A 52943-nucleotide genomic window follows, 5' to 3' on the forward strand; every position below is an offset into this window, starting at 1 on the left:
GAAATATCATATACATTTGGCCATTTTGAGGCGGCACCGACCATTTCTATATGAAATTTCATATACAATCGCGACTTTCAGGCCTTTTCGGCTTATTGTATATGAAATATCATATACATTTGGCCATTTTGAGGCCGCACCGACCATTTATGTATGAAATTTCATATACATTTGTAACTTTCGGGCCATTTCGGCTTATTGTATATGAAATTTCATATACATTTGGCCATCTCCAGGCAGCGCCGACTATTTCTATATGAAATTTCATATACAATTACAACTTTCGGGACTTTTCGGCCTATTGTATATGAAATATCATATACATTTGGCCATTTTGAGGCGGCACCGACCATTTCTATATGAAATATCATATACAATCGCGACTTCCGGGCCATTTCGGCTTATTGTATATGAATTTTCATATACACTTGGCCATTTCGAGGCCGCACCGACCATTTATGTATGAAATTTCATATACATTTGTAACTTTCGGGCCATTTCGGCTTATTGTATATGAATTTTCATATACATTTGGCCATTTCGAGGCCGCACCGACCATTTATGTATGAAATTTCATATACAATCGCGATTTTCGGGTCATCTAGGCCGTTTCTATAAGAAATTTCAAGCACAACCGTTACCCCAATTACATTTATAGTGCCTACAATTAATCGATAGCCTTCTACTATAGGTTAAAAGTTCAGTAGGAGCATGGATTAACTCTTTCGCATCATTATTGGATTAGTTAAAAACGGCTTGCCTTCTATTATACAAGAAGACAAGCCGTCAAGCTTTCAATTATTATTTCAAAGCAGCTTCAACCTCATCAACCATCTCAGCAACGGAGATTAGTCCGCCGCCAGATAGATACCAATAATCCGGGTTAAGGTATGCAACTTGATTTTCTTTGAACGCCGTTGTATTTTTAACCAAATCATTGTTCAACGTTTCTTTCGCGTTGCCAGAGCCTTCTACTACAGCATTGCGGTCGATGACAAATAGATAGTCTGGATTTTTCTCTGCAATGTACTCAAACGTCACTGGCTGGCCATGTGTCGATACTTCGATCTTCGTGTCAACAGCTGTCAAGCCGAATACATCATGGATGAGACCAAAACGGGAGTTCGGTCCATAAGCGCTTAGATTGCCTTCGTTTGCTAAAATAACAAGACCGTTTTTACCGCTTGCTGCTGCTTTTTCATGAATTTCAGCAATTTTTTTATCAATTTCCGTTAGTGCCGCTTCTGCTTCAGACTGCTTGCTGAAAATTTCACCTAATGTTTTCACATTTGATTTGAAGGACTCCATGAAATTTTCATTGTCTACGCCCATAAAGATCGTTGGTGCAATTTCTGAAAGTTCTTTGTAGTAGTCAGATTGACGGCCAGAAATAATAATCAGATCCGGCTTCATGCCATGAATGGTTTCCATGTCCGGCTCTTTTAATGCGCCGGCATTCACGTACTTGGAATCCTTATACTTCTCCAAATAACCCGGAACGCTAGATTGCGGTACAGAAGCAACCTCCACGCCTAGCTTATCTAGAGTATCCAATGTACCAAAGTCAAATACTACAACTTTCTGCGGGTTGACAGGAACTGTATCTTCGCCAAGCGAATGCTTGACAGTAATTTCAGTAGGCTGTGCCGGGCTAGATGGCTCAGAAGAAGGATTGCTGGATGGACTGTTGGACGGCGTGCTGCTTGCCCCGCCCGAATTGCCGTCATTTTTGCCCCCGCATGCTGCCAGCACCATCGTTAGTGCAAGCACTAATATCGCTAATGTTAAGCTTTTTTTCATTTCTTCCACTCCTATATATATATTTATAATTTTTATGTGAAATAAACACCAATTCGATTGCCATTTATATGTTGAATTGGAATGTCCATATCATAAATACTGGTAAGTACATCTCGCTCAATAATATCGCTCGTCGGGCCGTCCTTCACAATTTGGCCGTCTTTAAGCGCGACGATATGATCCGAATAGCAGGAAGCAAAGTTAATATCATGGATAACAAGAACTACTGTTTTGCCAAGCTCCTCAACCAACCTGCGCAGCACCTTCATAATTTGAACGGAATGCTTCATATCCAAATTGTTCAGCGGCTCATCGAGCAAAATATATTCGGTGTTCTGTGCAATTACCATCGCAATAAAAGCGCGTTGATTTTGTCCGCCGCTCAGTTGATCCAAAAACTTATGCTGAATATCGGTCAGATCCATATAAGCTATCGCTTCATCGACCTGCTCCCAATCTTCCTTCGTCAGCTTGCCCTGCGAATAAGGGAAGCGTCCGAAGCTTACAAGCTCACGAACGGTAAGCCGCAAATTAATATGGTTGGACTGCTTCAAAATGGAGATTTTACGCGCAAGCTCCGTGCTTTTCCATGCTGAAATTTCTTTGCCGTCAATCAGCACCTCGCCTTTGTCCTTCGACATCAATCGGCTCATCATGGAAAGCAGCGTACTTTTACCCGCTCCATTCGGTCCGATAAAGGAAGTAATTGTGCCCTTATTAATTTTCAAAGAGACCTTCTGTATGACTGGCTTGCCGCCATAAGCTTTGCACACATCTTTTACTTCAATCATGCTTTACTCTCCTTTAGCAGCAGGTATAGGAAATATACGCCGCCTATAAAGTTAATAATGACACTTACTGTCGTCTCAAAAACAAATACGCGCTCCACGATAAACTGGCCGCCCACCAAAGCAATAATGCTGATTAGAATTGAGCCCGGAATAAGTATCGTATGGCGATAGGTGCCCATAAATTGATAAGCCAAGTTAACGACCAAAAGGCCTAGAAAAGTAATCGGACCTACTAATGCTGTTGAAATGGCTATCAAAATCGTTACTACAATAAGCATATTTTTCACGACATAATCGTAAGGAACGCCTAAATTAACGGAATGCTCTTTGCCAAGCGACATAATATCAAAAAACTTGGTAAACCTTGCAGAATACAAAGCTACAGCACCCACAACAATAAAGGACAACACCAGCAGATCTGTCTTCACATTATTGAAGCTGGCGAACATTTTGCCCTGTATAATGAGAAACTCATTCGGATCAATCAGCACCTGCATAAACGTAGTCAAGCTGCCGAACAGCGTTCCCATCACAAGACCGATTAAAAGCAGTAAGTACAAATGCTTCCCCTCTCGCTTAAATAATAGCCAGTAGAGAAAAGCTACAAACAAAATCATGCCTGCAACCGATAAAGAAAAGTTCATATACTTATTCGTAATCGGCATGCTCATCGAGCCAAAAGCAAATATGATAAAGGTTTGGGTTAGCATAAACAGCGAATCCAGGCCGATAATATTCGGAGTCAAGATTCTGTTATTCGTCAACGTTTGAAACACCAGCGTAGCGTATGCTATCGCTCCACCTGTCAGCGCAATGGCCAGCACTTTTTTCACTCTGCGCTGCAGGGCATAGTCCCAATTGCTCGGCAGATCGATAAACATAAAGGCTGCAATAGCTAGAACGGCCACTACGACAAGCATCGTTAGCTTAAGCTTCATTGGATCTCCTCCTCAATAGCAAATAGAGGAAGATCACACTTCCGAATACACCGACAGTCAATCCGATTGGAATTTCGTAAGGATATATAATCAGTCTGCCAAACACATCGCATACGAGCACGAAGGTTGCCCCGAGCACAGCAGTATGCGACAACGTTTTCTTCAGATTATCTCCCATGTACAGCGTGACAATGTTAGGAATAACTAAGCCTAGAAACGGAATCGTACCAATTGTAACGATGACAACTACGGATATCAGCGCTACAATAACAAGACCTATATTGACAACCAGCTTGTGGTTCAAGCCGAGATTGACTGCAAATTCTTCGCCCATGCCGGCAATCGTAAACTTATTCGCATATAAGAAAGCTACAACCAATAGCGGAATACTTAAGTACATTAGCTCATATCGCCCGCTTAGCACCAAGGAAAAGCTTCCCTGCAGCCAAGAAGAAATATTTTGAATCAAATCATTTTTATAAGCAAAAAAGGTCGTTGCAGCACTAATCACATTGCCGAACATCAGCCCGACCAGCGGAATAAATATGGCATCCTTAAACTTGATGCGGTCGAGGATTTTCATAAATACAAATGTGCCAACTAGCGCAAAAACAAAAGCGATAAGCATTTTTTCCATCGTCGATGCTGCGCCAAAAATCATCAACGCGACTAATATTCCAAGGCGAGCTGCATCATCTGTTCCTGCCGTAGTCGGCGAAACGAATTTATTGCGGCTCAGCTGCTGCATAATAAGTCCCGCGACGCTCATGCTTACCCCTGCAATGATAATACTTATCAGTCTAGGCAAGCGGCTGATCAGCATAATTTGCCACTGATCATCTGTCATATGCCATAACCCAAGCGGCGTTACGTTCTTCACCCCGATGAATAATGAAATAAACGACAGGATGACAAGAAATATAATCATATATCGAAGCTTCATCATAAACCTCACAATACCTTGTCGGTTACAAAGATAATCATTCTCATACAGAGGCAAAAAAAAATAGCCGCCATATTTATTTGATGTTTTCCATTATCCGTATCCATACCCGGATCCAATGATAATGATTATCACATATAAATAATAATGCACAATTATGTATGCTGTCAATGTAAATCGGCTTTTTGCTTATACTTCCTTTATATTTATTCATTATATGTGACAAGAACGTGAACAGACCTGTGATCGTACTAAGAATGTGGCAGAAGTTTTTTAAGCTTGGCCGAATATTCGTTCGTTAATGAAGGAACCGTTACAGTTTTAAAACTGCCGGTCAAGGCGGGCAACCGGTCGAAAAATGCAAAAAGAAAGGATAACTGTGAGCATGATTGGGTCTGAAAAAAGACTCACAGTAGCATCCGCCCAAACTTGATCACAGTATCCTTTTACCGTTGCTCGTTGACCTGACTATAACAGTTACATGTAAACATCCCGTCTTCTATACCGGACAGTACCCAAAGCAATCAATCCAGCTGTTAGAAGCAATGTTAGCAGTAGCGACGGAACATTCACCTCCTCGACAGGTATGCGCGGTGCATAGTGAAAGACGGAAAGCTTTCTGAACCACTCCGGCAAATTCAGTAGATTGCCCAAATAATCTATAAAGAAGGTAACAATTAAATAGCCCCATACCAGAATCTTCCATTGTGGAGCGGCGCCAATGATCAAAGCAGTCAGGCCAACAATAAAGAGAATCGCAGGTAAATAGGCAAATATCCCTTTTACATAGATGCCAAAAGCAATTGGCTCCGCCATAACGGCTGTTGATGCGGCATATAAGCCTGCAGCGGTCATGATGGAATAGAGAACAGCGCTCGCTGCGCTAATGCTCAAGGCCTGCACTAACAGCTTATAACGGGAAACAGGCCGAGCAAACAGCAGATCGAGCCTGCCTTTGGCTTCCTCTTTTAACAAACGAAACGGCACTTGAATCACAGGCACTGTAATAAGAATTGCCATAACGACCAGAATGACCGCCAGAAACTGCTCCGTCATGCTGTATCCTGCTGCTCCTTCAAGCATTTTCCTCATCATTTCATTTTGCTGAAAGAACGACTCCAAATCGCCAAAAATAGATCCATATGAAGCTCCAAGTATAAAAAAACCAATAGTCCAGCTGATGATCATCGTTCTTTGCCATCTGAATTGAAGCCCTATGCCTGTTTTGAGCAAAGCTGAAGCGCGTGCCGTTCCTTTTCGCCCTTTTAGGACGCCCGCTCCCAAATCTCGCTTATGATTTAGCCAAAATGCAGCTGCGCCTATAACACCCGCAATTGCTGCCGCAATAATGACCGGCTTCCATGTCGGCGAAACATACACATTCGTTTGATAGCTCCAAGCTAACGGAGACAGACTCGACCAGTCGGTATTTTCAATATCCGTCATGGCCCGAAATAAATAACTAATTCCCAAAATAGCGAAGCTAATGCCTACCGTGCTTCGATGAGAAGCGGCCGCCTGCGCGATTAAAGCAGTTATTGCTGCAAAGCAAAGCCCCACCGAGCCGAGCGAAGCACCAAACAAAAAATTATCGGCTATTGGCATGCCTTCAATATTTAATATAGATAGTCCTGCCCCTAGCAAAATTGCAAGTGAAAAATTGATTGCAAACAGTTCCAAGCAGGCTGAACCAAGCTGAGCTAGCCGTCCTGCCGAGCGCGATCGAATCAGCTCAAGTCTTCCCTCCTCTTCATCCTCCCGCGTATGTCTCGCCATCAATAAAATATTCATAATTGCTGCAAATATAGCCATAAACAGTATCATTTCATGGCCAAACATAGCACCGCTAGTATAGTTATCGATTCCTTCCGAGGGACCAATCATCGCGATCATTGCAGGATTTTTCAGAGCTTCCGCTATTGCCTGCCTCTCAACAGAAGTAGGAAACATCTGGGCTAGCGAGATTGCCACAGTCATTGACAAAACCGTAAAGCCTGCAAGCCAAAGCATTATGCCAATCCGATCACTCCGCATATGCAAATAAAAGAGCCGCACTGTCCCAGTAAACTTATGCATCTCCTGCACCTTCTTTTTGGTAGTGGCCCATAAATAACTCCTCAAGCGTCGGAGGCGTGCTTTCCAAATACGTAATCGTATACTTGCTCAAGTGCTGAAGAATTGGGTTTAAAGCTGATGCTTCAGCCTGGAACGAAATCCGGCATCCTTCCTGCTTCAGCTCGTAAATGCCCGGCAGCTGATCCATTTCCGCCGCTTCTTCATTCGTTTCCACCTTATAAAAATGGCGCGTTAAATGCCGCAGCTCCTGCAACGTACCTGTTTCAATTATTTCTCCCTCGCGAATAATCGCAACACGATCACAAAGCTTCTCCACTTCCGAAAGAATATGGCTGGAGAGCAGCACTGTTTTCCCAGCAGCCTTCAGCTCCAGGACTGACTCCTGAAATATCCTTTCCATTAATGGATCAAGCCCGGAGGTTGGCTCATCAAATATATATAAATCAGCATCTGAGGCTAAAGCCGCTACTAGCGCAACCTTCTGACGATTTCCCTTGGAATAGGTTTGGCATTTTTTGCGGGGATCGAGCTCAAACCGTTTAATATAGAAATCCCGCTGTTTATCATTTTTCTGGCTGCTCAAATTCATCAATAAATCAATCACTTCCCCGCCGGTTAAATTCGGCCATAAATAAACATCGCCTGGAACATAGGCTATTTTCTTATGAATTTCCACAGCCTCCGCCCAAGCGTCTTTATTAAAAATTTTCATTTGTCCGTCAGACGGCTTAAGCAATCCAAGCATAATCCGGATCATCGTAGATTTACCCGCGCCATTAGGCCCGATAAATCCTAATATCTCGCCTTCTTCTACCGTCATATTAATGTTTTTTAGAGCATGAACGGTTCCGAATCTTTTACTGATTTGTCTCGCTTCAACAAAACTCACGGCCTTCACCTCTCAGTTTTGAACTTTTAACTCAATTACAGTTCAAAATATACGCTGTTTATTAACAATTTGCAATAGTTTTGAACTTTTTTTATTAGTAAAATTCAAAAGTCATATGGTATGATAGGCTTGAGGTGACAGGATGAACGGTTTTGAAAAAAGAAAGCAGCAAAAAATGAATCAAATTTTGCAAGCAGCTACTCATTTATTCAGTACGAACGGCGTACAGCAAACTTCTGTGTCAAATATCGCCAAGGCTGCTCATGTTTCGCAGGTAACCATTTTTAATTATTTCGAGTCCAAGCAAAAGCTTATTGAGCAAGCCATTCAGCATTTTATGGATATAGAGCATAGTAAATTTCATGACATCGTCCACAGTAAAGAGCTGTCTTTTGCTGAAAAAACAGAAAAGCTCATTATTAATAAATCAACGTTAGCCATAACGATTTACCCAGATTTTTATGAAATCATCATGCAGGAATACGCCAAGCCCGACAGCTGGATCAGTCAATCCTTTTGGGAAAGGGGTATGGAGCTTTTTCACTTATTTTTCGAACAGGGCAAAAATGAAGGAATGATCGACCCAAGCCTATCCCACGAAACGATTTTCTTTTATATCGATATGATGACCTCCTATTTGCAAAAGGAAGAGGTTTATAAAACAATACTGCCTCATACAAAAGAGATTATGAATTTGTTTTTTTACGGGATTGCCGGCAAGCAGAATAAACAAGAAGAAAAGCTTTAGTAGGCTTGGTTAAACAAAAAGATCGCCCCCTGCCTGATTATCCAGACGCTTGGCGATCTTCTTCCTTTTTATATTATAAAATTACACCATCTTTGAATATAGCGATTTCTTTAAAGCCATTGCGCTCATTATGCGTTTGAACCTCGCCGGAGGCAAGGGCAATCAGCTGCTCCCACAGCTCATCAGTAAGCTCCTCCATCGTTTTTTCAGTCAGCAATCGTCCAGCGTTAAAATCAATCCAGTTCTTTTTACGCTCGGCCAAGCTGTTGTTCGTCGAAATTTTAACGGTTGGCACTGGTCCGCCGAACGGCGTGCCGCGACCTGTCGTAAAAAATACAACATGGGCACCGCTGGCTGAAAGCGCCGTAACCGAAACTAGATCATTGCCCGGCGCCTCAAGCAGGCTTAATCCGCGCTTCGTCACTCGCTCTCCGTAAGGAACGACATCGGATACGACCGCATGACCTCCTTTTTGCGTACAGCCTAATGACTTCTCCTCCAGCGTTGTAATACCGCCTGCAACGTTGCCCGGTGACGGATTTTCATAAATTTCCTGATCATGCTTAATGAAGTATTGCTTGAAATCATTAATCAAATGAACGATACTTTCAAAGATTTGCTCATTCTCCGCGCGATTCATCAGTATCGTCTCCGCTCCGAACATTTCCGGAACCTCAGTCAAAATGGCAGTGCCTCCTGCTGCAATCAGCCGGTCGGACACAGCCCCTACCAGTGGGTTAGCTGTAATTCCGGATAAGCCGTCAGAGCCGCCGCATTTTAAGCCCAGCTTAAGTCTGGATACCGGGACTGGCTCACGTTTGAACTGCTCAGCATACTCAACCAGCTGCTCCAGCAGCTCCATTGCCTCTTCTATTTCATCCGCAGCATCCTGCGATTTTAAAAACTTAATGCGCTGCTCGTCAAACTCGCCGATCGCTTTCCTAAACAGCTCAATTTGATTATTCTCACAGCCAAGCCCAATAACAAGCACGCCGGCAGCGTTAGGATGATGGGCAAGCGAAGCGAGCAGCTTCTGGGTATGCTTCAAATCATCTCCGAGCTGCGAGCAGCCGAATGGATGGGCAAAATGATATATGCCGTCTACACGATCACCGAATTCCATTGAGCCTCTGCGTGCAATAATTTCACACGTCTTATTAATGCAGCCTACCGTATTAATAATCCATATTTCATTGCGAATGCCAACCTCACCATTAGGCCGGACATAACCTTGGAAGGTCCGCTCTGCTGCCGCAAGCTCAGCTTGAAGGCTGCTCTGCGCTGCTTGCCCGGCTGACGCCGTTTTAACTGCTTCAACCGGCTCATAGGAGTAATCAAGAAAGCCTTTAAGGCCAGTGCCCATATTATGAGTATGAATCCAGCAGCCTGGCTGCAAGCTCTCCTTCGCCTTACCTATGGAATAGCCAAACTTTAGAATATCATCACCCTGTTGGACAGGTCTTGTTAAAATTTTATGGCCGGAAGGAATATCTTCCGTCACGGTTAACTGTCCTTCTTCGAGCTCAATCTTATCGCCCTTTGTGAATGGCTGAAGTGCAATAACAACATGATCCTTTTCATTTAACCTTACCCAGCTATTCATTTGCTGCACGCTCCATTTCTACAATCGCTTGCTCCAGCTCCGCCGTCAAAGCGGGACGAAGCTCTGCCACATTACAACCCCAAATATCCGAAGCAGCAAGCAGCAGAGCGATCGTTTCGCCAAGCGGCTGTTTGCTTCCGGCAGCTTCCCGCCATATTCCAGCTACCTTTGCAAGCATTGTCTCGTCGTCGCGAACTAGATAGGATTCTCCTTTAAGTGTCTTGCCAGCATATCCTTCGGCTGTTTGCTCCACCTTATAATATCTGAGCAGCCCGGCAAATCCCTTCAGCAAGCCTTGCGGTACTTTCTCCCCACGCTCAATATAGTAAAGAAGAGAAGGCAGCAATCTCGTAGTAAACTTGCTCAAGCTGTTCATTGCAATATCGGAAAGACGATGGCGAATAAACGGATTAAGAAATCTTTCATATACCTCGGCTGCGTATTTGCAAAGCTCCTCTTGCCCCATCGGCAGCGCCGGAATAATTTCACGCTCTACTGTTTCTTTTACAAATGCTCCAAGCTGTTCATGCTCTATCGTTTGGCGCACCTGCTCCATCCCATGCAATATCCCAATCGGTGTCATCAATGTGTGCGCTCCGTTAAGAATACGCACCTTGCGGGTTTGATAAGGCTTTAAATCCTCTACCCAGTGTACGTTCAGCCCAGCCTTTTGCAGCGGCAGCAGGCGCTCCAGATCGGCATCCGCTTCTATCGCCCACAAATGATAAGGCTCTGCAGTAGTAAGCTGACCGTCCTTATATCCCCATTCCTCGAACCATTTGAATGCCTGCTCATCATCCGGATAGCCCGTTACAATACGGTCAACAAGTGAGTTCAAAAACTGGTTATGTTCTAAGATCCATTTTTTAAAAGCATCTGGATAGCCCCAATCCTCGCTGTATTGCAGCACACACTCGCGAAGACGGTCGCCGTTGCGCTCCAGCAGCTCGCATGGCAAGCATACTAGCCCTTTGGAAGGATCGCCATTAAAAAAAGTATATCTTTCAAAAAGCAGCTTCGTTAATTTTCCCGGATAGGAATGTATCGGTTCGTTCTCCTTAAGCGCCTCCGGCTTGTAGACAAGTCCCGCTTCCGTTGTATTGGATACGACAACCTCCAGCGACTCGCTCTTCGCCAGCTCCAAAAATTTATTCCACTGCGAATAAGGATCGAACACCTCGCCGAACACAGAAATAATTTCCCTGCGCTCCACGTTGATTCCATTTTCCAAGCCGCGAATTACTAATGTATATACACCTTCCTGCGCAGCAAGAGCATCGATTTTGGGCTTGCCGCTTATTCTCGGCTGCGTAACTGCAATAGCGCCCTCATACAAGCCCTGCTGTCTGCAGGAATAAATCATCCAGTCAAAAAAACCTCGCAAAAAATTGCCTTCGCCAATCTGCAGCACTTTAATCGGGAGCTGTGCGGTCTGCTGATGCAGCTGCTTCTGCTGCTCGGTCCACTTTTCTATACGCCTATGAATAGTAGTATTCATCTGTTTACCCCCTCGGTTTAATACCTTCATTATATCGAAACAATAATGAGCCTATAAATACACTAATAAATCATATTTGTACTCTTTTTTGATGTTTGCTACACTATTTATGAAGAAATGGAGGGATAGCGATGAATCCATACCGCAGGCGCTTCGACAATCAATCCGTATTTCCATTTGAATTTGTTTATAAGGATACAAAAAGCGCGCAAAATGAGCTGCCTAATCATTTGCACGACTGGTATGAAATTGCTTTTATATATAGCGGCAGTGGAACTTTCTTTATTGACCAGGCTTACTACGATGCTGAGCCAGGCGATTTGTTTCTGATTCCGGCCAATACGATTCACCGTTCTTTTCCGCAGCAAAACAATCCCAAAACAGCAACTGCGATGTTCTTCAACGCATCATTTGCGTACAGTGCTCCGTTAGGTGATTCCTATACGTATTTGCGCTGCTTCGAGCTTGCCAAGCGGGAGCGAGCCTATCGTCATAAGCTTCAGGCGGAAGCCCAGACTAGTTTGATCGCAGCGCTAGATCGCATTCAAGCAGAGCTGACGCTGCAGCAGGTCGGTTACCGGCAGGCAGTCCAACTGGAGGTGCATCGCATGCTGCTGGAATTCAGCCGGCTCGACAGCCTTGCCGGCCATCATGCTGCAGGCAGAAGCTCGGAAGAGATGCCGGATTGGCTGGAAAGCTCGTTCAGCTATATTAACGAGCATCTGGAGCAGGCGGAATACTTGCGGCTTATCGAGCTTGCCAAGCGCGCCAACGTATCCGTTGCCCATTATTCAAGATCATTCAAGCGATTTACCGGTATGAATGTAACGGAGTTTGTCACTACGAAGCGAATCATTCGAGCGAAGGAGCTGCTGCGCGAAAAAAACAGCAATGTGGCCGACATAGCGCTGGCTTGCGGCTTCGAGAGCATTCCACATTTTCATCGGACATTCAAGAAGCTGACCGGCACAACGCCGGCTGGCTATAAATATAACGAATGAAGGACACACGCAAATGACCTCATCCGCCGTTGCCGGGTTTGAGGTCATTCTTATTTCTCAGCTATATAAAATTAGTAAATCGTGCGGCCTTGCTCATCGGCAATGCCTGACTTGCGGAAGAAGTACGTGTTGACGACGTCTCTCCAATGCTTGGCGCTCTCCAGCTGGATTTCCGCTCTGCCCAGCACATGCTCGTAACGATCCTTATCGATCACACCCTCGAGCTTTTTCCAATTGTTTATTTGCTCTTCAACCTGCTCTACCCCTAAGAAGTGTGTATCGTAAATATGCTGGATTACTGTTTTACCAGAATGCAGCTTATGCGTATACGGCACATGATGGAAAAATAGCAGCAAATCATCTGGACAAGCAGATACATCCTCATAGATCTCGGCATGCTGCTGTGCATACTGCGCCGCATAGCCTGTCCCTGTAGCTTCCGTACGATCTACGCCAATCCCGTCACGATCGGCAAAATGATACGTGCCCCACTTAGAATATTCATAGCCATCTATATCAGGGCCATAGTGGTAATGCGGAGTAACCATCCAGCCCACACCAAGCGGAGAGGTATAGTTCTCATAGGTTCTCCATGATCCCATCAGCCAGCCCACAATAATGTCAACTGCTTGCTCTTCTGGGCCGAACGTTTGATAGGTCCACTCCTTGGCAATTCTCTCGGCCGACAGCTCCGGATTCCAGAGCAGACGGCCATAGCCGTATAAATTAGCTTGCGCCAAATGATGTCCTGTCCAGTTATCGTCATTACCGATGCTTGTAACTGCTGCTATGCCCGAATGTGTGTAGGCGTACACTTGACCAGCTGCGATTTTTTTAATCGTAGTTCCTTCACCCTGCAAATACGTGTCATATTCAAGGGCTTCCTTCCATTGGGGTATCAGATAGCATACATGCCGCTGCTGCCCTGTGTATTCCTGCGTAATTTGAAATTCCATCATTTGATTCGTCTTTTCCATTGCTCCGAATAATGGAGATACCGGCTCTCTAACTTGAAAGTCCATTGGACCGTTTTTTATTTGCAAAATAACATTGCTTCTAAACTCGCCGTCCAGCGGCTTGAAATGATCATATGCCGCCCGCGCGCGATCCGTCGAGCGATCCCGCCAATCCTGATGGCAGTTATAAACGAAGCAGCGCCATAAAACGATGCCGCCATAAGGCGCCAGTGCATCTGCCAGCATATTAGCACCATCCGCATGATCCCTGCCGTATGTAAACGGACCAGGACGGTTTTCGGAATCAGCTTTTACAAGGAACCCGCCGAAATCTGGAATGTAGCTGTATACCTCCGCTGCTCTATCCTTCCACCATTGCTGCACCTGCTCATCAAGAGGATCGGCTGTCTCAAGCTCGCCCAGCTCGTAAGGTCCCGCGAAGTTAATACTTAAAAACAGCTTGATGCCATAGCCGCGGAAAACAGCGGCGATCTTGGCCACATCAGGCAAATAGTGCGCGGTGATCAGCTTTGTCTCCTGCAAAAATACGTTGACATTATTAATAACAATGCTGTTAATGCCGATGGATGCCATCATGCGGGCATAGTCTTTAATGCGCGGAGAGTTTGCCAAAATTTGATATTGGTCATAAAAAATAGATCGTCCTGAATAACCTCGCTCGATCGAGCCGTCCATATTGTCCCAATGATTGATCATACGCAATTGGAAGTATGGCTTTTCAGCTATTGCAATTGGCTGATTAATCTCTCCGGCCTGCAATAATCGAAGAAAGTGAAATACGCCATACAGCAGACCGCGGTCCGACAAGCCAGCGATAACAATGGTATTATTCTCTACCGATTCACGAATAAAAAAGGCTTCCTCCCCCATTGCAGCCAGCTCGGCAGTCACAAACAATTGCTCATATTGAGCCAATTGCCCAACGACGCCTACAACTATTGCAGCATGGTTGCCAGCCTTCTCCATAACAGCTGGCGCTTTGCCAGTAAGTCCGGCAATCCCTTGTGTCAGCTCTTCCTTGGCCGTTTGTGCAACAGCGGTTTGCTCCCCTACAACGACAATTTGCTTCAAATAAGGAGCCATCGCCTCCGTTTGCTTTCCTTGATCATAGCTCAACCATGCTTGATAGCCTTTACTATTCATGTAACTTTTCCTCCTATTTCATTCATGCGCTAGCATTGTCCTTCTTTCGTAAGCTTAAAAGCTGCATGATGTATATACGAAACGATTCCCCTTCCATACTACCACACTTGTATGGTAGTATGGAAGGGTGAACAATTGAACCGTCAGAGGTGAATATATGTATTTGGGTGAACGTCAACAATCGCTCTCGACTAGAGAAATGGTTTATAGAAAGCTGCGCGAGCAGATTATTACAATGGAGCTGGCTCCCGGCACTCCGCTATCCGAAAATGAAACTTCGACCTTATTCGAAGTTAGCCGAACACCTGTCAGAGAAAGCTTTATGCGCCTTGCGCAGGAGGGGCTTGTTCAAGTATTGCCGCAGCGCGGCACCTTCGTCTCCTTGATCGATACCGACTTGGTCGAGGAAGCTCGTTTTATGAGGGAGCAGCTGGAAGGCGCTGTTATTCAGCTGGCATGCCAGCAATTTGATCAGCAGGCGCTGCTTCAATTAGAAATGAATTTAAAACAGCAGCAGCATATTATCGAACAATCCGATCATAAAGGAATGTTCGAGCTGGATCAGCAATTTCACGGCATCTTGTTCGAGGGCTGCAACAAGCTCAATACTTGGAATGCCATGCAGCAGCTGACTGTGCATCTGAATCGCAGCAGAAGATTAATGCTGGCGAGCGACCGCAATTGGCAGCATCTGTACGAGCAGCATCGCCAAATGTACAATGCTATCGTTGCGAAAGACGCCGAGCTCGGCAAGAAAATTATGGATCAGCATATTAACTTAAGCGTTCATGACCAAAAGCTGTTGAAGGAGAAATATCCTACTTACTTTAAATAACGTGATCTTTTCATAACGTACCGCAAAAATACAAAATAATTCATGTGCAAGTTTTGATAAAGTGGATTAATTACAATGCTGCTCCATTTAAAGGAGAGGGAGAGGGAGAGGGTTAAGCATGAAAATGACATTTCGTTGGTTCGGTGAAGGCAATGATCCTGTTCCGCTAGAATATATCAGGCATATTCCTGGCACAGATGGCATCGTATGGGCGCTGCATGATATTCCTGCGGGCGAAGTGTGGCCTATTGAAAAAATTCAGGCCGTTAAAGCTCAGGCAGATGCAGCCGGACTTCACACTGACGTTGTTGAAAGCGTTAATGTGCATGAGGATATTAAGCTAGGACTGCCTGCGCGGGACCAGTATATTGCGAACTATAAAGAAACGATTAAAAACCTTGCCACAATAGGAGTCAAAGTCATTTGCTACAACTTTATGCCAGTATTCGATTGGCTGCGTACAGATTTGTTCAAGGAGTTGGAGGACGGCTCAACAGCATTATTCTATGAAAGCAGTCGAATAGACAATATCGACCCTTTTGTGCTGGTGGAACAAATTAATGCCGATCGTTCTATGACAATGCCGGGCTGGGAGCCTGAACGCCTGCAGCATCTTGCGAAGCTTTTTGAAGCTTATCGCGAGGTTACTCCAGAAAAACTATGGGATAATTTAAAATACTTCCTTGATGAAATCGTCCCGGTTGCAGCCGAGCACGGAATGGCGATGGCCATTCATCCAGATGACCCGCCTTGGCCGATCTTCGGCTTGCCGCGCATTATCAATACACAGGAATCGCTGCGCCGCCTTGTCAGCCTGCATGATCATCCCGCCAACGGCATTACGCTATGCTCCGGGTCACTAGGCGCTAATCCTGCCAATGATATCGTGGCTATGATTCATGAATTCAAGGATCGCATTCATTTCGCTCATATACGCAATGTTCGGGTGTACGACAACGGCGACTTCATCGAAACGTCGCATCGCACACAGGATGGGACAGTCGACATTGCAGGCATCATGAAAGCTTACTATGATATTGGCTTTACCGGCTATGCGCGCCCTGACCATGGACGCCATATTTGGGGCGAAAAGTGCAGGCCTGGATACGGCTTGTACGACCGCGGACTAGGCATTATGCATCTTTGGGGATTATGGGACGCTTATCACTATGCGGATACGAAGAAAGGAGAGTAATGAACGATGACTGCTAAACAACAACCTGTACATGAATCCCTGCAAGGAAAAGTGGCTGTCGTTACCGGCGGCTCTGGCGTGCTGTGCCGTGTCATGGCATTGGAGCTTGCCAGACAAGGGGCGAAGCTTGCCATTCTGGGCCGTACGCCTTCCAAAACAGAAGCCGTTGCTGAAGAAATTCGCGCAGCAGGAGGCACCGCCATTGCCGTGCCTTGCGATGTTACCAGCGCAGATAGCGTGAAAGCGGCTGCCAAGCTGGTACAAGAGCAGCTTGGCGCATGTGATATTCTTATTAACGGCGCAGGCGGCAATCATCCAAGCGCTAATACAACAAATGAAATTTATAGGCCGGAAGATACAGGCAAAAACAATATAACGACCTTTTTCAATTTAAGCATTGATGGCTTCCGCCAGGTGCTCGATTTGAACTTTATCGGCACTTTGATTCCTTCGCAAATTTTTGCGGAGCAAATGCTGGATCGCCAGAGCCCGGTCATTATTAATATTTCATCCATGAGCGCTCCTTCTCCTATGACCAAGGTGCCGGCTTACAGCGCAGCCAAGGCCGCGATCAACAACTTTACGCAATGGCTGGCCGTTCACATGGCCGAATCAGGCATTCGCGTCAACGCCATCGCTCCCGGCTTCTTCCTGACAGAACAAAATCATAAGCTGCTAGTTAACGAAGACGGCTCGCTTACCGAACGTTCAGGCAAAATCATCTCTCATACACCGATGAGACGCTTCGGCAAGCCTGAAGATTTACTTGGCGCCTTGCTATGGCTCGTAGATGATACCGCTTCAGGCTTCGTAACCGGAACGACCATCCCTGTCGATGGCGGCTTCATGGCCTACTCAGGCGTGTAAATCAAGCAATTTAAAGGGATTCTGCTGCGGTCAAGTTTGAGCGGAGGGCTGCTGTTGTCCGCAATGAGCGAAATGGTCACATATTCCGTTATTTGCCTTAAAACTGCCATTTTTTTATTTTCGCGGACACCCATTCCGCTATACAGTTCTAAACAGGGCTTTTTCTGCGATTTATTGTCCAATAACGGAACGTCTGTCACTTTGCTGCCTCAAAACTGCGATTTTAGACGCAATAGCGGAACGTCTGACCAGCTAGGAAGATTACTGATTCATTGGGGATGAAGCAACATCGAAAGGGCTGCGATCAAGTTTGGGTGGAGGGCTGCTGCTGTACGCCAAATTTTGGGTATATATCAAACTTAAAATGACCTTCATAGGAAGACTCTCCCACTTCTCCATCCTCACAAGCGTACAACAAAGCCCCATTCCTGTCGGAACGGGGCTTTTAAGCTTTTAAAACTTCACAGCATCGAGCGGCGCCAATCCCAATAACAACACGCTCCCTGATGCTTATTATCTACACTGCGTTAAACGACCTTCATAATGATTTCCTCATACTGCTCATTAAAGCTGATATGCAGGTCCTTATCCTCTACATACCATACATTGTCTTCCTCCAGGAAGAACTGTATGCCTTCCACATTCGCCACCATCCCTGGACTGCGTGGCTCTTCCTTTGCAATCCCGAGCGATAAGCCGGGATGTACGCTGCCGCACCCTCCTAGTCGGACAAAGATGCGTAAGCTGTCACCTTCACTTAGATCCATTTCCTGCTTATACCATCTTGCAGCTTGCTGTTCTACGATCAGCTTCATCACTTATCACTTCCTCAAAGGGTACTTTAGTCTATTTTAGCCTATTTATGCCCTTTGGTCACCAATTATGATTAATGATCGACAGCCGTACTTGATTTTAAATAATAGGAAGCCGCAAATAATGCTGCAGCAATAACCGCTACAGTAGAAGCAAGCGACCAAAAAACCATCATCGGCGCCGCTATGCTGTCCATTACCGTCTGATAAGCATACCCGCTTAAAGCGCCCGGGCTCCACTTCATATATTTGGGCAGCAGCGAGGCTGACAGTGAAAGAACAAGAATGACACCAATAGCAGAAAAAGCTGCGCCTGCGCCGCTTCTAAGCAGCGTACTGAACAATATGGTTAAAGTGACAATAAGCGTAAGCCAAGTCCCATAAACAAGATAACTATTTAAGAATAACACGAGCTTTACTTCACCAAATAAAACGATTGTATAATAATAGGCTGCTCCATACCCTAACAACAGCGCAACCCATGCCAAAATCGTATTGGCTGCCCATTTGGATGAAATAAAGAACCAGGCGGGGATTGGCTTAACCAATATTAAAGAAGCAATGCCGCTATTGCGCTCAGCGGAAACAGCACCCATTCCGACCAGCGCAATGACCAGCACGCCAATCGTGCCGTATTGCTGTAAAGTAGAAGCCAGCACTTCAACCGCACTTGGCATAGGAATATCGATTACTGTGCCAGTCGGCAAATTGCCCGTCTTCTCTAATATAAGAGGCATATAATAGGTTGATAATGGCTGCATAATGCCAAGCACCATAAATACCAGCGGTACCCACACAAGCTTAAAGCTGCGAACCTGCTCCAGCAATTCCTTTTGCAGCATAGCCGTCCAGCGAGCAAGCCCTTTTGTTCTGTTCAATTGCACCGTGCTCATCGCTCGCTCACCACCCTCATAAATAATTGCTCAAGCGATGAATGGCCGACTTCAAGCTTGCTGATTTTCAGCTGATTGCGGGTTAAGTGCTCCATAAGCCATTGCCTTCCCTCGTCAAGCTGCTGTGCAGTAAACAAAATTAACCGCTCCTGCTTTTCAATATTATCAAACAAAGGTTTTCCTGAAACAGAGCTTACAGCAGCTTCGGCAGCGCGAAGCCATGATTCAAGCTTCTGCTTGCCTTCAGAGCCTTCTCCCTCCAGACGCACCTCTATAATCGGCTGGCGGTGCTGCTGCTGGACTTGCTGCAGCGAGCCCGAAAGTGCCACCTCGCCCTCACGAATTATTATAATATCATCGCAAAGCTCCTCCGCATCATGAAGTACATGCGTGGAGAACAATATCGTCATTTCACTTTTTAGCTCCTGCAGCAAAGACAGCACCTCGCGCCTGCCGATTGGGTCAAGCGCTGAGACAGGCTCATCCATAACGAGCAGCCTCGGCTCATGCACAAGCGCCTGAGCAAGACCAAGCCGCTGCCGCATGCCTCCTGAGTATCCGCCGATTTTTCGTTTTGCCGCCTGCTCCAGCCCCACTCTTTTCAGCAGCAGCCCAGCCTTCTTCTTCGCCTCTGCCGTCGAAAGCCCGCATAGCCTGCCAGCGTACACAACATACTCCATTCCGTTCATCCAATTGTAGAAGCTCGGCATTTGCGGCAAATATCCGATCAGCTGGCGGTAATCCTCAGGTCTAGTAGCGGTAACCTGTTTGCCTTCACGATATGCAATTGAGCCTCCGCTAGGCTCCAGCAGCCCCGTCAGCATTCGCAAAGTAGTCGTTTTTCCGGCCCCGTTTGGACCTAGCAGCGCTGTACAGCGTCCTTTTTCAATCGAAAAGTTGATTCCTTTGACTGCTTGAAAGCTTCCAAACGCCTTCGTCAAACCTGTAACCTCAAGCATCGTTTAACCTCCATTTTTCCTGCCGAAAATAAAAAATATAATTGATCCGATTAAATTGCCACATATAATAATCAGCACCCATACCCATTTCGGGCCATTCGTCGCTTCACTGCGGACGCATACCACCAATGCGCTAATCATTAGAATAAGCTGAAGAACAATAAGCGGAAGTATAAGCGGCAGCCAAGCTGAAATATTCAGATCATTAATACTTTCCATTGCCATTTCTCCTCCTGAACCATTCTTTACGTACAACAATCCAATAAACGATTAAAGGAATAGGCGACTGAATAAGCCCCCACAATCCCCAAAACCAATAATTGCTGCCATGCTTGCGAGCATCAATAAACAGCCAGGTCGATTGCGTAATCAGCACTGCGGCTACACATAACCAAAACCATATTGAATTAGCTAGTTCTTGTTCCATCTCGCCTGTTTCCTCTCTGTAAAAACACGGCCTGAGCGTACTGCCATAATTACCGCACCCGTTATGCCGGCTGCAGCTGCTGCTATTTGTATGCCAATAAACCAGACGGTATGTTCACCCAGCATCCACAGCATCATGCTAAGCAGCGGCAGAGCCGCCAGCCAAAATTTAAAAAGATCACGCTTTTGCCTTTTCGCTATTTCGCTTTTGCTGCTCGCTACAAATTGCTCAAATGCTTGAAGCTCTGGCACTTTAATCGTGTGAGCTTCCTCAAACCGTTTGAATTGCTCCACCAGCTGCTCTGTAATTTCCTGCTCCGATGAATCGGCATCCGCTGTCCTATTTTTATGAAAATGCAGCATTTCTTCTTCCTTTGGACTGATGTCCTTGGATTGGCTATCCAACGTTTTTTGCTGCTTTTCAGTTCGATTTACTCGATTGTTCATCCATAGTCAGCTCCTTCCTTAACTGAGAAATGCCATAGTGTATTCGCGATTTGACTGTGCCTTCAGGAATATCCAATATTGCTGCTATTTCCTGCTGCGTGTACTGATAATAGTATTTGAGCAGCACCGGCATTCTGACATGCTCAGGCAACAAGCAAGCAGCCTCTAAAACATCAGGCCAATCCTGCATAGCACGCAAGGTGTCGTAACGAATCGCATGATACATTTTCTCTTCCTTCAGCCACTGTTGCTCCCTGGCCTCCTTGCGGGCCCGATCTATCATCAGCCGGGAGGCAATCGTAATCAGCCAAGTGGAGAACTTTGCGCTGCCGTTGAAAAAAGCAAGTTTTTCAATTGCTTTTACAACCGTATCCTGCGCAATATCCTCTGCCCTGTTTTTATCCATCGTAATTTTCAGTGCATAATGATAAAGAAAGCTATAGTTTTGCCGCAATAGCTCGGCGAGAGAGGCGCTATTGCCTTTCTTCGCTTGTTTGACAAGCGACTCTTCATTCTCCGCTTGTTTGACAAACATTTCCTCTTGCATGGGGCAGGCCTGCTCCCTTCTTAAGTAGCTCTTATCAGTAAGACGAATAAGTTCGCCGTTTCGTTCAAACGTATTAATAAAATTATAAAATAATCTGAATTTCAAATAATTTAACTTTCGCCGCTTATATTTGGCAGGTTAGTCTTGATGTAACTGGTAAGATTGGCAATCTGTTACTGTTAATGCGATCGCCGATTCGAACTTACTGCATCGCAGACCAAGCAATGATGAACCTCTAAGGGTTGCCACAAACGCTATTCGTGCAAAAATGACAGCTTGAATTTTTTAACGGTTGCTATTGCGCTTAATTTCCCAAAAAGCACTGATTTTGCTCAAGAAATGGTACAATAGCGCTCGTAGCAACCGTTAAATGCTCAAATGAGCTAAAATAATCGAAATAGCATCATTGGCAACCGTTAGGGCAACTTTGGCAGTTATTGATGCCGATTTTCGCTCTGGTCGAGTAGACGTGAGCCTCACGGCTCACGCCCCTCTTAGATCCTTACGTGCCCAATTAAGGCATACGGCTCCCATATCATCATTTGCAAGGTTGCAATGATCAGCTATAGATATTCACATAAATTTTGGGTTCGGGTAAAGGATTACGTTTTAGAAAGAGATTAAATTTGTCATGTGACTCGATCGACACCTGTTGCTTTGTGACCATCTAATTCCCTATGGCATTTCGTCAGCAGTTCCTCATTCAAGAGGTGATATAGCAATGTGAATTTCTCTTTTGGCTTTTCTTCTGCAATCTCTGCTATTCTTGATAGTTTTGTTTGCACTTTTGTACCTACCCCTGTGTGTAGAAAATGTGCCCATAACAAGATCGATGATATGTCACCGCCTTCCCTTCGCCGACATTACTCGGTTTCATCGGTAGTACGCAGTGATCCGACTCCCTGTCCATCATTTGACATTCTCCCTTGTGATCGGTTGTTTGTCATACTCCCTTGTGGGAGAACGGACAGGCTCTCCCAAGTTGCTGTGAAGTCATTGTATAGCATGCCTGGCTCTTCAACCCCGGGAGAGCTCATTCATCCTTACCTTTAACGCCTGAATGAGTGTTGTCTTCCGTACTTTCGAAAACGTCGACCTCTCCGCTTTACTCTTTTCGAGGCTCAATCACTTTCAGGCCTACTACCTAACTGTCTACGCTTAACGTCTGAAATTACTTCCAACCGTCCAAGACTCGCTATTGGTGACTTGTTTTTAGCCTTTCCAAGCAGGATTTCCACCCGCTAAACTTCACAACCTGGGCTTGGTCGCACCGAAAATTGAGTTATAACTTAACAAAACTCCCCTAATCGTAGCTATGTACAATCAGGGGAGTTTCTATTAATGCTGCGCCGGATTGGATCTGCTGTACCAGCGCCAAATCGGCTGAACATGCTGCTCGTCCATACATTTTACATGGTAGGCAAATGAGCTGCCCATTGCATTGGCAGATAAAGAAATAAGCTTTTTGCGTCTTTGTCCGGCTGTTCCAATCGTTTTCATCGCCATAATTTGCGGTCTGCGTATACTGCAGGTCACCCTGTTAATTACCCTCCAGCGAAACGTCAGCTGGCCCTCCTCAAGCAATAAGCCTGCCGATTTATGGCATGCCAGCCTCCAAATATATACAATAGGCAGCAGCAGCAAGGACCAGGCTCCATACCATTTAAACACGGCAATCATCCCAATATTGACGGCCAAAGTGAATATAAGCGGAACGCGAATATAATTAATTAAAGCTCGGCGAGGCGCTTTTAACAGGCTTTCCCCTGCTGGCATAGACAGCTGCGGAACAAACTGCTTCAGCATAAGCGCTACCTTGGAACGGTGAATATAAGGATGCAGCGTCAACTGCTCTTGCTTATCCGTACTCACAATTTGCAGCTGCAGCTCACAAAAGCCGAATGGCTGCCTCAGCAGGCTTTCCTTCATAATGACAGCCTGAACCTTTTTCGGATTGATAAGAAACGTTTTTTTCTCCAAAAGGCCGTAAGATATATACAGCTGACCAGCTTGTTTATTTATCGTAAAGCCGCTGTATTTCAGTACATAAAGTGCGATGGACAAAAGCCATACTGCTACTAGCAGCAATAAAATGATCGTTGTAATTACGATCACCCCGTATCGAAATACGCCGGCGCCGGAAGATTCCAATACTTCATCGACGGACTCCGCAGGCAACATCAGCTCAATTACATTGTTGGCAAAGGAATAAATACCTGCAATGAAAGCAAGCGCCAGCCCAAAATTCAAAGATGAAGCCGCTGCTTGCATAAGCTGCACAGGGGTAAGCTTCACGCTAGCATCATCACTGTGTGCAGACGAGACAATGTTGGAAGAAAAATCTGTCCCGGAAACTGACTGTTTCTCCTTTGTTTCTTCTGCATAGGTATCCATTTCTACAACAGGCACATTCACGTCCTGATGCTCGACATAACGTCGTTCTGGCGCTTCGTTCATTAGCAGCTCGTCATCGCTTCGCTCATTAACATGACCTGCTTCGAGCTCCTGCTTTTTCTGCATCGACTGTTTTCGGGAGCGCAGCATAGCGGAAATATCATTTGCCGCCCGCAGCGATAATGCCGGCAAGGAGCCGTCGCCCTTCTTGCCTCCGCCCGGTGTTTCAATCGCAACCTGCGCTAGTCCAAGAAGGCGATGAATCAGCTTTTGCTGCACATTGACAGAGTGAATGCGCGAATAATAGATCGTCTTCTCATCTCGAAAGAAAATTCCTTTTCGAATGATAATGCGGTCTTCCTGCAGCCAGTAACCGAACCGCTTCCATTCCATATAGCTCATCGCGAGAGCAAAGACAACCAGCACTGCGCCAATCGCAATCGTCAAAGGTGACAGCTTCAGCCACTTCGTATCTCGAATGATCAGTAAAATAATAAGCGGCAAAAAAGATTGAATGATTTGAAAAATGATATAAATGATATAAAGCGGATGCAGCATATGTCTTTGCTCTGAACCGCTGCCAACGTTAGCAGTATCGTTCCGATTGTTGTTCAGCATACTATTCCTCCTGCTCCTCAACCCTTGCGAGTATGCCGATTCTTCGCTTCAGCGCTTCCGCCTCCTGCAGCTTAAGGCCGCTTATTTTATGCGTGGTCGCAGCTGTTACGACCTCCACACTAGCCAGGCTGTACTTACGCATTAAAGGGCCGCTTTCAAGCTCAACATGCTGCACCTTGACCATCGGAACAAGCACATTGCTAATGAAGATTATGCCTGATTTAATTTCAAGCTCTTCTTCGAAAAGCTCATAGCGGAATACTTTTTTCTTAATGGCAGGAGCGATCCACCCAAATACTGCTACCGACAATACTAAAACGGCTACAGCGATCCATACCGGAACCATCGTCCAGTCCTTCAGCTGAGCAACTATCGCATATGCGATAATGGCTATTAAAAATAAACCATTGCTAATAAATTGTGAAATACGATACACCTTGAAATAATCAGGGTGCAGCTGTTTAGTAAGCTCTCGAAGCATTCTAATTCTCCTCCAATAAAATCCTCCCTTCTATTACAGCAATATTTGTTTATCAAGTCAAATGATTTAGCAGGGTCAGCTCTGCCGTTCCTTTAATTTGCCATATGATTGGCTCCATAAGCTGGAATGCACGCGGATATTGAATTTCTACAATCATTACGACTCCCGGACGATAAAGCTGCACACTGTAATCATACGCTGCATTCCGATAATAATAAGGAAAACTGTAATGATCATTGATTACTTCAAATACTAACACTTTAGCCTGATGGCGCAGAAAGGAATGCTGCAGCGGCATTCCGCTCCGATCAAGCTGCAAATTTGTCTGCAAATACAGCCAGGCAGCTTCCTCAGCCTGCTCTTCATCGATACGCAATATTCCTTTGCCGAGCGCCTCCATATTAAGCTGCTGCGCAGCGGCATGCGCGGATCGATTGATAGCCTGCTTCGCCAAAAACAAAGTTTTCATCGACATTTCCTGCTCGACCTGCAGCATATGCACGGTCAGCCAAACGGTCAGCATCGTCAAAATAAGTACAAGCTTATACAAGTCTATCACCACCAATCCGCGCTTATTATTTTCTTTGAGAAGTGCCTTATAAACCGGCACTTTGAATTCGCCGCTTAATAAGGCACATACTCGCTCATTTTCATGCCAAAAGCTTTCATTCTTTCATCCGCAGCTATCGGCTCGATCCCAATCAGCCGGTCAATCATAAATAGCTGCTCGTAAGGATAGCTAATTGTTAATGAAATGCCAGCGCCTCTAGGGACAGGCCTTGCCGCATTATTCGGATCTGCCCCTGTAGTCGAACTGAACTCGTACTGAAGCAAGTCCGGCTGCAGGCCGAATTGAGCTAGCCTCATTTGCGACTGCTGTTTCATAGCAGCACTGATATAGCCATAGGCGCCGCTTGCCCCAACCTCCAGCAAATAATCAACCTCCTGCTGCAGCACCGCCTGCCTGACGATTACAATATGCTTATAAATAGGCGAGAACATAAGCCAGCAAAGCATCGCTGAAAATAAGATGAACACCAGCAGCTGCTTCATGGGCTGAGCTGCCGAATATGCTGGGACATGGCTCCTCCTGAACGATTGACCTGCGTATTCATGCCATTCTCCCCGCCAGCAACTCCTTCATAAATGAGTATTGCCGTAATAATAAGCAGCAGTGTAATTAATAAAGACCTCATCTCTGCAACACCACCTCAATATTATGGAAGCATCTGGCTAATACGAGTATTGGCTGCATTGCCTTGAGATTCAATTTGGCTTCTTGTGCCTGTCGTATCTTTGGCAATAATAGAATTGAACAAAACTACAACGACCACCAGCAGCATTACTGTAATTAAAATATTGCGCATACTCTCACCCCCTTATTAATTTACTGCAATGTCATAAAAAGCTTCTGTCCTTCTCTTACCCACGGATATATAAATACTTGAAAGGTATACAATATCGGAATGCCTGCGAGAACAAACAATAAATAGGAGGTTGATTCCTTTTTGCTCTCCTTGGCAAGCTCCAGCTTGTCCTTATAATCTGATATTCTTTGCTTCAGCAGCTCGTAGTAATGGCTGCTTTCGTGCTGCCTGAGCGCATCGATCGTCTCAATAAAGCTCATTCCTTCGTCAGTGCCGAGACGTTCCTTCAGCCTCTGCAAAGCGAGCCGCGGATGATGATACCAATCTGCAAGCATCTGCTCCAGATCAGCTCGAATCATTTTTGTAAATGGAACGGTCCGCGTCAACTTTGCATGGATATGCAGCTGGGAATCGGATAAATAAAGCAATTGATTGCTGACGATATATATTTCTTTCGTTATTTGGAGCGTTCGCACTTTGCGAATGGAGCGCAGCCAGCTTTGATCGAACATTAAAAACAATAATGCTGCTGCAGCCATTGCCAATATTATGCTCGGGGGCATCGACGCTGGCATTGCTATATGCAGCTTAAGCATGACAAGCATCACAGCTATCGTTAAGGCCGCCATGATAACTGCAATACGCTTCCCAACAAAATACCAAGCAGCATCCGCTGAAAATCCGCATCCCTTTAACAAAAGCTCCCGCTCAGAAAAACTTTGCTGATCGCGGCTAATCCGCAGTAATTTCAGCAGCTTCTTCGGAGCTTCATGTTTTTTCCAGATCAGCAGACTTAAATGAGTCCAGCGATTTTTCCTTTTCGGTACAGCAATGCGCAAAATAATAAAAAGAGCGAGCGCTATTATGATAAATTGCAGCATCCATGAGCTGAAATAAACAAGTGAGTCCATCCATAGATACATCACATACCTCCTATAGTTTTTTGCGGGAAAGCCATAAGCCCATTAAGAAGGACAAGACAATCAGTATGAGCGCGTTAAGCAGCATATCTCTGCCTTCCGGATCGACTAAATAATAGTAGTAAGCATTGGCGCTGTTGTACCTAATATTGATGCCGACAAAGACAGCTAAAAAAAGAAGCGGTGAAAAATTAGCGATCCGGATTTCAAGCAAGCGGTTGCGTTCCTGCTCATTCGAGCGCCTCGCTTTACGCATATCAGCAAGCAGCTCGCGCAAGGAATCGGATATTTGCACACCTTCTGTCAAAGCGACGCGCAAAATTTCTGCGAAATGATCCGCCCAAACATGGCCAAGCGCCGATGAGAAAATAGATAAGCTTTCCTGGTCATCCTCACGAATTGATAAATTGCGGTACAGCTGTTCAAATACAGCCTGCATCGGACCCAGCAGCCGCTTCTCGTCAATCGCTCTTTGAAGCGCGATTTTTACCTGCCGCTCTCCTGTTACGAGATAGCATTGATAAAACAGCTCAATCGCCGGCAAAAAGTCCAGCTGCGCCTGCATCCTGCGATGCACAAGCCAGGCTTGCAGCATCATGTATGGCAAACTGCTGAGCGCTGCGCCGAACAATAGCGTTCCTTTCAGCGTTTGAAAAAAATAGCCTCCGAAAGCTATTCCTCCCAGCAGCAAAAAAAGGCTAAGCAGCAGCACGGATGCTGCAGATAAGCGCAGCTGCAGCGTTTCCAGCAATAGCGTCAAATGCCGCTCGATGACACGAAGCATAGTCCAGCCTTTTGTCTTGTCTGCAGAGCCTTCCTGCAGCAGCCTCTTCCAGCGGTTCGTCTGCGAATAGCTCAGCCGGCTTTTCAGACTGCGCTCATCCCGCCATGCAAAAAGCAAATGTCTCCATAGCACAAATTGCAAGCTGAACAATAATGTCATAAAAGCTATAATAGAAACGCTATTCATCCCGCTTCCCCGCCTCGCTTCCCGCAAATAATCCGCTCTTTAGAGGCTTGTTAGGAAACAGCCAGCAATCAGAAGCTGCATCGTATACGGCTAAATTATTGACAACTGCCTGTCCGCCATGCCACGCAAACTCGCCTATGCGAGTTATAATACGGCGGTGATTAATGCAGCTCATCTCAATTCCAATCTCAGTGACAAATTGTGTAACACGCTTGGCCAGCCGCTCTGGATTCATCGCCCTGCCGTCAAGCATGCACATATCGACAATCGCTTCCGGGACATCCTCCAGCGTGTTGGCGTGCACCGTCGTCATACTGCCGGCATGCCCTCTCGTACAAGCGCGAACATAAATATTGGCATCCTGATCGCGTATTTCCGCATGTATAATTCGCTGCGGCGATTGGCGCAGCGCCAGCTTGAAAGCCTGTTCTGAGTGATGAGCAGCATCATCCTCGGAAATTTCATATTCAACAATATTTTTGTTTGGAAAATCACGGCTAAGCATCATCTCGTAGCGGCCTTCAATCGTAATTATCCTTTCCTCATCAGGCAGCTCCGCAATCAGTGCTTTCATAAGGTTAGTTTTTCCGGAATTAGTAGGCCCAATTATGACCAAGTTCAGCCGATCATTTAGGATAGCTCTTAAAAGCTGCACAACCGTTTCATTAGCTGTACGGTAAATAGGTGAAGCCAGCACATCAAGCCCAAAGCTGGCCAGCGTATAAAACCGGATAGTCAGCGTTGGCAGCGAGGTGAATCCAAACCCGGTCATCGTTACTCTTGAGCCATCCCGCAGCATCACCTCAGCCCAGCGCTTGCGGGGATTTATCCGGTCATTATTATAAAGAACGAGATTTTGCTGTATGCGTTCCACCTCGCGTATATGGCTGAATGAGAAGCGCGATAGCCTGGCAGCACCTCTGCGCACCTCATAAATTCGTGTGCCTACGACTTGGATTTCCTCTAGGTCTGACTTGCCGACAAGAATTAGCTCAAGCACGTTTAAGCCAACTACCTCGGCAAACAATGCTTCGGCCAGCGAATCATACGGATGCTCATAATGCGAAATCGTATGGATGCGCAGACGAATCAGACGGTCCTCGATTATAGATAGAACCTGCTTTCTTTCCTTGGGGTAGCCCAATACAGCTCGATTAAGCACCTCCCCATAGCTTCTTCTTTCATCATCCGACAGCCCTCTTGGCGCGCTCAAAAAAGCTCTTATTTCGTCAGCAAGCTTGGCAAATTCCTGTCCGTCTGCGGCAATGGCCTGATCTAATAATGCATGCTGTGCTTCCAGCTCATGCTGACGCGCATGCTGCTCCATAGTAACCGCAAAGCCTGTCGGCGAAAATCGCGGCTGCTGCTCCTTCATGATGATCTGGCTCCGTTCCGGTGCATAATGAGACGTCGATACCAAGGCTGATTGCGGATAACGCCAGGCTGCTTATCCAGACGGTAGCGCTGCATGATTTTGTTTGCGCTCCCGTTCATCGCCAGCTTTCCAAGCTTGTCCTTCTGCAGCCATTGTTCATACTGTCCGCGATCCAGTTGATAATACATCGATTCGGTAAGCTGAAATTGTCCGATTGGCGACAAGTTCATTTCCTTATACACTTGCTTCATTTGAAAACCTCCATTTTTCCAAGGATAAGTTATCGTCAAGCATTCATATTCATGAGGGGCTACTTGATATAGCGGTGCTATATCGATCAGCCAGCGTTTCCCGTCCTCTTGAAAATGAGACAGTGCCGAGGTGGTCGCGATAATCTTGGTACTTGCTTGTCGCATTGCGCATATCGTAGCGGCATTGTCCCAGTAAGCGCCTGCGTCAACAATAATGACAGAAAAGGTTTGACGCGCCACGCTGAGCAAATGTTCAATATGCTGCGGCAAATAAAACTCAGCCTGATCCCGGTTCAAATTGCCGAATAATACAGATAGCTGCGGGAGCTTTTGTACCTTATACATAGATTGCTGAAGCTTTCTTGACGTTAAACTGAACGCCCTTAATTCCGGCTGCAGCTTGTCAAGCGTCTGCTCTGGCTCGTCTAATCCTAAATAACGGTGCAGCTTGGAGCTCTTTAAATGCAGGCAAAGATAAGCAACTGGCAGCTTGCTCTGCTCTGCAATACGATACGCAGCGGCAAATGCCGCCACTGTCGTTCCTATATTGGGAGTGGTGCCAATAAAGGCTATTAATGGCGCAGCTTCGCTCATTGCATATCAGCTCCTTTACCTGCTTCACTTTGCAGCATGCTAAACGATTCCGGACTGTAGGCAACGATCAGCTTGGCAGTGCCCTCCCTACAAAGCTCATCCAGCTCCAGCCACTGCTGCTCCGTTAAATTCAAATTCAAGTATTCGATCATGGCATTGGCATCGCGCCTGGCTGCATACATGCGCTCCTGATTGCTTTCAGCCAATGACATCAGATGCGATTGCTCCATGCTGTCGACCTCAACATTACCCGAGCTTTTCACTGAAGCGACAATAACAGTCTGTTCAAACAATCTGCGCGACACTTCATCGCCGGATACATAGATAATTACCCGGTCTCCTGCCCGAATGCCATTGGATATGGAGCGTATGTATTCCTTAGGAATCTGGAAGGTTGATTCGCTCTTGCGCGGCTGCAGATGATGATAATTAAGCCGCCAGCCTACGATCGGCTCCTGCTGCCCGATCGGCACCAGCGTTTCCAAACCGACAGCAGCCTGTATATCCTGCAGCATCTCGCCGCTATACGCAGCCTGCGGCAAATATCGGAGCTCCACATCAGCAGCTGTTATCATTTCTCCTGCCGCTAAAAAACGTTTTGCGACAACTACTCCGATCTGCTTCTGCTCTGCCAGCTTGTTAAGCTGCAAATGATACAAGCCGTACACGAGCGCCGCCGATACGACGACTGCAATCATACTGATAACCAAGCTTCTTCCCTTGCCCATATCACAACCCCTTTCTTGAGCACAAAAAAAGAACGCTCACAGCAGCCGTTTGCCCGGCTTCGCTGTTCGCGTTCTTCGCTATATGCCCATATATAAAATCAATCATTATAAGAGTATAAAATCACTTGTACAAGGACCCTTATAATTCAAATAATACCAAATCATTACTGCACTGTCTATCCCTAAATATTTATGTTGTGTGTTAGAAGTCAATCAATCCAACGCTAATAAGCAAAGCGTCATTTACTTTACGCATTGTCTCATCATCCAAATGTGTAATTTTGTCCGTAAGGCGCTGCTTATCTATCGTTCTTATTTGTTCAAGGAGAACGACAGAATCCCTGTCAAAGCCATGCGTAGTCGCACTCATCTCTACATGGGTGGGCAGTTTCGCTTTCTGAATTTGCGCAGTAATAGCCGCTACAATAACAGTTGGGCTAAATCGATTGCCTATATCGTTCTGAATAACAAGCACAGGGCGGACCCCGCCTTGCTCGGAACCAACCACTGGCGACAAGTCGGCAAAAAACACATCTCCGCGTTTTACGATCAAACTCTACACCCCGCTAACAAGCCGACCCAAAGTAAGATCAGCTTCATCCTCCGCCAGAAAAGCTTCCGAGGCCATATTCAGGTTGATTTTAGCCATTTCCATGTACCCGCGCTGCATCGATTCACGAATTTGACGTTTTTTCCGCTCGACCAAATAAAGTTTCATTGCCTGGCGAATAAACTCACTGCGATTCGAATTTTCTTTTGCCACGATTCCGTCAACCTCCTCTAACAAATGATCGGGCAGACTAATCATAATTCTTTTTGTACTTTGCAAATTGGCCACCTAACCCGCACCTCCAAAACTTTTCCATAAAGACCTATTAACATTATGACTTATTTCCAGCGAACCTATACTTAAACATATCTATGTTGATCGTATATCAGATATGCTGTAAATATACATATATGACACCGATAGATTGACTACCTACTACTATTCGAGATCAAACGCTAAAATTCCTTTTCAAAATAGGAAATAAAACAGTGGAAAAAAAATGCTTTTGTCGAAGCTCGCTAGGACAGCGGATTTACGATTGCAACGATCGATTCTCCCTTTGCGTACACTCGCGGAACACGCGTCGCAAGCATGCATGTTACTTCATAATTTATCGTTCCCAGCTGATCAGCAACATCATCCACCGTAATCTGCTCGCTTCCTTGTTTTCCAATAATTACAACTTCCTCATCTTCATTGACTGGCAACCCGCTCTCGGCTATAGCCTGATCCAAACCGATCATGCACTGATCCATGCAAATTGTCCCCAGCACAGGTGATTTTACTCCCCGCACCAGTACATTCGCTTTGCCTGTCAGCATTCTGCTAAAACCGTCGGCATAGCCAATCGGGATCGTTCCGACCATCTCTTCCTGCTTTGTGAAATACCGCGTCCCATAGCTGACGCCCCAGCCTGCTGGGGCTTTTTTCACATAAGAAATTTTGGACTTCAAGGACATAACCGGCTCAAGCTTAATTTCCGTATGATTCACTTCTATCGATGGGTACAGTCCGTACATGCCTATGCCAAAACGTACCATATTGCCAGCAAGCTCCGGCGTATCCATTCCCGCTGCACTGTTGGCAGCATGTATATAAGGCAAATTCCAGCCGCGTTCAGCAATCTCCTTTGCAATCCGGTCAAAACGTTCATACTGCAGCTTCGTATACGTTTTATTTGCTATATCAGCATTTGCATAATGTGTAAATAAACCTTCTACATACAACTGAGGCGTATTGATGCATGCTTCAATGAAGCTTATCGTTTCATCAAAGCCAAGCACGCCAAGCCTGCCCATACCCGTGTCTGCTTTAATATGAACCTTCAGCTTTCGACCTTGCGTATCTTCCGGCAAGGCAGCAGCCGCCTGACGAATATCCTCACGGAACAAGCTGATCGTAATTCCATACTCCCTGGCAAGCGTAAGCCCTTCTGCCGGTACTGCGCCGAGCACAAGTATCGGGGTATGGATTCCTGCCCTGCGAAGCTGCAAGGCCTCATCGAGAAATGCCACTCCCAAATAGTCCATAGCCAGTCTCTCAGCAGCTCTAGCAATTTCGATAGCCCCATGACCATATGCGTTTGCCTTTACAGACGCAAGCAGCCGGCTATTAGCCGGCAAAGCTTGACGCATCGCGTTAATATTATGTTCAAGAGCATCCAATGAAATCTCTGCCCAAGTCGGGCGAAAATACGTATCCAAGTCGATCCCACCTTATCTTGCGTTAACATTACTGATCCGTACAAATGCATATCAAAATAATGTTATACGTTACACCTGCTACTGTCAATCAATTGGAGTCAAGAATCGACTGGTACGTATTGGTATATTTAACAGTTCATTTCCCCATCATGCCTTGAACGGATTGTGCCACTTTAATCATCTCAGATTCAGGCAAATCGGCGCTGGATAAGCGGAATTGCTGCCCTTCATACGTCCATGTCAAGGTTTGCAGCGTGTCTCCGGCAGTAAGTTCCCCGATTGTAAAGCCAAGATCGAGCATGATTCCCGGTACTAGAGAAGCCGCTACGTCCTTAGGCTGCGTTTGAATGAGCGTGTAGTTGTATACGCCCTCATACTTCGTCATCATGCCTGCATTTCCGCCGAACACAATATCTACAGAATCTTTAAACATAACGCCAGTTGGAATATAACTAGGCCCCATAGCGATAAAGCCTTGTTCGGTTATCACTTCATTGGCAGATGCTGTAGGCTTGCCTTTGCCTTCAGAGCCTTTTTCTGATCCTTTATTTTCAGCGCCCTTTTCCTCAGCGCCTTTCACATTGCCTTTTTCATTGCCCTTGCTTTCAGCTTCCGTGCCTGTTTTTTCACCGCGCTGTTCCTCTGTCTTTTCGTCATCGGTCATGCTGTCCTCGTGCGGATCCATTTCTTCTGCGCCATTTTCCTCGGAATCTGCCGGCTCATGCTCGGTTATTTGCTCTGGCGTCATCATTGTAGGAGTATCCCCTGCCTGATTGGAGGAATCCACTCTCATATTGGCATCAGTTTCAAATACGCTCTTATCGAAGTTCGTATTGAAATCAAAGGAAGCAAACTTCACATCAACCAGCACATTGGCATTCGTATCGCTTACTTCTACCTTCAGCGGCTTTAAGTCTGATTTGTTCAGCCAAATTTTTTGGCGTGAGAAGGAACCGTTATTGTAGTTAGCCATTACATCAAATACATATTCTTTGTCGCCAGCTTCGAATTGTCTGGAGCCGTCAACAAGAATACTTTGAACCAGCGTCTGATACAAATAAACTTGTCCCTGATTTTGCGGCCAGTCGCTTTGGAAACGGAACACTTTGTTAAGCTTTGGTGTCAGGACGAACACACCGTCATCATTTCGGAGCACGATTTGTGTAACATTCTTTTCTTCATTCGTTAGTTTAATGCGGTAATTTTGCGGCTTCTGATAGGATACCTCCACTTGATACGTTTGTGGCTGCTGCCCTGTATGCAATGTCATCGTCCCGCTGCCTTGATAGCTTTCCATACTGCTGATAAATTTGTCGAGCTCCTTAACCACGGACTCGGCATCCTTCTTCCCGCAAGCAGATAATATTAGTGTGAAACATAATACGATAGCCGCGGTCCATGCAATGCGACGCATGCGATCATCCCCTCTGCAAATAATGATTTAACTGACTGATAACATATTTATGAGGGGACTTGGCCAAATATGCGGACTAGTTGTAGGCTTGGCTAATTTATTTTTTGCTTCTATATATGTACTCTCTAGAATGCTCTTGCAAACATCTGCGTTTAGTATAAAGCTATATCAAGCATATGTTCATATTTTGGCGTGTTCCAGGAATTCATTAACAATTTACGCCAATCATGTTACATTATATTCACATATATGAAAGAGGGTATAACTATTGGATTCGAAGCTAGCGGCATATATAACATTAGTTTGTACTTCGGCTGTTCTGAATTTATCTATGCTTGTCTATACTTATTTGAGAAGACATTATTATACAAATATCGCTAATCTGTTCATGTGGAATACATTAACTTCAATGATTTATTGCTTTGGTTATGCCTTTAGCTTAACATCGACTTCGTTAGAACAACTTAGATTTTGGAATATTGTACAATATGCAGGGATGCCATTTTTCCCTCCGTTAGGATTAATGTTTGTCATGCAATATTTGGGTTATAAATTAACGAGAAAAAGAATAATCGCTTTACTTATAATGCCTTGTCTTACTTTACTCATCAATGTTACAAATGAATCCCATCATTTATACTATAAAATATATGATATCCATCCGGTGCTTGGGGCTCCATATAGTGAGATTGCATATGGGGTATGGTTTGTAGTACATAATATTTACATTTTTAGCTGTATGTTCGCTGCGTTCTTATTGCTGCTTTCACGCTGGAAGGAAACAGTTAGTGTATATCGGCCTCAATTATTTGCCCTCATCTGCGGTCAGTTGCTTCCAGTAGTGACTGCATTTTTATTATTCATAGGAGTGACACCCGATGGTATCGATCCTGTACCAATGGTTATTTGGTTTTCTTCTGCTATGTACCTTTGGTCTATTACTTCCTCTCGAATGCTATCAATTATGCCAATTGCGAAGGAAACGATCTTTAATAATATGAATGATGGTGTTATTGTGCTTAATGATACCTATCAATTAATCGAATATAATCAAGCTTGTAAAAATATGTTTAGCGAATTGGATCGATCAACGATAGGGCAGCCATTTGATCAAGTTTGGTATATGTTAACGGGTCAATCATTTCCTGTTCAATTAGATACGATATCAGATAAATGGAGTGTTAAGATTCATCAAGCTGATTATATTTATCAACTGCGTATTTCTATGCTTCCGCAAACAAATAATAGGTCTGGCTTACTTATTATATTTACGGATATAACAGAGCTACATACATTACAACAAAAGTTAGAGCAGCAAGCCTATTATGATGAGCTTACGCAAATATACAATCGTCGTGCCTTTTTCCAGCAAACTGAGCAAAGCTTAATGAAAGTAAAGGATAATTTGTCATCTTTTACGATTATTCTATTTGATATTGATTTTTTCAAAAAAGTGAACGACACGTATGGGCATCAAACCGGAGATCAAATACTAGTACATGTGGCTCAAATATGTAAGGCTGAGCTGGGAGAACATATGCTATTTGCTAGATATGGCGGTGAAGAATTTGTACTCGCTTTAACTGGTTATACACTAGTGGAAGGGGAAAACTTCGCTAATCACCTTAGATTATGCATTGAACAGAAGCCTCTAGTTGAAAATGAACGATTTGTATCCGTTACCTCCAGTTTTGGAGTATCCGTAACGACAGGAGCTATGGAAGAAACAATCTATCAACTTCTTCAAAAAGCTGATGAAGCACTTTATGCTGCCAAAAGAGCTGGTCGAAATCAAGTACAGGTTTTTACTGAAAAGTACGAATTTGTGAAATAGTACAGCAAAATATTAAGAAAGGCTTCATCAAAAGATTGCGAAGCTGAAACAACGCCTATTTTCTATTCAATCTATACAGTTCATATCCGATATATATAATAAATGGGAAATCTGCAATAGTTTTTAAGGAGGCTGTTTACATGAACATATCAGCTGCAGCTCCAATGGGCGGGGGCTTTTCGAGCGGGCAGGGCGGGTCAATAGACAAGCAAATTCAAATGCTGATGAAGCGGAAAACAATTCTTTTCCAAAAAATAACCGATATCCTTAGCGGCGAGGACCCGCCCAAAGATAAAGAAGAAAAAATTAAAGTCATTAGAATAGAAGTTAATATGATCGATCTTCAAATTCAACAGCTCATTCAAAAGAAAATTGAAATGGAAAAACGGGGAAAGTCTGCGGTCGGAATTGGTCCAGATAAGCTTCCTCCATCGCCAAGCGATCTGATTCACCCCGAACGCGAGCAGAGGGAAAGTCATTTTATAAATATTCAAGTGTGATATTTACCAAAACACAATAATTTCCTTATAATTCGATAACATTGAAGCTGTACACTTCCATTGAAATCAAATAATGGAGGTTGATTCAAAGATGCTGCGAATTTCTAAGTTTAGTAAAAGAGCTGTACTATTGCTTTCAGCACTTGTACTGACAGCAGGATTGACGATTCCTTCTGTTTCTGCTGCAGAGGAAACAACGAGTCAAGTCAAAAACGTCATTATTTTAATTCCTGACGGCATGAGTGTGGGAGCGACAACTTTGACTCGCTGGTATCAAGGAGGAGCACCGCTGGCACTTGACGAAATGGCTTCCGGCTTAGTGAGAACCTATTCCGCTGATGCGCCGATCGCTGACTCTGCACCTGGCGGCACTGCGCTCGCAACGGGCTACAAAAGCCATACTGGATTCGTCGGCGTGCTGCCAGACGAAAATACAATGCCCGGACTTGGCAAGATTGCCGATGAAGATAAGCGCAAGCCGGTTGCTTCCGTGCTAGAGGCAGCAAGATTAGCAGGCAAATCAACAGGTATAATTGCAACTTCGGAATTTATGCATGCGACACCAGCTGATTTTACGGCACATTACCCTGACCGAAGCAACTATGATGCATTGAGTGAGCAGCAAGTTTATGCAGACCTCGACGTTGTACTTGGTGCTGGATACCAATATTTGCAGCCTGATGTCCGTAAAGACAAAGAAGATTTAATTCAAGTATTAAAATCTCGCGGTTACGATTATGTAACGACACCAGAGGCGATGCGCGCTTCAACTAATGATAAGCTTTGGGGCCTCTTTGCGCCAACCTCCCTGGATTATGAAATGGATCGCGATCCTACCAAGCAGCCAAGCCTGGCAGAAATGACATCAAAGGCGATTGATGTGCTTTCACGCAACGATAACGGATTTTTCCTTATGGTAGAAGGCTCAAAAATTGACTGGGCTGCACATGCTAACGATCCAATTGGAATAATTAGCGACGTAGCGGCATTCGACGATGCTGTCGCTGTTGCATTGAATTATGCTAAGAAGCATCAGGATACTGCTGTTGTGTCCGTCACTGATCATGGCAACGGAGGAATTACAATTGGCAATATTGATACGTCTCGTAATTACGATAAACTTCCATTATCCTATTTCATAGACCCGCTTAAAAAAGCAAAATTGACTGGCGAAGGCATTGCCGGCAAGTTAAACAATAAAAAACTATTTGTGTTGGCACGCGAAGCATTTGAACAAAAAGGCGCCAAAGTAGTTTGGAATAATGAGGATGTAAACAATCCAATTGTCGTTGTTACCAAAGGAAACGATACACTTGAGCTGCCCGTATACAAAAGTGTAGCGATTCTTAATGGCAAGCACATTCAGCTCGATGGCGTAGTCGTATTTAACGGTAAAAAAACTTATGTGCCTCAATCCGCGATTGATTTGCTTCCATAATAGACTGCGAGACGATTGAGGGCATAACGCCGCTCTCAGCTGATTAGAAAAAATCCTACATCACTTCAAGTAAGTGTGTGCACAGCTTCCCAAGATAGAAGCATTGGAGCAGGTTACGGTAGATGAAATGGAGGCTGCAGTTGGCGGCCGCTAACTTATACTTTCTTATATTTTAAACAAAAACCTCGGCAGAACATTTCTGCCGAGGTTTTTGCAGCTTTCCTTCAATTTTTGTTTTCCAAACGATTCAAAATAACAGCAGCTTCTGCTCTCGACAACGTTCTTTTCGGTTTAAAGCTGCCATCTTCGTATCCCATTATAATTTCTTTTGCGATGATCGCTCCTATTAATCCGCGATAATGGCTCTGAATAGCCAGCCTATCCTTAACTTCAGCAAGAGCAGCTTCATTGTCGGTCAGAGCAAGCGCTCTTGCCGTCCACACTGCGGCTTCCTCCCGCGTTATAGGCTGATTTGGTTTAAATGAAGCTTCATCGCTGTCGATCCAGCCTAATGCAGCAGCTGTTTCAATACTTGCTCTTGACCAGCGGGCAGCTGAAACATCGTCAAAGGCCAGTGCACGGGCTTTGGCTGGTATTCCCAGCTTTTTCACAAGCATAGCCAAATACTGCTCTCTCGTTACTTCTGCTCCAGGTCTAAAAGTGCCGTCTGGAAAACCGCTGATGACCCCGGTGGCAGCCAGCTGACTGACTTGTTGCTCCGCCCAATGTTCTTTCATATCGGAAAACGGGTTATGAACTGCTTGTTCGATTGGAGAATGCACAACATTAACTTTGTAGAAAGTTAATCGTTGATTCTCGCTAATAGCAGCCACTTTGTAATCATCGGTTATGTTGCTTGCATAAACATTTTTCCCGTCTACTGTAAGCTGCCACTTCTTCTCGCGTTCAAGGTTATAGGCTGCAATGTAACTTTTTGCGTTAGAAAAAATGTCAGTCATCGTCAAAAGCCATTCCGAATCTTGTTCGTTGACAAATTGCAGAGTAAGGTCAATTAGCATAAAATCGATCCGATGCTCTTCATCCGAGGTCAGGTCTATAAAAGGATTAGTAGTAATAAAAACCAGCCTATCATCTTTTACTAGCGGATTCGCACCTGTTTTTACCTTCGTAAGCTTCTTCCATTTCAGCTTCCCATCTGAATCAAGGACGGTTATCGTACCATCATAGCTTATCGTAATTATGCTGCCATCCTTTTGTACAATTGGCTTGTTGTATATATAAGTGGTAGGATCTAATTCATATTTCCAGCGTATTTCGCCATTACCAGCATTAATGGCATACATAGTGCCAACATAATGAGTTCGCACACCGTAAGTCATGCTTTCATTTTCATCAACTGGCTTATGCTTTATTGCAATAACGAAAAGGGTATCCTCCTGCTTATTAAATAAAGGCTCATAATGAACAAGCTCACCGTCAAGCTGAATCGCCCACATAGAATTTCCCTGTTTGTCTACTGCCTTCAAATCTGACCGCGCATAGCTGGTATTCCCGCTTTTTATATGACTATTCGACGTAAAGCCTGCGTATCTGTTTCCGTTCGCATCCCAGCCAAGCAATGTACTTTTCTTCTCTGTACCGAAGGATTCAATCAGCTCGTTTTTTCCAGTATCCGTTTCGTATACAGCGAGCTTTCCCTTATTTGTCCCCCAATAAAGCTTCCCGTCGGGGCCTAAAACGGGCTTTGCTGTCATGAACTGCTCCAAATCATGCTTCCATTTGAGTGTTCCGGCTTGATCATAAGCAGCAAGCTTGCCTTCAGAGCTATGAACATATACCGTTCCATCGGCGGCTATGATCGGATTCCAGTAGCGTTCATATGATGTATCATCTGTAGCGATTAACTCTGCTTCCCATTGCTTTTGCAGCGATGCATGGTAGGAATCAGAAAGCGGCTTGGATGAGGTGTCTACCACTTTTATATTAATTCTAGTCTGCAAATCATTGTACTTGGCTGTCAATGTTGCTTCTCCTGGGCTGACGGCATGCAGCTCTTCATTAACGAAATAAGCAACACTCTTATCGCTGCTTTCATAGAGGATTGGCTTTCGATTATCTCGTTCCTTATCATCTATCCAGCGTATAGACGCCGGAAGCAAATAGACACCTCCAACCTCAAATGTTGTGTGAATATTTCCGAAAGTTATACCAATCGCTTGATTATTAAAAAATGGGCTTGTAATTTCCAGCATCGCCGCCAGCCCGGCATCGGTGCCAATATATATATGTTTTTCATCGATATAAGTCATATAATATTCAGAGCCTGTCTCATATTCTATCCACTGCTTGCCCTCACGGTCGGTTAAAATAATTTGATCGAAGCCTTGAAATAAATACAGATTTTCATCTAACCAAATTGCAGGAGGAGCATACTTAATAGAAGGAGCAGACAGAAGCTGGCCATCCTTATCAACTGAAACTAACTTGTTTTGATAGGGCTGTATGCCTGCAACGCCATTGCTGCTGGTGCTATGCTTGTATGTTACACTGAAAAAAAGAAGCGTGCCGTCACGTTGCAAGCTAAGACTTCTACCATACTCCAGCACATTCGCTTCATTGCTGATACTTAGCTTCCAAAGCTGCTTTCCTTGAGCATCATACTTGGCAATATTATTATTTTTGGTTACAAAGTAAGCATTTTGCTGATCATCAAAAAATATGGGCGCCTCTACAGCTCCATCAAGCTCATACTTATGTTTAATTGAACCGCCGCTTATTACGATCGCTTCAGTTGGTTTGTTGGCAATACCTATCCCGAAACTAGTGGCAAGCTCTTCTGAAGTTGCATCCACTGTAAACAAAATCAAGTTCCCATTAGGATCAAATTGCGGTTCTCCATATTTTCGCTTATCAACCTTGAACTTCCATGCTGCCGTCCCAGACGGATTTAATTGCTCAACATGATATGCGCTTTTAAAAGTCAGCATGTTGTTGTTTTCCTTCTTTATACCAATAATTTCCGATGTATTATCCGATGTAAAGGTATAAACTATATCTTCAGCAGAACCAGAATACATCACTACATCAGTTACACCTGTACGCTCCAGTGCCTTCGTTCCATCAGGACGGAAACCTAACAAACTAAGAGACTCACTCACATAAATTAACCCATTATGTTGAACAACAATTTTACTGAATCCGTCTAAATGCGTTTCATACATCCATTTCTGTGTGCCGTCATTGTTGAAAGCATATAAATTACCGCCTGACCCAACATAGATTACACCATCCCTGCCAACTGTAACTTGACCAGTTTGACGTACCCAATCCGCTCGTGCTGGAGCTACCTCTGCCCGCCAGCGCTCTTTTCCTAATTGGTTGAAGGCGTATAATTTTCCTTTGCCGGTTAATATATAAGTCGTACCATCAGCTCCAATAGCCGGCGGAGCAATAACAGCGCCATCCACACTATTTCCCCATGTCTCGATTACATATCTCATGGATTGATCCGCACTTACATGATTTCCTACAGGCCAGATCATCAAGCACAGCGTCAATGCAATGACCAGTCTAAAAACTCGGGATATCTTTTTCCGGCTCCCCATATTTTCTAGCCTCCTCTATTTGCTATCACGATATACTAAGCTAGCCTAATAATAGAAGATTGTGGGAATGTTGTAAACATATACACCTCTGGTATCACAATCTCTTTTCCATTTGAAACGCCACGATTTCAAAACGCCTCTCCTTTTACACATTATTGAGCATTCCTTTACCGAAGCTTTTCATTTAGTTGATGTTGTACTAACACTTCGCCCTTAACCTATACATGAAATGAAAATGATCAAGCCTTTCTCGATTGATACTTTTTATTTCAAAGCATCTATGAAAGTTAGGAGCGTGAGGCAGTGAATTGGAGCACTAAAAAAGCGATCGCCTTTGATCTTGGCTACACCCTTGTCACGAACAATCGCGTACAGCTGCACCGGCAATTTCTTCGCAATCAAGGCATTGAGCTTGAGGAGGAGATTATACGGCGTGCTTACCATCTGGCAGACAAAAAGTTTATGCGCGCATATCCAAAAGTTATTTCAACCGGATGGGATTATTATTTCCCTTGGTTTGTAGGCAAGGTTAATTTTTTGCTAGGCCATCAATTCAATCTGATTGAGCAAACCAATTTTATGAAACAAGAGATCGACCGATTATGGCAGTCGGGACAATCATTCTGGACTCCTTTTCCGTGGACTGTGGATACGCTTCAAAAGCTTCGCGAACAAAACTTTCGGCTGGCGTTGCTTTCCAATTGGGATGCATCAGCGAGGCCCATACTATCGTTTCTTGAATTAGATGAGCTGTTTGATGTCATTATTATTTCGGACGAGTTTGGTTGCGAAAAACCGGATCCCTCGATCTTCCAAGAGCTGCTGCTGCAATTAAATTGTTCTTCTGAAGAGGTCGTATATGTGGGTGATAATTATTACGATGATGTGCCTGGAGCAGCCGAAGTCGGCATAGCAACACTTCTATTGAATCCTTACGGACGGCTTGGCATGGAAGAGCTTAATTATAAGCCTGTCGTTCCAGACATTCGGCATTTACTAGAGCTTCTTCCTTTGCACAGTCACGCCGCCTATGAATAGTCCGCTTCATGAACGTATTGAGGCTCAATTTCATGCTTTGGGGCGAGCTCAGCAAAAAGCAGCTACCTGGCTTATGAAAAACACCCATCACGCTGTGTTTATGTCCATTAAAGAAATCGCCCATGCTTCGGAAGTAGGAGATGCGACTGTGCATCGATTATTTATGGATTTGAATTACAGCAGCTTCGCCGAGGCGAAGAAGGAAATGCAGCAGAATGCGTACAGCCTGCGCACTATTCGCCGCTTGGAGAAAAGCCAGCAGGCTCCGCCAGCTTCTTGGATGAAAAAGGCCTTGGAGGTAGAACTGTACAATTTCCAGCTGACATTCACCGCTGCCCTGGAGGAAAATATCGACAAAGCCGCGGATTATCTGTGGCAAGCCAGCAAAATCTATGTGGCTGGCTGGAAAATGACTGCCTCCGTCGCACATTCATTATCCTATGCCCTGCACTTTGTATTCGGCAACGTGACTGTTATAGAATCGGCCTCAAGCTTGACAGAGCATGTCGCCAATATGAAGGAGGACTTCGTTCTGATAGCCATGCAGTTTCCACGCTACTCCAAACCAATAACGAAGCTTGTGCAAGAAGCCAACAAAGCAGGAGCGACCTGCATTTTATTTGCAGATTCTCCAGTTGCACCGTCCGTTTCTTATTGCGATGTAAGCCTAGTCTCAGCAACCGAGTCCCCCGGATTTTTAGATTCTTACGTCACGCCATTATTAATAAGCCAGATGATTATTCAAGTTATCGCTCATAAGCATCCTGATTTCGTCAAGCAGCGGCTCCATAAACACGAGCAATTGTTCAGCACCTTTGGTATCTTTCGACACTAATACTCGTTCTGGAGGTATTCACGTGAAAACTATAAAAACTCCTGTCCTTCTTTTGGCGCTTGCTGTCATGATCATTGTTACTGCGTGCGGGCAAGCAAATCCGAACACTGCTTCCAATCCTGCCGGCTCTTCGAATGCGAACACCGGGCAATCCCCGTCACCTTCTCCAACGAATACTGCCGGATCAGGAGCTATTCCTGCAGGCGGCATACTCAATTATGCGATTCAAAATGATGTGGACGGCTTAGATCCGCATGCTACAGTCTCCGCTTCTACCTTCCTCGTCACTGACAATCTTTTTGAAACATTAGTTGGCGTCACACCTGCCGGTGAGCTCGTCCCGCAGCTCGCCACAGCATGGACCGCTTCTGAAGACGAGCTAGAGTGGACGTTCAAGCTGCGTCCTGATGTCACTTTTCATCATGGAGCTGCTTTCAACGCGGATGCTGTTATAGCCTCTTTCTCGCGTTTGCAAGGGGAGAGCAGTCCCCGCGCCAAAGATTACGCCAATATTGTTTCGATTGCCAAAAAAAGCGAGCTTGAATTAATGATGACTCTTGCCAACAAGGATGCCACCTTCATCTCCTCTCTTGCCAATCCTTGGGCAGCCATCGTGGAAGAAAGCGATGGGAAGCTTTATGGAACTGGACCGTTCAAGCTGGTCAGCTATGAGCCTCAGCAAAATATTAAAATTGAAAAAAATGAAAATTACTATGAGGCGGACTTGCCCTATCTTGACGGTGCAACCTTCACTATTATTCCTAACGAGACAACGTTGCTTGCCGGACTTCAAGCACAAACGGTTCATGTCGGCTCCATTTCTGGAGCACAGCTTCCTCAAGTAGAGGCTTCCGCACATTTAAAAACACAAGGTTCCGTACAGAACAGTATTCAGCTGATGGCGATGAACACGGCAGTAGAGCCGCTAAATCATGTAAAGGTGCGCCAGGCGATGTCAATGGCTATTAACAAGCAGGACATTATCGATGGCGTAAGCTGGGGCTTCGGTACCGCTATGGGAAGCCATCTGCCGCATTTGAGCTCCTACTATATAGATACTAATGATGTGCTTCCATTTAACATTGAAGAAGCTAAAGCATTGCTGGCTGAAGCTGGTTATCCGGATGGCTTTACTCTAAAGATGAGATTGCCGGAAGGTTATACGTATCATGTCAATGCAGGTCAAATGATTGCTGATCAGCTAAGCAAAATCGGGGTTAAGGTAGATATTGAAATCATTGAATGGGGCGTATGGCTAGCTGATGTGTATGATGCCCGGAACTATGAATTAACGGTAATCAGCCATACTGGCCGTCTTGACCCGCATGCTTTCTTAAGCCGCTATCAATCTTCTTCAAAGGAAAACTATTTTAATTATGTTAATGCGGATATTGACGCCGCTATAGAAGAAGCAGCAATTGTCAGCGATGCCGAAAAGCGTCAAGAGCAGTATGCTTTTATTCAAAAAACTTTGGCGAATGAAGTGCCTGCCGTATATTTGCAATCTATGGAAGGTATTCTTGCGCTCAACAAATCCGTTCATAATCTGGCTTCCTTCCCAATCGGCATCATTCATCTTAAAGAAGTCTATCTATCTGAATAAGGATGAAGGAAATGAACTTTTTCATACAGCGACTTCTCTCGGCTGCTTTACTCTTATTTATAGTCTCGTTTGCCTCTTTTGGAGTATTGATGATTATTCCCGGCGATCCTATACGCCTGATGCTCGGCACCGAAGCTTCTCCCGATCTTGTGGAGGAGCTTGGCCGGCAGTATGGCTTTCATCTGCCTTGGTATGAGCGGTATTGGAATTGGCTGATACACGCCTTGCAGGGCGATCTTGGACACTCCTTTCTTTATAAGCTGCCTGTTACAGCTCTCATTATAGACCGTATACCTGTATCTGCATCCTTAACTGCTCTCTCCATGCTAATTACTCTAATCGTTGCTTTGCCGCTGGGGATAATCGCAGCTATTCGCAAAGGAAGCCTGCTAGACAAAATTATTCAAGCGCTTGTTCAGTTTGCGATAGCGATACCTAATTTCTGGATTGGCGTTTTGCTTTTGATTGCCTTTTCTGTGCTGCTTCCCTGGTTTCCGCCGAGCAGCTATAAACCGCTCTCGGAAGGCCTGCTGCCGCATATGCAATCACTCTTCCTGCCTGCTGTAACACTCGCGATCGGAGAGGCGGCAGTGTTAATTCGAATGATTAGAGCTTCTTATATTGAAGTTTTGAATAAAGATTTTATGGTATTTGCGCACACGAATGGGCTGCCCAAAAGAAAAACCTATTTGCAGTACGGCTTGCGCAATAGCCTGATTGGTCCGATTACAATGCTGGGACTTCAAACGATGAGCCTGATTAGCGGAGTCATTATTATTGAACAGTTATTCACAATGCCCGGTATAGGACGTTTACTGCTCGTTGCCGTCCAGCAGCGTGATTTAATTTTAATGCAGGGGCTAGTCTTATTTATTACTTTTACAGTCATTATTATTAATCTTTTGGTAGATTTGCTGTACTCCATCGTTGATCCGCGCATCTCTTTTCAGCAAAGAAAGAAGGTGACAGCATGAAGTCCTTCAAAGCAGGCGTCTTTATGCTTTCTCTAATCGGAATCATGTTTATATTATCCTTTGTATACCTGCCTCATGATCCTTATGCGATGAATGTAGCGAACCGTTTCGCACCGCCAAGCTGGGAGAATTGGTTGGGAACGGATCAATATGGCCGCGATGTTATGAGCCGCTTGCTGTTAGCGTCAAGAAGCGCATTGATCGTCTCTTTGGGCGGAGTTGGAAGCGGAATGGCATTGGGCTGTTTATTAGGAGCTATTGCAGGCTATATTAGAGGGCTGGCAGGCAATATAATCATGCGTGTAATGGATGGGATGTTTGCTTTCCCTAATCTGCTGCTCGCATTGATCCTAGTTACGGCAATGGGTACTGGAACTTACAACGTTCTAGCTGCTATCGCCCTATTCAGCGTCCCGTCCTTTGCAAGGCTAATGAACGGCTTCATTCTGGAAGCCGGATCCTACGGCTATGTAAAAGCTGCCCGCTCCTATCACGCAGGGCATGCCCGCATTTTATTTCGCCATATGATTCCTGCGGTTCTTCCCAAGCTGGGCGCACAAATTTCCGTTGCGCTCGGAGCTGGTATTTTAACGGAAACGGCTTTGTCTTTTTTAGGTCTTGGCGTTCAGCCGCCGCATCCGAGCTGGGGAGGCATTCTTAATGAAGCGCAAGCGTTTATTTATTTAGCTCCCACGTATCCGATTATTCCCGGCTGTTTGATATTCATCGCAGTTGCGGGCTTTAACCTGCTTGGCGATGGAATTGCAGCACGACATAAGGAGGCGGTGTCATAATGCTATCTGTACAACAACTAAGCATCGAATTGCTTGTCAATCAAAAGTGGCTGACCGCTGTGCGTCCGCTTAGCTTCGAGTTGAAAAAGGGAGAAATTATGGGGGTGATTGGTGAGTCAGGCTCGGGAAAATCACTGCTTGCCAAAGCGATTATGAATATATTGCCGAATCGCGCTCGAATTGGGGGCGGCAGCTTATTTATAAATGATACAAATGTATTAGAGCTGTCCAGCAAAGAGCGTCTGAAGTGGAACGGCAAAAAAATAGCATATATTTTTCAAAATCCGGCAGCGGCTTTAAATCCGATCATCACGATAGGGCAACAATTAATTGATGCTATTTACGCTCATCAGAAGCTTTCGAAAGCAGAAGCTATTCAGATCGCCAAGCAAGCTCTGCTTGATGTCGGCATCCAAGATGCCGAGCGCGTATTTAAAAGCTATCCGCATGAAATTAGCGGCGGTATGAAACAACGCGCCGTCATTGCAATAGCTGTTATTCATCAGCCCGATTTGCTAATCGCAGATGAAGCAACGACAGCACTGGACGCGACTATTCGCAAGCAAGTTCTTGATTTATTTCGCATGCTGAGCCAAACCAAGAAGATATCCATTCTATTTATTAGTCATGATATTGCTGCTGTTAAATATGTTGCGGATCAAGTGCTCGTCCTATATGGCGGGCATATGCTCGAATACGGCTCAGGCCAAGCTGTGCTGAAGCATGCCAAGCATCCCTATACGGAAGATCTCTTAAAAGCAACTCCTTATCAGGTCCAGGCAGGCGAGCGATTAAAGGGAATCGCTGGACAGGTTCCTCCTATTACACAAAATGAACAAGGCTGCATATATAAGGATCGCTGTAAGCTTGCTCATGACCGCTGCAGAGCGTTCGTTCCTGAATTCCGTCATCCTGCCTTGGAAAGTCTGCACAAGTACAAATGCCATCTTGATCTGTTTCCAAACACTCATCCTCTTGAAAAGGAAGCAGGTGAATCGCATGTGCTCGTCCTCAGCGCCGTTACTTGAAGTTAGACAGTTATGTAAATCCTTCCCTACCCCCGGCCGTGGCAAAAAAAAGCTGGACGTGCTCAAAGGCATCAATCTAACGATCAATGAAGGGGAAATTATTGGGCTGGTCGGCGAAAGTGGAAGCGGAAAATCCACTTTTGGCGAATGTATTGGAGGGTTGCAATCGGCACCTGAGAATTCGGTTTTTTTTCGTGGAAAAGATATTACGCAATTAGCTAAGCATGAATACAAAGAATATCGCCGCTCCGTGCAATTTATTTTTCAGGATCCTGCCGAAACCTTAAATCCTAGAATGACCGTCGCGCAAATCATTGAAGAGCCCATGCTTGCAGCAAAGATTGGATATAAACCTAAAGACAGGCTGCAGCGTATAGCACAGTTAATGGGAGATGTTGGTTTGAATACGTCTCTGATGCATAGCCGCCCTGCGCGCTTAAGTGGCGGACAATGCCAGCGCGTGGCAATTGCCAGAGCGCTGGCGGTAAAGCCTGCACTGCTCATTTGCGATGAGGCGGTTTCTGCCCTTGATTTGTCTGTACAAGCCAATATATTAAACCTGCTACTTGACCTGCAGCAAGCCTACAAAGTAAGCCAGCTCTTTATTTCGCATGATCTGCACGTCGTTCAATACTTGGCAAAGAAAGTAGCGGTCATTCATCAAGGGCTTATCGTAGAGGAGGGCAGCAGCAGAGATGTTCTGCAGCATCCGCAGCACGCCTATACCCGCTCCCTCATCAGCAGCTCTTTATAAATTGGTTTTGTGGAAGGAGTTCTGAAGCGCACGCTAATGCTAACTGCATTTTCTGTACTTAGTTTTACGAAATTTGGTCGTTGAAAAACGCTAACGGAACTGAGACACGCTATTGTACGAAAATCAGCTTATTCTAAAATCTAAAGGAACTGGGAAACCTTATTTGCTCAAAATCACTACCTAAACGGGGAAAAGATTACCTATAGCGCTCCACAGTTCCGTTACAGTTTTAAAACACTTTTTTATTGCTAAATAGAGCCTCTCAGTTCCGTTACAATTCTAAACTGATGGCATTACGACTTTTGCTCGGTTATTTAATACATGTAGAATCCTATATTCGATAAAAAAAGTATCTAGATGCACAAAATGCATTTAGCTGCCCAAATATGCTTGTCCCTTCTCAACTTCTACATTTACGAAAGGTTGTACATTTATGAAATTAACAATTGCCGGATGCTGGGGTGCCTATCCGCCAGCAAACGAAGCGACCTCCGCCTATTTATTGGAAAAGGATGGCTTCCGCCTGTTAATTGATTGCGGCAGCGGAGCGATCTCGCAAATACAAAACTTCGTAGACTTAAGCGAGCTCGATGCCTTGATTGTATCGCATTATCACCATGACCATAAAGCAGACATCGGCTGCTTGCAATACAATATGTTTCTGCAGCGAATTGGCGGGCTTCGCTCCTCAGCCTTCCCTATTTACGGTCATTGTAAGGAGCCTGAGCAATTTTCAGCGCTGAATTATATGAACTACACGGAAGGGCGCGAGATTACAGCGCACACCTCTGTTGTAATCGGACCTTGGACCGTCACATTTTGCGAAACCAATCATCCGGCTTATTGCTTGGCTATGCGCTTCGACGACGGTGAGCGTACATTCGTGTATACAGCGGATACGCATTGGACGGATGATATGGTTCGTTTCTGCTCGGATTGTGACCTGCTGCTGTCCGAATGCTCGGTATATGATCATGACGTCTCCGTCTCAAGCGGTCATCTAACACCGGAACTTGCAGGAAAATTAGCCCAACAATCCCGCGCCAGGCAACTGATCATTACCCATTTGCCGCACTACGGAGCGCATGAGGAGATTTTGGAGCGTGTCACGGCGATCTATTCCGGTCCTGCTCAGCTCGCTGCTAAAGGGTCTGTTATTTATTTTGCTTAATTACTTCCGTTTAATCGCATGTTCAAAAAATTCAGCGGCAAGACTCCGCGTGAGTTTCGTATAGAGAAGTTAAATGAGGTTTGAATTTATGAAAATATTACTAAAATCGCAACCTTTAAACTAATACACTCGTTTAATAGGCGAGAGGCGTACCGTTAAGGATTGCTAATCATGCTGAAGCAGGAGAGCTTACAGACTCTCCCAAAATCCAGGATAAGTGGTTTCCCGTACATCACAGACCTTCCCTTATCCTCTAAGCAAAGGAGACTTACACATGAAGAAAAAACTGAAAAAAACATTAGTCAGCTCGTTGTCCGTCGCCGTATTGTCTATGTCAGCAGCAAGTATCGTTTCTGCCAATGGAACGACTTCAGCTGCTTCGCCTGTTGATCAAGTAATAAGAGCTGAAGCAAACAGCGCTGAGCAGGTAAACGCGCCTAAATTTGCATCGATCAGCGGTGTTATTCAAGAGATTGCAGATTACGAAGCGGTAGAAAATGCTAAGATTATTACTGTAAAGTCCGCTGATGACAGCATCACTCGTTTTGTCGTTACAGATGCAACCTACGTAATGGACGAGCTTAAGGCTGGTAGTGAAATTATTTCATTCTACGATGCAAATGCACCTGTTATATTCATATATCCTCCGCAATTCAATGCAGTTGCAATAGCCGATGTCAAAGAAGAGCGTACCGTTAAGGTCGACCGTTTTGACGATAAGCTGGTCAGCTCCGATGGCGACCTTAAGCTGAATATTTCGGAAGATACTAAAATTACACTTCAGGATGGCACTGCCTACACTGGCGAGCTTGCTGGCCGTGATTTAGTCGTTACTTACAGCGTATCGACAGATAGTATTCCAGCTCAAACAACACCTTCACATATTACCGTTCTAAACGAAAAGAAGGATAGCGGGGAACAAATGGAAGCTGAATACGCTGAAGTAAAAGGAACGATTAAATCGATTAATGAGCATGGCGCCAATAAAGATATGTCGCTGGTTGAACTGGAGCTTGCTGACGAACAGCCAGCTTACCTGGTTATATCCGACAAAACCTATGTTGACGAAAAGCTTGAGGTAGGCGCAGAGGTTGTTGGATACTTCAACACCAAGATGCCGATGATACTAATCTATCCGCCACAATATAATGTTGAGGCGGTAGCTGTAGTCAAGGAAGGTCGCAATACAACCGTTGACCGTTTCGATAAAAACATGACAAATTCCGCTGGCACGCTGGCGTTGAAAGTTAGCGAGGATACGAAGATCGTAACGCCTGACGGCAAGCCTTTCACAGGCAGCCTGATTGACCGCAAGCTATTTGTGGAATACGGGGTTACAACTAAGAGCATTCCTGCTCAAACCAATCCTTCCCGCATCGTAGTTCTTGAAGACGAAAGCGATGTAGCTGTTGCTGAAAAAAGCATCGTAGTAGGCGGCAAGACAATCGAAGCACCTGCTGCATTTTCGAATGACGAAGGCACGATCATGGTTCCGCTGCGCGCCATTGCTGAAGAGTTGGGCTATGAGGTTGGCTGGAACGATGAAACAAAACAAATTACACTTGGTCATATCATCTCCTTGACAGCTGGCAAGGACGAATATATTTTCGCCAGAATGGCGCCGATCAAGCTTGGCACTGCACCTGTACTTTTTAAAGGCAACTCCTACGTCCCTCTTGCATTTTTCACAGAGGTAACTCAGCTAAGCGATGCTTACGTGAGCACTGACAAAATTGTAGTTAACAAGTAAGCTGTCATTGCTGCTATAGAATACGGCAGTGGAATAAACCGTACTTCCTATTGGACGGTATGCGATAAAGCGTACTTTCATGAGATGGTATGCGATAAAGCGTACTTCCATGAGACGGTATGCGATAAAGCGTACTTCCATGAGACGGTATGCGATAAAGCGTACTTCTATGGGACGGTATGCGATAAAGCGTACTTCTATGGGACGGTATGCGATAAAGCGTACTTCTATAGGACATCACAAGGATAAACGGCTCGCTGTCCTTCGCTTGAACGAAGGAGGCGCGTTTACCGATGAAGTATAGGAACAGCTATAAGGTGAAAACTTATACTTTCCTATACATTAAAATAATCCGCACTTCCTCTTGGAATGTGCGGTTTATTTTTGTTTGAATGCGTCAAGCTGATGAACAAGCACACCTGTGCTGCTAAATACATTTTACTTTTCCTCCTCAAAACTACGATTTGGGCTATAATAACGGAACGACTGACTATCTAGCGAAATTGTTGATTCCTTGTAGACAGGGCAACAAGCAATATGTGATAGTTGATACCTACCTTTATTACTACGTACTTATTGAGGGTTTTTCAACAGTCTAAGTTTTTCAGGCTGTTGAAAAACCTTTACATCGCGAAATGTGTCAAATAAAAGTAGTTTGAGGATGCGCCGACCGGCTCTGTGTGAATTTTCATATACAATTGTGTTTTTTGGGGCATTTCAGCGTAATGTGTATGATTTTTCATATACAATTTTGTTTTTTGGGGCATTTCAGCGAAATGTATATGATTTTTCATATACAATTGTGTTTTTTGAGGTATTTCAGCGAAATGTGCATGATTTTTCATATACAATTGTGTTTTTTGAGGTATTTCAGCGAAATGTGTATGAAATTTCATATATAATTT

The 52943-nt window shown here is 44.9% G+C and carries 49 protein-coding genes; 17 read left to right on the plus strand and 32 right to left on the minus strand.

All coding sequences use genetic code 11. The features are described 5' to 3' along the window. Positions 1 to 801: 801 nt before the first annotated feature. The 6 genes from ACRRU2_RS24140 to ACRRU2_RS24165 all read right to left on the minus strand — a co-directional run bounded on the left by ACRRU2_RS24140 (position 802) and on the right by ACRRU2_RS24165 (position 7437). Positions 802 to 1800 carry a siderophore ABC transporter substrate-binding protein gene (locus ACRRU2_RS24140; protein ID WP_432505636.1) on the minus strand — a complete coding sequence of 333 codons (999 nt, stop codon included), beginning with the start codon at positions 1798 to 1800 and terminating at the stop codon, positions 802 to 804. Between the two features lie 32 nt (positions 1801 to 1832). Next, complete coding sequence (locus ACRRU2_RS24145) at positions 1833 to 2591, minus strand: iron ABC transporter ATP-binding protein (protein ID WP_331700622.1); 759 nt, start codon at positions 2589 to 2591, stop codon at positions 1833 to 1835. Further along, complete coding sequence (locus ACRRU2_RS24150) at positions 2588 to 3529, minus strand: iron chelate uptake ABC transporter family permease subunit (protein WP_432505639.1); 942 nt, start codon at positions 3527 to 3529, stop codon at positions 2588 to 2590. Before ACRRU2_RS24150 ends, ACRRU2_RS24145 begins: the two co-directional genes overlap by 4 nt. Beyond that, on the minus strand, positions 3519 to 4472 hold the full coding sequence (locus tag ACRRU2_RS24155) for an ABC transporter permease (protein WP_331700722.1): 954 nt from the start codon (positions 4470 to 4472) through the stop codon (positions 3519 to 3521). Before ACRRU2_RS24155 ends, ACRRU2_RS24150 begins: the two co-directional genes overlap by 11 nt. 477 nt (positions 4473 to 4949) lie before the next feature. Next, entirely contained in the window at positions 4950 to 6548 is a 1599-nt protein-coding gene (locus tag ACRRU2_RS24160) for an ABC transporter permease (protein ID WP_331700624.1), read from the minus strand. Continuing rightward, on the minus strand, positions 6541 to 7437 hold the full coding sequence (locus tag ACRRU2_RS24165; RefSeq protein WP_432505641.1) for an ABC transporter ATP-binding protein: 897 nt from the start codon (positions 7435 to 7437) through the stop codon (positions 6541 to 6543). Before ACRRU2_RS24165 ends, ACRRU2_RS24160 begins: the two co-directional genes overlap by 8 nt. A 142-nt stretch (positions 7438 to 7579) precedes the next feature. Here ACRRU2_RS24165 and ACRRU2_RS24170 point away from each other — a divergent pair, with 142 nt between their 5' ends. Beyond that, entirely contained in the window at positions 7580 to 8185 is a 606-nt protein-coding gene (locus ACRRU2_RS24170) for a TetR/AcrR family transcriptional regulator (RefSeq protein ID WP_331700626.1), read from the plus strand. Between the two features lie 73 nt (positions 8186 to 8258). Here ACRRU2_RS24170 and ACRRU2_RS24175 read toward each other — a convergent pair whose 3' ends face one another. Then, on the minus strand, positions 8259 to 9788 hold the full coding sequence (locus tag ACRRU2_RS24175) for a UxaA family hydrolase (RefSeq protein ID WP_331700627.1): 1530 nt from the start codon (positions 9786 to 9788) through the stop codon (positions 8259 to 8261). Next, a complete protein-coding gene (locus ACRRU2_RS24180) occupies positions 9781 to 11286 on the minus strand; it encodes a tagaturonate reductase (RefSeq protein WP_432505644.1) in 1506 nt (501 codons plus the stop codon). Before ACRRU2_RS24180 ends, ACRRU2_RS24175 begins: the two co-directional genes overlap by 8 nt. A 131-nt stretch (positions 11287 to 11417) precedes the next feature. Here ACRRU2_RS24180 and ACRRU2_RS24185 point away from each other — a divergent pair, with 131 nt between their 5' ends. Further along, positions 11418 to 12287, plus strand: coding sequence for an AraC family transcriptional regulator (locus ACRRU2_RS24185; RefSeq protein ID WP_331700629.1), 870 nt, complete (start codon positions 11418 to 11420; stop codon positions 12285 to 12287). Between the two features lie 71 nt (positions 12288 to 12358). Here the strand turns inward: ACRRU2_RS24185 and ACRRU2_RS24190 are convergent, their stop codons facing one another. Further along, the gene (locus ACRRU2_RS24190) at positions 12359 to 14407 is read right to left on the minus strand and encodes an alpha-glucuronidase family glycosyl hydrolase (protein ID WP_432505646.1); all 2049 of its coding nucleotides are present in this window, start codon (positions 14405 to 14407) and stop codon (positions 12359 to 12361) included. A 157-nt stretch (positions 14408 to 14564) separates the two neighbouring features. Between ACRRU2_RS24190 and ACRRU2_RS24195 the strand changes: the two genes are divergently transcribed. The 3 genes from ACRRU2_RS24195 to ACRRU2_RS24205 all read left to right on the plus strand — a co-directional run bounded on the left by ACRRU2_RS24195 (position 14565) and on the right by ACRRU2_RS24205 (position 17304). Further along, positions 14565 to 15242: a GntR family transcriptional regulator gene (locus ACRRU2_RS24195; protein ID WP_331700631.1), complete on the plus strand. Its 678-nt coding sequence runs from the start codon at positions 14565 to 14567 to the stop codon at positions 15240 to 15242. Positions 15243 to 15360: 118 nt separating this feature from the next. Next, the gene (gene uxuA, locus ACRRU2_RS24200; RefSeq protein ID WP_432505648.1) at positions 15361 to 16437 is read left to right on the plus strand and encodes a mannonate dehydratase; all 1077 of its coding nucleotides are present in this window, start codon (positions 15361 to 15363) and stop codon (positions 16435 to 16437) included. Between the two features lie 6 nt (positions 16438 to 16443). Continuing rightward, entirely contained in the window at positions 16444 to 17304 is an 861-nt protein-coding gene (locus tag ACRRU2_RS24205; RefSeq protein ID WP_331700633.1) for an SDR family oxidoreductase, read from the plus strand. A gap of 527 nt (positions 17305 to 17831) precedes the next feature. Here ACRRU2_RS24205 and ACRRU2_RS24210 read toward each other — a convergent pair. The 22 genes from ACRRU2_RS24210 to ACRRU2_RS24315 form a co-directional block, all read right to left on the minus strand. Then, complete coding sequence (locus ACRRU2_RS24210; RefSeq protein WP_432505650.1) at positions 17832 to 18119, minus strand: HesB/YadR/YfhF family protein; 288 nt, start codon at positions 18117 to 18119, stop codon at positions 17832 to 17834. A 71-nt stretch (positions 18120 to 18190) separates the two neighbouring features. Further along, positions 18191 to 19009: an ABC transporter permease gene (locus ACRRU2_RS24215; RefSeq protein ID WP_432505652.1), complete on the minus strand. Its 819-nt coding sequence runs from the start codon at positions 19007 to 19009 to the stop codon at positions 18191 to 18193. After that, positions 19006 to 19968, minus strand: a complete 963-nt coding sequence (locus ACRRU2_RS24220) for an ABC transporter ATP-binding protein (protein WP_331700636.1) — start codon at positions 19966 to 19968, stop codon at positions 19006 to 19008. Before ACRRU2_RS24220 ends, ACRRU2_RS24215 begins: the two co-directional genes overlap by 4 nt. 3 nt (positions 19969 to 19971) lie before the next feature. After that, positions 19972 to 20169: a PLD nuclease N-terminal domain-containing protein gene (locus ACRRU2_RS24225; protein ID WP_331700723.1), complete on the minus strand. Its 198-nt coding sequence runs from the start codon at positions 20167 to 20169 to the stop codon at positions 19972 to 19974. A 4-nt stretch (positions 20170 to 20173) separates the two neighbouring features. Further along, complete coding sequence (locus ACRRU2_RS24230) at positions 20174 to 20395, minus strand: sigmaY antisigma factor component (RefSeq protein ID WP_331700637.1); 222 nt, start codon at positions 20393 to 20395, stop codon at positions 20174 to 20176. Continuing rightward, a complete protein-coding gene (locus ACRRU2_RS24235; RefSeq protein ID WP_331700638.1) occupies positions 20380 to 20841 on the minus strand; it encodes a DUF5345 family protein in 462 nt (153 codons plus the stop codon). The genes ACRRU2_RS24230 and ACRRU2_RS24235 overlap by 16 nt, the downstream gene beginning before the upstream one ends. Then, positions 20816 to 21388, minus strand: a complete 573-nt coding sequence (gene sigY / locus ACRRU2_RS24240; RefSeq protein ID WP_432505655.1) for an RNA polymerase sigma factor SigY — start codon at positions 21386 to 21388, stop codon at positions 20816 to 20818. The genes ACRRU2_RS24235 and sigY overlap by 26 nt, the downstream gene beginning before the upstream one ends. Before the next feature lie 1338 nt (positions 21389 to 22726). Continuing rightward, on the minus strand, positions 22727 to 24400 hold the full coding sequence (locus tag ACRRU2_RS24245) for a PH domain-containing protein (RefSeq protein ID WP_432505657.1): 1674 nt from the start codon (positions 24398 to 24400) through the stop codon (positions 22727 to 22729). A gap of 1 nt (position 24401) precedes the next feature. Continuing rightward, the gene (locus ACRRU2_RS24250) at positions 24402 to 24881 is read right to left on the minus strand and encodes a PH domain-containing protein (RefSeq protein WP_432505659.1); all 480 of its coding nucleotides are present in this window, start codon (positions 24879 to 24881) and stop codon (positions 24402 to 24404) included. Between the two features lie 52 nt (positions 24882 to 24933). Then, on the minus strand, positions 24934 to 25431 hold the full coding sequence (locus ACRRU2_RS24255) for a hypothetical protein (protein ID WP_432505661.1): 498 nt from the start codon (positions 25429 to 25431) through the stop codon (positions 24934 to 24936). 74 nt (positions 25432 to 25505) lie between these two features. After that, the gene (locus tag ACRRU2_RS24260; RefSeq protein ID WP_331700643.1) at positions 25506 to 25934 is read right to left on the minus strand and encodes a hypothetical protein; all 429 of its coding nucleotides are present in this window, start codon (positions 25932 to 25934) and stop codon (positions 25506 to 25508) included. Beyond that, positions 25931 to 26077 carry a hypothetical protein gene (locus ACRRU2_RS24265; protein ID WP_331700644.1) on the minus strand — a complete coding sequence of 49 codons (147 nt, stop codon included), beginning with the start codon at positions 26075 to 26077 and terminating at the stop codon, positions 25931 to 25933. Before ACRRU2_RS24265 ends, ACRRU2_RS24260 begins: the two co-directional genes overlap by 4 nt. A gap of 21 nt (positions 26078 to 26098) precedes the next feature. Beyond that, entirely contained in the window at positions 26099 to 26248 is a 150-nt protein-coding gene (locus ACRRU2_RS24270) for a hypothetical protein (RefSeq protein WP_331700645.1), read from the minus strand. Between the two features lie 20 nt (positions 26249 to 26268). Beyond that, the gene (locus ACRRU2_RS24275; protein ID WP_432505664.1) at positions 26269 to 27171 is read right to left on the minus strand and encodes a hypothetical protein; all 903 of its coding nucleotides are present in this window, start codon (positions 27169 to 27171) and stop codon (positions 26269 to 26271) included. Positions 27172 to 27181: 10 nt separating this feature from the next. Beyond that, the gene (locus ACRRU2_RS24280; protein WP_432505666.1) at positions 27182 to 28138 is read right to left on the minus strand and encodes a type II secretion system F family protein; all 957 of its coding nucleotides are present in this window, start codon (positions 28136 to 28138) and stop codon (positions 27182 to 27184) included. Next, positions 28131 to 29513, minus strand: coding sequence for an ATPase, T2SS/T4P/T4SS family (locus ACRRU2_RS24285; RefSeq protein ID WP_432505668.1), 1383 nt, complete (start codon positions 29511 to 29513; stop codon positions 28131 to 28133). The genes ACRRU2_RS24280 and ACRRU2_RS24285 overlap by 8 nt, the downstream gene beginning before the upstream one ends. After that, positions 29510 to 30358, minus strand: coding sequence for a hypothetical protein (locus ACRRU2_RS24290; protein ID WP_432505670.1), 849 nt, complete (start codon positions 30356 to 30358; stop codon positions 29510 to 29512). The genes ACRRU2_RS24285 and ACRRU2_RS24290 overlap by 4 nt, the downstream gene beginning before the upstream one ends. Continuing rightward, positions 30355 to 31086, minus strand: a complete 732-nt coding sequence (locus tag ACRRU2_RS24295; RefSeq protein ID WP_432505672.1) for an SAF domain-containing protein — start codon at positions 31084 to 31086, stop codon at positions 30355 to 30357. Before ACRRU2_RS24295 ends, ACRRU2_RS24290 begins: the two co-directional genes overlap by 4 nt. Positions 31087 to 31288: 202 nt before the next feature. Further along, positions 31289 to 31639, minus strand: coding sequence for a type II toxin-antitoxin system PemK/MazF family toxin (locus tag ACRRU2_RS24300; protein ID WP_331700651.1), 351 nt, complete (start codon positions 31637 to 31639; stop codon positions 31289 to 31291). Positions 31640 to 31642: 3 nt separating this feature from the next. Then, the gene (locus ACRRU2_RS24305) at positions 31643 to 31924 is read right to left on the minus strand and encodes a CopG family ribbon-helix-helix protein (protein ID WP_331700652.1); all 282 of its coding nucleotides are present in this window, start codon (positions 31922 to 31924) and stop codon (positions 31643 to 31645) included. Positions 31925 to 32154: 230 nt separating this feature from the next. Then, positions 32155 to 33339, minus strand: a complete 1185-nt coding sequence (gene alr, locus ACRRU2_RS24310; RefSeq protein ID WP_432505674.1) for an alanine racemase — start codon at positions 33337 to 33339, stop codon at positions 32155 to 32157. Positions 33340 to 33475: 136 nt separating this feature from the next. Beyond that, positions 33476 to 34753: a DUF4367 domain-containing protein gene (locus ACRRU2_RS24315; protein WP_331700654.1), complete on the minus strand. Its 1278-nt coding sequence runs from the start codon at positions 34751 to 34753 to the stop codon at positions 33476 to 33478. Between the two features lie 268 nt (positions 34754 to 35021). Here ACRRU2_RS24315 and ACRRU2_RS24320 point away from each other — a divergent pair, with 268 nt between their 5' ends. The 3 genes from ACRRU2_RS24320 to ACRRU2_RS24330 all read left to right on the plus strand — a co-directional run bounded on the left by ACRRU2_RS24320 (position 35022) and on the right by ACRRU2_RS24330 (position 38525). Further along, complete coding sequence (locus ACRRU2_RS24320; protein ID WP_331700655.1) at positions 35022 to 36587, plus strand: histidine kinase N-terminal 7TM domain-containing diguanylate cyclase; 1566 nt, start codon at positions 35022 to 35024, stop codon at positions 36585 to 36587. Between the two features lie 140 nt (positions 36588 to 36727). Beyond that, a complete protein-coding gene (locus ACRRU2_RS24325) occupies positions 36728 to 37087 on the plus strand; it encodes a hypothetical protein (protein ID WP_331700656.1) in 360 nt (119 codons plus the stop codon). A gap of 91 nt (positions 37088 to 37178) precedes the next feature. Next, entirely contained in the window at positions 37179 to 38525 is a 1347-nt protein-coding gene (locus tag ACRRU2_RS24330) for an alkaline phosphatase (protein ID WP_432505677.1), read from the plus strand. 224 nt (positions 38526 to 38749) lie between these two features. Here ACRRU2_RS24330 and ACRRU2_RS24335 read toward each other — a convergent pair whose 3' ends face one another. Continuing rightward, positions 38750 to 42091, minus strand: coding sequence for a PQQ-binding-like beta-propeller repeat protein (locus ACRRU2_RS24335; RefSeq protein WP_432505679.1), 3342 nt, complete (start codon positions 42089 to 42091; stop codon positions 38750 to 38752). A gap of 303 nt (positions 42092 to 42394) precedes the next feature. Here ACRRU2_RS24335 and ACRRU2_RS24340 point away from each other — a divergent pair, with 303 nt between their 5' ends. The 9 genes from ACRRU2_RS24340 (at position 42395) to ACRRU2_RS24380 (ending at position 52038) form a co-directional block, all read left to right on the plus strand. Then, complete coding sequence (locus tag ACRRU2_RS24340; RefSeq protein ID WP_432505681.1) at positions 42395 to 43129, plus strand: HAD family hydrolase; 735 nt, start codon at positions 42395 to 42397, stop codon at positions 43127 to 43129. Then, the gene (locus ACRRU2_RS24345) at positions 43122 to 43964 is read left to right on the plus strand and encodes a MurR/RpiR family transcriptional regulator (protein ID WP_432505683.1); all 843 of its coding nucleotides are present in this window, start codon (positions 43122 to 43124) and stop codon (positions 43962 to 43964) included. Before ACRRU2_RS24340 ends, ACRRU2_RS24345 begins: the two co-directional genes overlap by 8 nt. A 22-nt stretch (positions 43965 to 43986) precedes the next feature. Next, positions 43987 to 45567: an ABC transporter substrate-binding protein gene (locus tag ACRRU2_RS24350; protein ID WP_432505685.1), complete on the plus strand. Its 1581-nt coding sequence runs from the start codon at positions 43987 to 43989 to the stop codon at positions 45565 to 45567. 11 nt (positions 45568 to 45578) lie between these two features. Next, a complete protein-coding gene (locus ACRRU2_RS24355; RefSeq protein ID WP_432505687.1) occupies positions 45579 to 46541 on the plus strand; it encodes an ABC transporter permease in 963 nt (320 codons plus the stop codon). Then, positions 46538 to 47335, plus strand: a complete 798-nt coding sequence (locus ACRRU2_RS24360) for an ABC transporter permease (RefSeq protein WP_432505689.1) — start codon at positions 46538 to 46540, stop codon at positions 47333 to 47335. Before ACRRU2_RS24355 ends, ACRRU2_RS24360 begins: the two co-directional genes overlap by 4 nt. Further along, positions 47335 to 48363, plus strand: coding sequence for an ABC transporter ATP-binding protein (locus ACRRU2_RS24365; RefSeq protein ID WP_432505691.1), 1029 nt, complete (start codon positions 47335 to 47337; stop codon positions 48361 to 48363). Before ACRRU2_RS24360 ends, ACRRU2_RS24365 begins: the two co-directional genes overlap by 1 nt. Then, a complete protein-coding gene (locus ACRRU2_RS24370; RefSeq protein WP_432505693.1) occupies positions 48335 to 49117 on the plus strand; it encodes an ABC transporter ATP-binding protein in 783 nt (260 codons plus the stop codon). Before ACRRU2_RS24365 ends, ACRRU2_RS24370 begins: the two co-directional genes overlap by 29 nt. A gap of 433 nt (positions 49118 to 49550) precedes the next feature. After that, positions 49551 to 50288 carry an MBL fold metallo-hydrolase gene (locus tag ACRRU2_RS24375; RefSeq protein WP_432505695.1) on the plus strand — a complete coding sequence of 246 codons (738 nt, stop codon included), beginning with the start codon at positions 49551 to 49553 and terminating at the stop codon, positions 50286 to 50288. A 274-nt stretch (positions 50289 to 50562) separates the two neighbouring features. Then, complete coding sequence (locus ACRRU2_RS24380; protein WP_432505697.1) at positions 50563 to 52038, plus strand: stalk domain-containing protein; 1476 nt, start codon at positions 50563 to 50565, stop codon at positions 52036 to 52038. Positions 52039 to 52943 lie beyond the last annotated feature (905 nt).

It is taken from the genome of Paenibacillus sp. GXUN7292 (assembly GCF_050864975.1).
GTDB lineage: Bacteria > Bacillota > Bacilli > Paenibacillales > Paenibacillaceae > Pristimantibacillus.

Excerpts from the sequence above, each read along its gene's own strand:
- ACRRU2_RS24280 (WP_432505666.1), bottom strand. The coding sequence starts at position 28,138 with ATGAATAGCGTTTCTATTATAGCTTTTATGACATTATTGTTCAGCTTG.
- ACRRU2_RS24275 (WP_432505664.1), bottom strand. The coding sequence starts at position 27,171 with ATGTATCTATGGATGGACTCACTTGTTTATTTCAGCTCATGGATGCTG.
- ACRRU2_RS24140 (WP_432505636.1), bottom strand. The coding sequence starts at position 1,800 with ATGAAAAAAAGCTTAACATTAGCGATATTAGTGCTTGCACTAACGATG.
- ACRRU2_RS24365 (WP_432505691.1), top strand. The coding sequence starts at position 47,335 with ATGCTATCTGTACAACAACTAAGCATCGAATTGCTTGTCAATCAAAAG.
- ACRRU2_RS24230 (WP_331700637.1), bottom strand. The coding sequence starts at position 20,395 with ATGGAACAAGAACTAGCTAATTCAATATGGTTTTGGTTATGTGTAGCC.
- ACRRU2_RS24315 (WP_331700654.1), bottom strand. The coding sequence starts at position 34,753 with ATGCGTCGCATTGCATGGACCGCGGCTATCGTATTATGTTTCACACTA.
- ACRRU2_RS24285 (WP_432505668.1), bottom strand. The coding sequence starts at position 29,513 with ATGAAGGAGCAGCAGCCGCGATTTTCGCCGACAGGCTTTGCGGTTACT.
- ACRRU2_RS24375 (WP_432505695.1), top strand. The coding sequence starts at position 49,551 with ATGAAATTAACAATTGCCGGATGCTGGGGTGCCTATCCGCCAGCAAAC.
- sigY (WP_432505655.1), bottom strand. The coding sequence starts at position 21,388 with ATGCAAGAGGAAATGTTTGTCAAACAAGCGGAGAATGAAGAGTCGCTT.
- ACRRU2_RS24325 (WP_331700656.1), top strand. The coding sequence starts at position 36,728 with ATGAACATATCAGCTGCAGCTCCAATGGGCGGGGGCTTTTCGAGCGGG.
- ACRRU2_RS24170 (WP_331700626.1), top strand. The coding sequence starts at position 7,580 with ATGAACGGTTTTGAAAAAAGAAAGCAGCAAAAAATGAATCAAATTTTG.
- ACRRU2_RS24235 (WP_331700638.1), bottom strand. The coding sequence starts at position 20,841 with ATGAACAATCGAGTAAATCGAACTGAAAAGCAGCAAAAAACGTTGGAT.
- ACRRU2_RS24155 (WP_331700722.1), bottom strand. The coding sequence starts at position 4,472 with ATGAAGCTTCGATATATGATTATATTTCTTGTCATCCTGTCGTTTATT.
- ACRRU2_RS24335 (WP_432505679.1), bottom strand. The coding sequence starts at position 42,091 with ATGGGGAGCCGGAAAAAGATATCCCGAGTTTTTAGACTGGTCATTGCA.
- ACRRU2_RS24380 (WP_432505697.1), top strand. The coding sequence starts at position 50,563 with ATGAAGAAAAAACTGAAAAAAACATTAGTCAGCTCGTTGTCCGTCGCC.
- ACRRU2_RS24145 (WP_331700622.1), bottom strand. The coding sequence starts at position 2,591 with ATGATTGAAGTAAAAGATGTGTGCAAAGCTTATGGCGGCAAGCCAGTC.
- ACRRU2_RS24175 (WP_331700627.1), bottom strand. The coding sequence starts at position 9,788 with ATGAATAGCTGGGTAAGGTTAAATGAAAAGGATCATGTTGTTATTGCA.
- ACRRU2_RS24360 (WP_432505689.1), top strand. The coding sequence starts at position 46,538 with ATGAAGTCCTTCAAAGCAGGCGTCTTTATGCTTTCTCTAATCGGAATC.
- ACRRU2_RS24290 (WP_432505670.1), bottom strand. The coding sequence starts at position 30,358 with ATGAGCGAAGCTGCGCCATTAATAGCCTTTATTGGCACCACTCCCAAT.
- ACRRU2_RS24295 (WP_432505672.1), bottom strand. The coding sequence starts at position 31,086 with ATGGGCAAGGGAAGAAGCTTGGTTATCAGTATGATTGCAGTCGTCGTA.
- ACRRU2_RS24160 (WP_331700624.1), bottom strand. The coding sequence starts at position 6,548 with ATGCATAAGTTTACTGGGACAGTGCGGCTCTTTTATTTGCATATGCGG.
- ACRRU2_RS24355 (WP_432505687.1), top strand. The coding sequence starts at position 45,579 with ATGAACTTTTTCATACAGCGACTTCTCTCGGCTGCTTTACTCTTATTT.
- ACRRU2_RS24190 (WP_432505646.1), bottom strand. The coding sequence starts at position 14,407 with ATGAATAGTAAAGGCTATCAAGCATGGTTGAGCTATGATCAAGGAAAG.
- ACRRU2_RS24270 (WP_331700645.1), bottom strand. The coding sequence starts at position 26,248 with ATGCGCAATATTTTAATTACAGTAATGCTGCTGGTGGTCGTTGTAGTT.
- ACRRU2_RS24220 (WP_331700636.1), bottom strand. The coding sequence starts at position 19,968 with ATGCTTGAGGTTACAGGTTTGACGAAGGCGTTTGGAAGCTTTCAAGCA.
- ACRRU2_RS24195 (WP_331700631.1), top strand. The coding sequence starts at position 14,565 with ATGTATTTGGGTGAACGTCAACAATCGCTCTCGACTAGAGAAATGGTT.
- ACRRU2_RS24265 (WP_331700644.1), bottom strand. The coding sequence starts at position 26,077 with ATGAGGTCTTTATTAATTACACTGCTGCTTATTATTACGGCAATACTC.
- ACRRU2_RS24150 (WP_432505639.1), bottom strand. The coding sequence starts at position 3,529 with ATGAAGCTTAAGCTAACGATGCTTGTCGTAGTGGCCGTTCTAGCTATT.
- ACRRU2_RS24185 (WP_331700629.1), top strand. The coding sequence starts at position 11,418 with ATGAATCCATACCGCAGGCGCTTCGACAATCAATCCGTATTTCCATTT.
- ACRRU2_RS24330 (WP_432505677.1), top strand. The coding sequence starts at position 37,179 with ATGCTGCGAATTTCTAAGTTTAGTAAAAGAGCTGTACTATTGCTTTCA.
- ACRRU2_RS24345 (WP_432505683.1), top strand. The coding sequence starts at position 43,122 with ATGAATAGTCCGCTTCATGAACGTATTGAGGCTCAATTTCATGCTTTG.
- uxuA (WP_432505648.1), top strand. The coding sequence starts at position 15,361 with ATGAAAATGACATTTCGTTGGTTCGGTGAAGGCAATGATCCTGTTCCG.
- ACRRU2_RS24370 (WP_432505693.1), top strand. The coding sequence starts at position 48,335 with ATGTGCTCGTCCTCAGCGCCGTTACTTGAAGTTAGACAGTTATGTAAA.
- ACRRU2_RS24260 (WP_331700643.1), bottom strand. The coding sequence starts at position 25,934 with ATGAAGCAGCTGCTGGTGTTCATCTTATTTTCAGCGATGCTTTGCTGG.
- ACRRU2_RS24245 (WP_432505657.1), bottom strand. The coding sequence starts at position 24,400 with ATGCTGAACAACAATCGGAACGATACTGCTAACGTTGGCAGCGGTTCA.
- ACRRU2_RS24180 (WP_432505644.1), bottom strand. The coding sequence starts at position 11,286 with ATGAATACTACTATTCATAGGCGTATAGAAAAGTGGACCGAGCAGCAG.
- ACRRU2_RS24250 (WP_432505659.1), bottom strand. The coding sequence starts at position 24,881 with ATGCTTCGAGAGCTTACTAAACAGCTGCACCCTGATTATTTCAAGGTG.
- ACRRU2_RS24215 (WP_432505652.1), bottom strand. The coding sequence starts at position 19,009 with ATGAGCACGGTGCAATTGAACAGAACAAAAGGGCTTGCTCGCTGGACG.
- ACRRU2_RS24205 (WP_331700633.1), top strand. The coding sequence starts at position 16,444 with ATGACTGCTAAACAACAACCTGTACATGAATCCCTGCAAGGAAAAGTG.
- ACRRU2_RS24210 (WP_432505650.1), bottom strand. The coding sequence starts at position 18,119 with ATGAAGCTGATCGTAGAACAGCAAGCTGCAAGATGGTATAAGCAGGAA.